This window comes from Arthrobacter sp. BG5, assembly GCF_056680155.1.
The window spans coordinates 55,761-112,735 of the sequence record NZ_CM155268.1; the positions used below are offsets into that span (position 1 = coordinate 55,761).

At 69.2% G+C, this 56,975-nt stretch carries 51 protein-coding genes (2 of these 51 cut by a window edge); 20 read left to right on the plus strand and 31 right to left on the minus strand.

What is annotated here, in order from left to right; translation table 11 throughout:
• The 4 genes from AC1MBE_RS00285 to AC1MBE_RS00300 all read right to left on the minus strand — a co-directional run.
• Nucleotides 1-580 carry the 5' portion of a hypothetical protein gene (locus tag AC1MBE_RS00285; RefSeq protein ID WP_479779996.1) on the minus strand. It extends 356 nt beyond the left edge of the window, so 580 of the gene's 936 nt are visible here — the first part of the coding sequence; the start codon lies at nt 578-580; its stop codon lies beyond the left edge, outside the window.
• A gap of 52 nt (nt 581-632) precedes the next feature.
• Complete coding sequence (locus AC1MBE_RS00290; protein ID WP_479779998.1) at nt 633-1,139, minus strand: N-acetyltransferase family protein; 507 nt, start codon at nt 1,137-1,139, stop codon at nt 633-635.
• 349 nt (nt 1,140-1,488) lie between these two features.
• Nucleotides 1,489-2,532 (minus strand): NAD(P)-dependent alcohol dehydrogenase, encoded by a 1,044-nt coding sequence (locus AC1MBE_RS00295; RefSeq protein ID WP_479780000.1) that lies wholly within the window; start codon nt 2,530-2,532, stop codon nt 1,489-1,491.
• A gap of 330 nt (nt 2,533-2,862) precedes the next feature.
• Nucleotides 2,863-3,129 (minus strand): hypothetical protein, encoded by a 267-nt coding sequence (locus tag AC1MBE_RS00300; RefSeq protein WP_346958214.1) that lies wholly within the window; start codon nt 3,127-3,129, stop codon nt 2,863-2,865.
• Between the two features lie 82 nt (nt 3,130-3,211).
• On the opposite strand from AC1MBE_RS00300, the gene hrpB reads away from it, so the two are divergent.
• On the plus strand, nt 3,212-5,986 hold the full coding sequence (hrpB, locus tag AC1MBE_RS00305) for an ATP-dependent helicase HrpB (RefSeq protein ID WP_479780002.1): 2,775 nt from the start codon (nt 3,212-3,214) through the stop codon (nt 5,984-5,986).
• Between the two features lie 39 nt (nt 5,987-6,025).
• Here the strand turns inward: hrpB and AC1MBE_RS00310 are convergent, their stop codons facing one another.
• From AC1MBE_RS00310 to AC1MBE_RS00320, 3 genes are all read right to left on the minus strand, one after another.
• Nucleotides 6,026-6,247, minus strand: coding sequence for a hypothetical protein (locus tag AC1MBE_RS00310; RefSeq protein ID WP_346958212.1), 222 nt, complete (start codon nt 6,245-6,247; stop codon nt 6,026-6,028).
• A gap of 61 nt (nt 6,248-6,308) precedes the next feature.
• Entirely contained in the window at nt 6,309-7,229 is a 921-nt protein-coding gene (locus tag AC1MBE_RS00315) for an amidohydrolase family protein (protein WP_479780003.1), read from the minus strand.
• A complete protein-coding gene (locus AC1MBE_RS00320) occupies nt 7,226-7,957 on the minus strand; it encodes an alpha/beta hydrolase family protein (RefSeq protein ID WP_479780005.1) in 732 nt (243 codons plus the stop codon). Before AC1MBE_RS00320 ends, AC1MBE_RS00315 begins: the two co-directional genes overlap by 4 nt.
• A 154-nt stretch (nt 7,958-8,111) precedes the next feature.
• Here AC1MBE_RS00320 and AC1MBE_RS00325 point away from each other — a divergent pair, with 154 nt between their 5' ends.
• From AC1MBE_RS00325 to ligD, 3 genes are read left to right on the plus strand one after another with little or no spacing between them, the layout of a single operon-like run.
• Nucleotides 8,112-9,395 (plus strand): class I SAM-dependent methyltransferase, encoded by a 1,284-nt coding sequence (locus AC1MBE_RS00325; protein WP_479780006.1) that lies wholly within the window; start codon nt 8,112-8,114, stop codon nt 9,393-9,395.
• Nucleotides 9,395-11,944 (plus strand): cation-translocating P-type ATPase, encoded by a 2,550-nt coding sequence (locus AC1MBE_RS00330; RefSeq protein ID WP_479780008.1) that lies wholly within the window; start codon nt 9,395-9,397, stop codon nt 11,942-11,944. The genes AC1MBE_RS00325 and AC1MBE_RS00330 overlap by 1 nt, the downstream gene beginning before the upstream one ends.
• Nucleotides 11,945-11,990: 46 nt before the next feature.
• Complete coding sequence (gene ligD / locus AC1MBE_RS00335) at nt 11,991-13,013, plus strand: non-homologous end-joining DNA ligase (RefSeq protein WP_479780009.1); 1,023 nt, start codon at nt 11,991-11,993, stop codon at nt 13,011-13,013.
• Nucleotides 13,014-13,025: 12 nt separating this feature from the next.
• Here ligD and AC1MBE_RS00340 read toward each other — a convergent pair whose 3' ends face one another.
• Nucleotides 13,026-14,051 carry an isopenicillin N synthase family dioxygenase gene (locus AC1MBE_RS00340; RefSeq protein WP_479780011.1) on the minus strand — a complete coding sequence of 342 codons (1,026 nt, stop codon included), beginning with the start codon at nt 14,049-14,051 and terminating at the stop codon, nt 13,026-13,028.
• A gap of 121 nt (nt 14,052-14,172) precedes the next feature.
• Nucleotides 14,173-14,634: a cupredoxin domain-containing protein gene (locus tag AC1MBE_RS00345; RefSeq protein WP_479780013.1), complete on the minus strand. Its 462-nt coding sequence runs from the start codon at nt 14,632-14,634 to the stop codon at nt 14,173-14,175.
• Nucleotides 14,635-14,889: 255 nt separating this feature from the next.
• Here AC1MBE_RS00345 and AC1MBE_RS00350 point away from each other — a divergent pair, with 255 nt between their 5' ends.
• Entirely contained in the window at nt 14,890-15,594 is a 705-nt protein-coding gene (locus tag AC1MBE_RS00350) for a DedA family protein (RefSeq protein WP_479780014.1), read from the plus strand.
• Nucleotides 15,595-16,038: 444 nt separating this feature from the next.
• A complete protein-coding gene (locus AC1MBE_RS00355) occupies nt 16,039-16,896 on the plus strand; it encodes an AfsR/SARP family transcriptional regulator (protein ID WP_479780016.1) in 858 nt (285 codons plus the stop codon).
• 28 nt (nt 16,897-16,924) lie between these two features.
• On the opposite strand, the gene AC1MBE_RS00360 is transcribed toward AC1MBE_RS00355, so the two are convergent.
• The 16 genes from AC1MBE_RS00360 to AC1MBE_RS00435 all read right to left on the minus strand — a co-directional run bounded on the left by AC1MBE_RS00360 (nt 16,925) and on the right by AC1MBE_RS00435 (nt 32,036).
• Nucleotides 16,925-18,124 (minus strand): NAD(P)/FAD-dependent oxidoreductase, encoded by a 1,200-nt coding sequence (locus tag AC1MBE_RS00360; RefSeq protein WP_479780018.1) that lies wholly within the window; start codon nt 18,122-18,124, stop codon nt 16,925-16,927.
• Between the two features lie 4 nt (nt 18,125-18,128).
• On the minus strand, nt 18,129-18,335 hold the full coding sequence (locus AC1MBE_RS00365) for a hypervirulence associated TUDOR domain-containing protein (protein WP_479780019.1): 207 nt from the start codon (nt 18,333-18,335) through the stop codon (nt 18,129-18,131).
• 125 nt (nt 18,336-18,460) lie between these two features.
• On the minus strand, nt 18,461-19,762 hold the full coding sequence (locus AC1MBE_RS00370; RefSeq protein WP_479780021.1) for a Y-family DNA polymerase: 1,302 nt from the start codon (nt 19,760-19,762) through the stop codon (nt 18,461-18,463).
• Nucleotides 19,755-20,186: a LexA family protein gene (locus AC1MBE_RS00375; protein WP_479780022.1), complete on the minus strand. Its 432-nt coding sequence runs from the start codon at nt 20,184-20,186 to the stop codon at nt 19,755-19,757. Before AC1MBE_RS00375 ends, AC1MBE_RS00370 begins: the two co-directional genes overlap by 8 nt.
• Before the next feature lie 126 nt (nt 20,187-20,312).
• Nucleotides 20,313-21,035, minus strand: a complete 723-nt coding sequence (locus AC1MBE_RS00380; protein WP_479780024.1) for an EAL domain-containing protein — start codon at nt 21,033-21,035, stop codon at nt 20,313-20,315.
• Between the two features lie 248 nt (nt 21,036-21,283).
• Nucleotides 21,284-21,802: a GNAT family N-acetyltransferase gene (locus AC1MBE_RS00385; RefSeq protein ID WP_479780026.1), complete on the minus strand. Its 519-nt coding sequence runs from the start codon at nt 21,800-21,802 to the stop codon at nt 21,284-21,286.
• A 32-nt stretch (nt 21,803-21,834) separates the two neighbouring features.
• Entirely contained in the window at nt 21,835-22,455 is a 621-nt protein-coding gene (locus AC1MBE_RS00390) for an L-threonylcarbamoyladenylate synthase (RefSeq protein WP_346958194.1), read from the minus strand.
• A gap of 36 nt (nt 22,456-22,491) precedes the next feature.
• The gene (locus AC1MBE_RS00395; protein ID WP_479780028.1) at nt 22,492-23,637 is read right to left on the minus strand and encodes an XdhC family protein; all 1,146 of its coding nucleotides are present in this window, start codon (nt 23,635-23,637) and stop codon (nt 22,492-22,494) included.
• Nucleotides 23,638-23,646: 9 nt separating this feature from the next.
• Nucleotides 23,647-24,393, minus strand: coding sequence for an SRPBCC family protein (locus AC1MBE_RS00400; RefSeq protein ID WP_479780030.1), 747 nt, complete (start codon nt 24,391-24,393; stop codon nt 23,647-23,649).
• Entirely contained in the window at nt 24,393-25,709 is a 1,317-nt protein-coding gene (locus tag AC1MBE_RS00405; protein WP_479780032.1) for a vWA domain-containing protein, read from the minus strand. Before AC1MBE_RS00405 ends, AC1MBE_RS00400 begins: the two co-directional genes overlap by 1 nt.
• Entirely contained in the window at nt 25,702-26,625 is a 924-nt protein-coding gene (locus AC1MBE_RS00410) for an AAA family ATPase (RefSeq protein WP_479780034.1), read from the minus strand. Before AC1MBE_RS00410 ends, AC1MBE_RS00405 begins: the two co-directional genes overlap by 8 nt.
• Nucleotides 26,622-27,251: a nucleotidyltransferase family protein gene (locus AC1MBE_RS00415; RefSeq protein ID WP_479780036.1), complete on the minus strand. Its 630-nt coding sequence runs from the start codon at nt 27,249-27,251 to the stop codon at nt 26,622-26,624. The genes AC1MBE_RS00410 and AC1MBE_RS00415 overlap by 4 nt, the downstream gene beginning before the upstream one ends.
• Complete coding sequence (locus AC1MBE_RS00420; RefSeq protein WP_479780038.1) at nt 27,235-28,185, minus strand: XdhC family protein; 951 nt, start codon at nt 28,183-28,185, stop codon at nt 27,235-27,237. Before AC1MBE_RS00420 ends, AC1MBE_RS00415 begins: the two co-directional genes overlap by 17 nt.
• Before the next feature lies 1 nt (nt 28,186).
• Nucleotides 28,187-30,580, minus strand: a complete 2,394-nt coding sequence (locus AC1MBE_RS00425) for an aerobic carbon-monoxide dehydrogenase large subunit (RefSeq protein ID WP_479780040.1) — start codon at nt 30,578-30,580, stop codon at nt 28,187-28,189.
• Nucleotides 30,577-31,140, minus strand: a complete 564-nt coding sequence (locus AC1MBE_RS00430; RefSeq protein WP_479780042.1) for a (2Fe-2S)-binding protein — start codon at nt 31,138-31,140, stop codon at nt 30,577-30,579. Before AC1MBE_RS00430 ends, AC1MBE_RS00425 begins: the two co-directional genes overlap by 4 nt.
• Before the next feature lie 5 nt (nt 31,141-31,145).
• Nucleotides 31,146-32,036: an FAD binding domain-containing protein gene (locus tag AC1MBE_RS00435; RefSeq protein ID WP_479780044.1), complete on the minus strand. Its 891-nt coding sequence runs from the start codon at nt 32,034-32,036 to the stop codon at nt 31,146-31,148.
• A 119-nt stretch (nt 32,037-32,155) separates the two neighbouring features.
• Here AC1MBE_RS00435 and AC1MBE_RS00440 point away from each other — a divergent pair, with 119 nt between their 5' ends.
• Nucleotides 32,156-33,136 (plus strand): LysR family transcriptional regulator, encoded by a 981-nt coding sequence (locus AC1MBE_RS00440; protein ID WP_479782699.1) that lies wholly within the window; start codon nt 32,156-32,158, stop codon nt 33,134-33,136.
• Nucleotides 33,137-33,254: 118 nt separating this feature from the next.
• Nucleotides 33,255-33,572 (plus strand): DUF6457 domain-containing protein, encoded by a 318-nt coding sequence (locus AC1MBE_RS00445; RefSeq protein ID WP_479780045.1) that lies wholly within the window; start codon nt 33,255-33,257, stop codon nt 33,570-33,572.
• Nucleotides 33,573-33,658: 86 nt separating this feature from the next.
• On the opposite strand, the gene AC1MBE_RS00450 is transcribed toward AC1MBE_RS00445, so the two are convergent.
• Together AC1MBE_RS00450 and AC1MBE_RS00455 are read right to left on the minus strand one after the other, a co-directional pair.
• The gene (locus AC1MBE_RS00450) at nt 33,659-36,016 is read right to left on the minus strand and encodes an FdhF/YdeP family oxidoreductase (protein WP_479780047.1); all 2,358 of its coding nucleotides are present in this window, start codon (nt 36,014-36,016) and stop codon (nt 33,659-33,661) included.
• A gap of 336 nt (nt 36,017-36,352) precedes the next feature.
• A complete protein-coding gene (locus AC1MBE_RS00455) occupies nt 36,353-38,128 on the minus strand; it encodes a long-chain-fatty-acid--CoA ligase (protein ID WP_479780048.1) in 1,776 nt (591 codons plus the stop codon).
• Between the two features lie 209 nt (nt 38,129-38,337).
• Here AC1MBE_RS00455 and AC1MBE_RS00460 point away from each other — a divergent pair, with 209 nt between their 5' ends.
• The 6 genes from AC1MBE_RS00460 (at nt 38,338) to AC1MBE_RS00485 (ending at nt 44,424) form a co-directional block, all read left to right on the plus strand.
• Nucleotides 38,338-39,720, plus strand: a complete 1,383-nt coding sequence (locus AC1MBE_RS00460) for an MBL fold metallo-hydrolase (protein WP_479780049.1) — start codon at nt 38,338-38,340, stop codon at nt 39,718-39,720.
• Nucleotides 39,717-41,033: an erythromycin esterase family protein gene (locus AC1MBE_RS00465; protein ID WP_479780051.1), complete on the plus strand. Its 1,317-nt coding sequence runs from the start codon at nt 39,717-39,719 to the stop codon at nt 41,031-41,033. Before AC1MBE_RS00460 ends, AC1MBE_RS00465 begins: the two co-directional genes overlap by 4 nt.
• A gap of 221 nt (nt 41,034-41,254) precedes the next feature.
• Nucleotides 41,255-42,124, plus strand: a complete 870-nt coding sequence (locus AC1MBE_RS00470) for a universal stress protein (RefSeq protein ID WP_479780052.1) — start codon at nt 41,255-41,257, stop codon at nt 42,122-42,124.
• 255 nt (nt 42,125-42,379) lie between these two features.
• Complete coding sequence (locus AC1MBE_RS00475; protein WP_479780053.1) at nt 42,380-43,591, plus strand: inorganic phosphate transporter; 1,212 nt, start codon at nt 42,380-42,382, stop codon at nt 43,589-43,591.
• On the plus strand, nt 43,588-43,809 hold the full coding sequence (locus AC1MBE_RS00480; RefSeq protein WP_346958177.1) for a hypothetical protein: 222 nt from the start codon (nt 43,588-43,590) through the stop codon (nt 43,807-43,809). The genes AC1MBE_RS00475 and AC1MBE_RS00480 overlap by 4 nt, the downstream gene beginning before the upstream one ends.
• A 66-nt stretch (nt 43,810-43,875) precedes the next feature.
• Nucleotides 43,876-44,424: a dihydrofolate reductase family protein gene (locus AC1MBE_RS00485; RefSeq protein WP_479780054.1), complete on the plus strand. Its 549-nt coding sequence runs from the start codon at nt 43,876-43,878 to the stop codon at nt 44,422-44,424.
• Between the two features lie 76 nt (nt 44,425-44,500).
• Here AC1MBE_RS00485 and AC1MBE_RS00490 read toward each other — a convergent pair whose 3' ends face one another.
• Nucleotides 44,501-44,965: a hotdog fold thioesterase gene (locus AC1MBE_RS00490; RefSeq protein WP_479780056.1), complete on the minus strand. Its 465-nt coding sequence runs from the start codon at nt 44,963-44,965 to the stop codon at nt 44,501-44,503.
• Between AC1MBE_RS00490 and polA the strand changes: the two genes are divergently transcribed.
• The 3 genes from polA to rpsA all read left to right on the plus strand — a co-directional run bounded on the left by polA (nt 44,964) and on the right by rpsA (nt 50,879).
• Nucleotides 44,964-47,867: a DNA polymerase I gene (gene polA, locus AC1MBE_RS00495; protein WP_479780058.1), complete on the plus strand. Its 2,904-nt coding sequence runs from the start codon at nt 44,964-44,966 to the stop codon at nt 47,865-47,867. The genes AC1MBE_RS00490 and polA overlap by 2 nt on opposite strands.
• A gap of 39 nt (nt 47,868-47,906) precedes the next feature.
• Nucleotides 47,907-49,193, plus strand: coding sequence for a GNAT family N-acetyltransferase (locus tag AC1MBE_RS00500; RefSeq protein WP_479780060.1), 1,287 nt, complete (start codon nt 47,907-47,909; stop codon nt 49,191-49,193).
• A 210-nt stretch (nt 49,194-49,403) separates the two neighbouring features.
• A complete protein-coding gene (gene rpsA, locus AC1MBE_RS00505; RefSeq protein WP_479780062.1) occupies nt 49,404-50,879 on the plus strand; it encodes a 30S ribosomal protein S1 in 1,476 nt (491 codons plus the stop codon).
• 329 nt (nt 50,880-51,208) lie between these two features.
• On the opposite strand, the gene AC1MBE_RS00510 is transcribed toward rpsA, so the two are convergent.
• The 3 genes from AC1MBE_RS00510 to AC1MBE_RS00520 form a co-directional block, all read right to left on the minus strand.
• Nucleotides 51,209-51,646 (minus strand): DUF1810 domain-containing protein, encoded by a 438-nt coding sequence (locus AC1MBE_RS00510; RefSeq protein ID WP_479780063.1) that lies wholly within the window; start codon nt 51,644-51,646, stop codon nt 51,209-51,211.
• 176 nt (nt 51,647-51,822) lie between these two features.
• Nucleotides 51,823-52,347, minus strand: coding sequence for a GNAT family N-acetyltransferase (locus AC1MBE_RS00515; protein WP_479780064.1), 525 nt, complete (start codon nt 52,345-52,347; stop codon nt 51,823-51,825).
• Nucleotides 52,331-53,032: an IMPACT family protein gene (locus tag AC1MBE_RS00520; RefSeq protein WP_479780065.1), complete on the minus strand. Its 702-nt coding sequence runs from the start codon at nt 53,030-53,032 to the stop codon at nt 52,331-52,333. The genes AC1MBE_RS00515 and AC1MBE_RS00520 overlap by 17 nt, the downstream gene beginning before the upstream one ends.
• Nucleotides 53,033-53,054: 22 nt before the next feature.
• Between AC1MBE_RS00520 and coaE the strand changes: the two genes are divergently transcribed.
• From coaE to AC1MBE_RS00535, 3 genes are all read left to right on the plus strand, one after another.
• Entirely contained in the window at nt 53,055-54,296 is a 1,242-nt protein-coding gene (gene coaE, locus AC1MBE_RS00525) for a dephospho-CoA kinase (protein ID WP_479780067.1), read from the plus strand.
• Nucleotides 54,297-54,336: 40 nt separating this feature from the next.
• Complete coding sequence (gene uvrB, locus AC1MBE_RS00530; protein ID WP_479780069.1) at nt 54,337-56,418, plus strand: excinuclease ABC subunit UvrB; 2,082 nt, start codon at nt 54,337-54,339, stop codon at nt 56,416-56,418.
• A gap of 178 nt (nt 56,419-56,596) precedes the next feature.
• Nucleotides 56,597-56,975: the 5' end (the start) of a TerC family protein gene (locus AC1MBE_RS00535; protein ID WP_479780071.1), read on the plus strand. It continues 650 nt past the right edge of the window; 379 of the gene's 1,029 nt are visible here — the first part of the coding sequence; the start codon lies at nt 56,597-56,599; its stop codon lies beyond the right edge, outside the window.

Consider the following 56,975-nt stretch of genomic DNA (forward strand, 5'->3'; position numbering starts at 1 on the left):
CCTCGGGGGTGCCGCCGGTTGCCTGCCTGTACTCCAGCAGCCCCTCCAGGACGTTGATGGTGGTGCCGAAGGAGGATCGGGTCGAGCCCCGGTCGGCGTCGCAGTTCCAGCCGCCGTCGTCGAGCTGTTCGTCGAGCAGCCGCGCCACGACGCCGTCGACGTTTTCGCCGAAGTACGCCCCGAGCGCGACGGCCATGCCGTTGATGCAGGGTTCCACCTCGCCGTCGAAGAACGGCTGGCCCCCCTCTTCCCAGCGGCTGTTGTTCCGGACGCCTTCGACCGCGTTGCGTGCGGCACCGCTGTGCGGGTCAAGCCCGAAGTCGCGCAACAGCAGCAGGGTGTAGGTCGTCGCGGTCCAGGGCTGGCCGGGCTCCGAGCCGTCGAACGGTGCCGGGAAGTAGGTGCCGCCGTCCCACTGCCCGTCATTGCCCTGCAGTGCCAGCAGGCGGGCGCCCCATCCCTGCTCGGCGACCCGGCCCCGTTCGGCGGCCAGTTCCTCCGGCGGCGCGTCCGTGAGGTCACGCAGGACCTGCCAGCGGATCGCGGGGTCGGAGTCGAGCAGCCAGTCGAGGACGTCCATCCGGACAAGCTAGCACCGGCGGCGCGGGCCGGGGAAGGGAGCGCCGGCGTCCTTAGTCGCCGTCGTCGTCGTCGGACAGCCGGCGGAAATCGCGGGACAGGTAGAGGGCCAGCGCGGCCGAGTTTCCGCTGTCCACGGTGACGGCGACCCGTTCCCGGCCCAGGGTGTGCAGCGTGTGCAGGCAGTGGCCCAGCAGTTCTTCGGCCAGCCCCTGCCGGCGGTGGTCGGGGTGGGTGAACAGTTCCGCGATCACGCTGTCCCAGTCGCCTTTGACTCCCGGGGCCGGTTCCGTGACGATGATGGCTGCCGCCAGCTGCCCGTCGGGGGCCGCCTTGACCGCGGAGGCTTCCGGAACGTGCCGGCCCCGGGCTCCGGCGAGCAGGGTGTCGATCCAGCCGGAGGAGCGGTCCGGAGGCTGCGGCAGGCTGTCGGCGTAGGAGTCGCGGTACATCTCGGAGAGCTCAGGGACGTCAGCGGCCTGGATGGGCCGGAGAGCGGTGCCCGGCCGGCCGCCATCGCGGAGGCCGGTGACTGCGGTCAGGATGATCAAGGGATTCATAACAACCCTGCTCTCTCTTGCAGCGACGACACCTTCGGGCGTCCCTTCCAGCTTGCACCCGCTGTGTTGCGGCGGCGTTTCCGGATGGTGATATCCAGACGTCGGGAAGGCCAGCGGAAGGTGAACGCTGTCTTTCCGGAGGGGGTCATGTCCCGCCGACGACGGCGGTGACGAAGCCTGGGGGCGCGCTCCGCCGTCGTCGGGTCGTGCCGGGAGCAGGGTGGCGCGGCGGGTTCGGTCCCGGGATACGGAAACGGCCTGGTGCTACGGGAATCCGGGATTCCCGTAGCGCCGGACCGTTTGCGCGTCGTCCTTCCGGAACCGCCGCGTGCAACGGCAGTCGCGGAGGCTAGACGAGGGTTGCGGTGTCGATCACGAACCGGTAGCGGACGTCGGAGGCCAGCACGCGCTCGTACGCCTCATTGATCTTCTCGGCCGGGATGACCTCGATTTCGGCGCCGAGGTGGTGTTCGGCGCAGAAGTCCAACATTTCCTGCGTCTGGCGGATGCCGCCGATCATCGAGCCGGCGAAGGACCGCCGCCCGCCGATCAGGGCGAACGCGTTGACCGGCAGCGGCTCGGCCGGGGCACCGACGTTGACCATGGTGCCGTCGAGGCGCAGCAGCTGCAGGTAGGAGCTGATGTCGATCGAGGCGCTGACGGTGTTGATGATCAGGTCGAACGTGCCCGCGAGTTCGGTGAAGGTGTTCTCGTCGCTCGTGGCGAAGTAGTGGTCCGCGCCGAGGCGCAGGCCGTCTTCCTGCTTCTTGAGCGACTGGGAGAGGACCGTGACCTCGGCGCCCATGGCGTGGGCGATCTTGACGGCCATGTGGCCGAGGCCGCCGAGTCCGACGACGGCGACCTTCTTGCCGGGGCCGGCGTTCCAGTGGCGCAGCGGCGAGTAGGTGGTGATACCGGCGCAGAGCAGGGGCGCGGCGACGTCGAGCTCGATGCCCTCGGGGATCCGCACCACGAAGTCTTCGGTGACGACGACGTGGGTGGAGTAGCCGCCCTGGGTGATGGTGCCGTCGCGGTCTACGGCGCCGTAGGTGCCGATGTTGCCCTTGAGGCAGTACTGTTCCTCGCCGGCCTGGCAATTGGCGCACTCGCCGCAGGAGTTCACCATGCAACCGACGCCGACGCGGTCACCGACGGCGTGCTTGGTGACGGCCGAGCCGACCTCCGTGACGATGCCGGCGATCTCGTGGCCGGGAGCGAGCGGGTAGGACTGGGGTCCCCAGTCGCCGCGGACCGTGTGGATGTCCGAGTGGCAGATCCCGGCGAACTTGATCTCGATCAGGACGTCGTTCGGGCCAACGTCGCGGCGCTCGATGGTGGTGGGGACAAGGTCCTCGGTGGCGGACGGGGCAGCGTAAGCGTTTACGGTAAGCATTCTTCTCCAGTAAGAGTCGGTTCGAAAGTCGCGGTCGTGGGGGAGAGGAGTAGGCCCAGGGGCTTGGGGGCGCCCCGGAACCTGTCGGCCCACGATGGCGCTGTGCCCGGACGGCACGCCGCCCGGACCACAGTATGAGCCAACACCCTGCCGGGGTGGATTGTTCCGCAACGGAGACTTTTTTCTGGTCCAGCTTTTTGTCAGAGGTCCGGATGGGAGTGCTCCAGCGGCGGGGCGCGGGCTCATGCTTCCATTCAAGGGCCTGTTGGGGCGGGGAGGGAGACCCTGCTGGTACACGTACCGGCAGGGCCTCCCTCCCGGGCAGTGCCCCTAGCCGGCCATGCCGGGGTGGACGCGCACGAATTCGATCTTGTTGCCGGGGTCGACCCGCTTCCTGGGTGCCCGGGAAAAGCCTTTGGCGTCCAGGTGGTTTTGCGCCCGGTACTCGGCGAGCGCGTCGTCGTAGGCGGCGTTCAGCTGCCGGCCGGTGACCTCCTCGGTGGAGCCGTCGGCGAAGGTGATGGTGACGGGCGTGCTGGCGGGGAAGTGCCGGTTCATCCGGATGAAGCCTTCGGCGTCCTGCTGCAGGTTAATCAAGGGGGTTCCACCTTTGCGATTGGGTAGTCCCAGTCTTCCGTAGTTTCTGCGCCCTCCGCGACGCAGCGGGACCGCGGAATCAATGGCGGGGCGGGCGGGACCGTTCGTAGGAGCGGCGGGGGAGAATGGAGGGGTGACTTTTTCGCCGACCGCACAGACCCCGGAATCCAGGCCGTTCGATCTGGCCGCCCTGGGAGCCGGCCTGGTCTTCGCAGGATCGCTGGACCGGCTCGCGGCGGCGCTGCGCGCGGAGGACCCGGCCGGTGCCGCGGTGGTCGAGGCGCCGCCGGGCACGGGGAAGACCACGCTGGTGCCGCCGCTGCTGGCCAATCTGGCCCTGCAGGGAGCCGCCGGCCGGGCCCCGCGCATTGTGGTGACCCAGCCGCGCCGCGTCGCCGCGCGTTCCGCGGCCCGGCGCCTGGCCGCCCTGGACGGCAGCCCGCTGGGCGGACGCGTCGGCTATACCGTCCGCGGCGACCGCCAGGCCGGGCCCGGTACCTGGGTCGAATTCGTGACGCCCGGCATCCTGCTGCGCCGCCTGCTGGCCGATCCCGGGCTGGAGGGCACCGGCGCGGTGGTGCTCGATGAAGTCCACGAACGGGGCCTGGAGACCGACCTGCTGCTTGGCATGCTCGCCGAGGTCCGCCAGCTCCGCGGTGACCTGACCCTGGTCGCCATGTCGGCCACCCTGGACGCGCCCCGGTTTGCCGCCCTGCTCGGGGACACCCCGCCGGGGGAGGCGCCGGGGCGGGCCGCGCACGACGGCGGCGGCGCGGCGCCCGTCGTCGGCTGCCCGTCGGCGCTGTATCCGCTGGCGGTTCAATGGGCCCCGGCGGCGGGGCCGCGCCTGGACGAGCGGGGCGTGACGCGGGCCTTCCTTGGCCACGTCGCGGACACAGCAGCGGAAGCCCACGCCGCAGCGCTCGCCGCCGGGGAGGACATCGACGCCCTGGTCTTCCTGCCGGGCGCCCGGGAAGTCTCGGAGGTTGCGGCCCGGTTGCGCGGCCGGACGGGGGCTGAGGTGCTGGAGCTGCACGGCCAGGTCACCCCCGCCGTGCAGGACCGGGCGGTGTCCGGCCGCGGCCCGGGCGAACGCGCACGGATCATCGTCTCCACGGCGCTCGCCGAGTCCTCCCTGACAGTCCCCGGGGTCCGCCTGGTGATCGATTCCGGCCTCTCCCGTGAGCCGCGGCGGGATGCGGGGCGCGGCATGACCGGTCTGGTGACCGTCTCCTGTTCCCGGGCCTCGGCGGACCAGCGCGCCGGACGCGCCGCCCGCCTGGGACCCGGACGGGTGGTGCGCTGCTATGACCAGCAGAGCTTCGGCGCCGCCCCGGCACACCAGACCCCGGAGATCGCCGTCGCCGACCTCACCGGCGCGGCCCTGGTGCTGGCCTGCTGGGGCTCCCCGGGCGGCCGCGGACTGGCCCTGCCGGACGCCCCGCCCCGGGCGGCGATGGACGAGGCCGTCGAAGTCCTGCGCGAACTCGGCGCGGTGGGACCCGGTGGCCTCGCGACGGACCTGGGCAAGACGCTGGCCCGGGTCCCGGCGGATCCGCGGCTGGCCCGCGCCCTGCTGGACGGCGCGGCCGCCGTCGGGCACCGCGCCGCCGCGGAGGCCGTCGCGGTCGTCGCCGGCGGACAGCGGGTCCCCGGCGCCGATCTGCCCGGGCTCCTGAACGCCCTGCGGGCCGGGACCGATCCCGGGTCCCGGCGCTGGGCCGACGACGTCCGGCGGATGGAGGCGATCGCGCGCCAGGCCCGGACCGGCAGCGAAGCGTCCCGCCCCCTCGCAGCGACGCCGCCCGCAGCGTCCCCGCCCGCAGCGCCGCCGCCCGCAGCCCCGGCGGGACGCGCAGCCGGGGCGGAAGGCACCGGCTTCGTCGTCGCCCTCGCCTTCCCGGACCGGGTGGCGCGCCGGGTCCCGGGGCCGGGGGAACGGTACCTGCTGTGCTCCGGAACCCGGGCCGGGCTCCCGGCCGGCAGCGGCCTGGCCGGCCACGAGTGGCTGGCGGTCGCGGAGGTATCGCGCGCCGAAGGACGGGACGCGGCCGGCACCGGTGCCGTCATCCGGTCCGCTGCCCCGCTGTCGGCGGACGCCGCGGAGACCGCCGCGCGGCAGCTGCTCAGTGACACGGTGGAGGCTGCCTTCGGCCAGGGCCGGGTCACCGCGCGCCGGGAACGCCGCCTCGGTGCGATTGTTCTCTCCTCGACGCCGGTGCGACCGGCCCCGGCGGAGGGCCGCGCCGCGGTGGCCCGCGCCCTGGCGCAATCCGGGCTGGCGACGATTGGCTGGTCCACGGCGGCGGACGCCCTGCGCCGGCGGCTGGCCCTGCTGCACCGGGAACTGGGTGCGCCCTGGCCGGATATGTCCGAGCCCGCCCTGCTGGGCCGCCTGGACGAGTGGCTCGCGCCCGAACTTGAAGCCTTGGCTGCCGGTTCCCCGACCAGCGGCATCAACCTGGCCGAACCGCTCCGGCGGCTGCTGCCCTGGCCGGACGCGGCCCGGCTCGGGGAGCTGGCACCGGAGACGCTGGAGGTGCCCAGCGGCTCGCGGGTACGGATCGATTACCCCGAGGCGGGGGACGACGACGGACGGCCGGTAGTCGCGGTTAAGCTGCAGGAGTGCTTCGGCTGGGACCAGACGCCGCGGCTGGTGGCAGGCCGGGTTCCGGTGCTGTTCCACCTGCTCTCCCCGGCCCGGCGGCCGCTCGCCGTGACCGACGACCTGGCATCCTTCTGGTCGGGCCCCTACGCGCAGGTCCGGGCGGAGATGCGCGGCCGCTACCCGAAGCATCCCTGGCCGGAGGATCCGTGGACGGCGCCGGCGACGGCCAAGGTCAAAAGCCGGATGTGACGCCCAACGGCGGGGCGGCGCCACCCATCGGGGCAGGTGCTACCCGGCCTCCGCGCCCTCCCAGGCAACATGGACCCAGCGCTGGCCCTCGCCGTCCCAGGATTCCGAATGGCCCAGCAGGGCCAGGTCCTGGAAGCTGACCTCGATCCCGTTGCGCTGAAGCTCGTCGCGGAGTTCGCTGGTGGCCTCGCGGACCGCTGTCACCACTGCTTCGGGGTTGTCGGATTCAACGGGGCGGGATGCTTCGTATGGTTTGCTCATGGGCACCATCTTTCAGCCTGGGCGCCGTTATGGGAACCACCCCGCGATGGGAGCGGCCAGCTCAGCTTCCCACCAGCCGTTCGCCGTTGAACCAGCAGACCGCGCGCAGCCACTCGTCGTCGAGCCGCGGCTCCTTGTCGCGGAGGCGCTCCAGCGCCTCAAGCTGGTGCGCGTAGGGGTACGGGATATTGGGGAAGTCGCTGCCGAGCACAATCCGGTCCGCAAACTCCACGAGCCTGGGCAACAATCCGGCGGGGAACGGGGCGACGTCTTCGAAGAAATCGGTGAACGCCATCGTGGTGTCCAGATGGACCCGGGGGTACTTTTCGGCCAGGGCCAGGAACTCGCCGTACTCCGGCGTGCCCAGATGCGCGACGACGGCGGTGAGCCCCGGATGCCGGCGCAGCACGCCCTCGAGCTTGTCCGGGCCGGTGAACCCGGCCCTCGGTACCGGGCCGCTGCCCACGTGCACCACCACCGGAACGGCCGCGTCGGCAAGGAGGCCCCACACCGGGTCCAGGACCGGCTCGCGCAGGTCGAAGCCGCCCACCTGGGCGTGGATCTTGAAGACCCGCGCGCCCCGGTTGAGGGCCGACTCGACCTGCCCCAGCACGCCGTCCTCCGGATAGAACGTGGCGCTGGGGACGCAGTCGGGCTCGTCCGCGGCGAGGCCCAGGGCGAAGTCGGTCAGGTCGGCCGCCATCCCGGGCCGGTGCGCGTAGGTGAGCGCGGTGAAACGGCGGACCCCCAGCTGGCGGAGCCTCGCCAGCCTGCTGTCCTGGTCCGTGCGGTAGGTGATCGGCCAGGGCCTGCCCACCAGCGGTCCGGCCGCATCGAAATGTGCCCAGACCCGCCGCAACATCCGCTCGGGGAGGAAATGCGTGTGGATGTCGACCAGTCCCGGCAGCCCCAGCCGCTGCCACCAGGCCGGGACGTCGCCGTCCGCCAGCGCTGCCGTCCCGCCGGTGCGCGGCCCCGTCACCGGGGACCCTTCGACCGGGCGCCCTCCGGGCGGCCGCTGTCGGCAGGCCGGTCCGCGCTGTGAAGCCGGATGAACTCCGCCACGGCCGCCGCGAGGCTGGCCCCGATTTCGTCCGGTGCCCGCTTCATCCCGGCCACGGCGAACGAATGGTCGCCGCCCTCACGCCACTGCAGCGTCGCGGCCGGGCCGATGCGCTCCACCACTGACTCCAGCAGCCCGCCGGTGGCGAACGTGTCCCTGGTGCCCTGCAGGAAGAGCATCGGCACGGTGAGCCCGTAGAGATGCTCGTCGCGCAGCTTCTCCGGTTTGCCCGGCGGATGCAGCGGATAGCCGAGGTACACCAGGCCCGCCGCGGGCATGCCGTCCGCCACCGCCATTGACGCCATCCGGCCGCCGAAGGACTTCCCGGCGGCCCAGAGCGGTTCGCCCTCGGAGCGGGCAGCGGCCGCATCCATCGCGGCCCGCCAGGCCGCGATGGCCGCCGGGGGCCGGTCCGGGAACTTCCGGCCCGCCTCGCGGTACGGGAAGTTGAAGCGCAGGGTGGCGATGCCGGCGTCGTTCAGGGCCGCGGTGAAGCCGCGCAGGAACGGGTGCTCCATCCCGGCGCCCGCGCCGTGGGCGACCACAAGAGTCGCGGCGGGGTCAGCCGGCCGGGCGTAAACCCCTGAAACGTCAGTGCCGTCGACGTCGATGGTCAGCGGGAGTTCAGCGGAAAAGGCCTCAGACATGTCAGCCACCCTAATCACCGGTTGCGGGGATCACCAGAGCGGCCCGCCGTGCGCCGCCGAAGCGCGCGCTTCCGGGACGTCCGGCCCCTGTTCCGGCGCCCCGGCTGCCAATAGATTGGGGCTGGGGCAAGCCACCGGCTGAGAGGAAAGAACCATGTCGACCACTGCTGGAGCCGCGTCGCGGCTGGCCGGGGCGCTGGCCATCGTGCTCGGTACCGAGGACATCCCGCTGCGGCTGCGCGCCTGGGACGGCTCGGAAGCGGGACCGGAGGGCGCCCCGCTGCTGGTCTTCCACTCGCGCCGGGCGCTGCGGCGGATCCTCTTCTCGCCCGGCCAGCTGGGCCTGAGCCGGGCCTACGTCGCCGGCGAGATTGAGGCCCCCGGCGACATCTTTGCCAGCTTCGGCGCGCTCAGCTCGGCGGGGAAGTTCGCCGAGCCCGGGCCGTTCCGGCGGCCCACGGTTCGGGAACTGGGGACCCTGGCCGCGGCCGCGGTGCGGCTCGGCGCGCTGGGGCCGAACCCCGCCCCGCCCCCGGAGGAGGCCCGCGTGGCGCGCAAGGGCCGGCGGCATTCAAGGAAGCGCGACGCGGCCGCCATCTCGCACCACTACGACGTCGGCAACACCTTCTACGCCCTCGTGCTCGGCCCGTCCCTGGTCTACTCCTGCGCTGTCTGGGAAACCCCGGAGACGGGCCTGGACGCGGCGCAGGAAGCCAAACTCGACCTGGTCTGCCGCAAGCTCGGCCTCCGGCCCGGCATGCGGGTGCTGGACGTCGGCTGCGGCTGGGGCAGCTTCGCCATCCACGCCGCCGAACGCTACGGGGCCGACGTCGTGGGCATCACCCTGTCCGCCGAGCAGGCGGAACTGGCCCGGAAACGGGTGGCGGAAGCGGGGCTGACGGACCGGGTCGAGATCCGGATCCAGGACTACCGCGAGGTGGACGACGGGCCCTTCGACGCGGTCAGCTCCATCGGCATGTCCGAGCATGTGGGCCGCGAACAGCTCGGCCACTACGTCTCCCGGCTGCACGCGCTGCTCCGCCCCGGCGGCCGGCTGCTGAACCACGCCATTTCCTGGAACGCCGGCCCCACCGACCCGGATCCCGATTCGTTCATTCCGCGCTACGTCTTCCCGGACGGGGAGATGCTCAGCCTGGCCGAGATGATCGGCGCGCTGGAGGGCGGCGGCCTGGAGGTGCTCGACGTCGAGGCGCTGCGCCCACACTACGCACTGACCCTGCGGGCCTGGGTGCAAAACTTGGAGCGCCACTGGGACGAGGCCGTGCGGGCCAGCAGCCCGGGCCGGGCCAAGGTGTGGCGGCTCTACATGGCCGCCAGTGCGCTGGGATTCGAGGCCGGAACCACCGGGGTGAACCAGGTCCTGGTGCAGCGCGCCGGCGGCGCCGAACCCCCGCTGCGCCGGACCGCCTGGCTCTGATGAAACCCGGACCGGCCGCCGCCGTCGCGGAGGGGCTCGCCTCGGCGGAGGCGGCCCGGCGGCTGGCGGCCGACGGTCCCAACGAACTGCCGACGGCGAAGCCGCGGAACATCCTGCAACAGAGCTGGGCCGTGATCCGCCAGCCCATGCTGCTCCTGCTGCTGGTCGCCGGGACCGTGAACTTCCTGCTGGCTGAACTGCTGGACGGCGTGCTGCTGATGTCCTTCGTCGTCGTGGTGATCGGAATCTCCATCTACCAGGAGCGCAAGACCGAGAACGCCCTCGCGGCGCTCCGGGACCTGTCCTCACCCCGCGCCCTGGTGGTCCGGGACGGGAACCAGCTCCGGATCCCCGGCCGCGAGGTGGTACGCGGCGACCTCGCCGTGCTCGCCGAGGGCGACCGGGTGCCGGCGGACGCGGTCCTGCTGGAGGCCCGCAACTTTTCGGCCGACGAATCAGCGCTGACGGGCGAATCCGTGCCGGTGCGCAAGGCGCCGGGCCCGGCCGGGACCGCGGCCGAGGCCATGGGACGGCCCGGCGGGGACGCGACGCCCTGGATCTTCTCCGGCACCCTGGTGGTCAGGGGCCACGGCCTGGCGCTGGTCAAGGAGACCGGGGCCGGCACGGAGCTGGGCCGGATCGGTTCGGCCCTGCGGTCCATCGAGCAGGAACCCACCCCGCTGCAGCGGGAAATCGACCGGCTGGTCCGGTACCTGGCCGCCTTCGGCCTGGCGGCCGCCGCCGTCGTCGTGGTGGTGTACGGGCTGACCCGCGGCAACTGGCTGGAGGGCCTGCTGGCCGGGATCGCGACCGCGATGGCGATGCTCCCCGAGGAGTTCCCGGTGGTGTTGACCGTGTTCCTTGCCCTGGGGGCCTGGCGGATGTCGCAAAAGCACGTGCTGACCCGGCGCGCGCCGGTGATCGAAGCCCTTGGCTCGGCGACAGTCATCTGCGTGGACAAGACCGGCACCCTGACCCTGAACAGCATGACCGTCCGCCAGTTGGTGGTGGGGAACCAGAATTACACCATCGATGAAGGGCCGCTGCCGGAGGCTTTCCACACCATCGCCGAGTTTGGTGTGCTGGCCTCCCCGGTGGACCCCTTCGACCCGATGGACAATGCCTTCAAAGCGGTGGGCGGGAAGTACCTCGGCGACCCCGGACACCTGCACACCGACTGGGAACTGGTCCGCGAATACCCGCTCTCCGAAAGCCTGCTGGCCCTCTCGCACGTCTGGCGCGCGCCCGACGGCAGCCACTACGTGGTGGCCGCCAAGGGCGCCCCGGAGGCGATCGCCCGGCTGTGCCGTCTGGACCCGGCCCGGCTCGCGGTCCTGATGGCGGACGTGGAGACGGCCACGGCCGGCGGCCAGCGGGTCCTCGCCGTGGCGCGTGCCTCCTTCGACCGGACCGGAAGCCTGCCGGACCGCCAGGCGGACTTCGACTTCGAGTACCTCGGCCTGGTCGGCCTGCACGATCCACTGCGGCCCGGCGCGGCAGACTCCGTCGCCGCGTGCGCCCGGGCAGGGGTCCGCACCGTGATGATCACGGGGGACTACCCCGGGACCGCGCTGGCGATCGCCCGCGAGATCGGGCTGGACCACGGCGCCGGCGTCATTACCGGTCCGCAGCTGGAGGCCATGACCGACGACGAGCTGGCCCGGCGGATCCGCACCGTCAGCGTGTTCGCGCGGATGGTGCCGGAGCAGAAACTCCGGCTCATCCGCGCCCTCAAGGTCAACGGTGACGTTGTCGGCATGACCGGCGACGGCGTCAACGACGCCCCCGCACTGCGCGCCGCGGATATCGGCATCGCCATGGGCGCGCGCGGCACCGACGTGGCGCGGGAATCCGCCGACCTGGTCATCACCGACGACGACTTCAGCTCGATTGCCGGCGGCATCCGGCAGGGCCGCGGCATCTTCGACAACCTGCGCAAGGCCCTGGCGTACACCATCGCCGTGCACGTCCCGATCGTCGGCATGTCCCTGCTGCCGGTCTTCGTCAGCGGGTGGCCGCTGGTGCTGCTGCCGGTCCAGATCGCGTTCCTGGAACTCATCATCGACCCGGCCTGCTCGGTGGTCTTCGAAGCCGAAGAAATCGACCCGGCGATCATGGACCAGCCGCCGCGCCGGGCCGGCCAGGGCATCTTCGGTCGCCGGGTGCTGGCCATCGCCGCCTGCCAGGGGCTCTCCGTGCTCGCGGCCGTGATCGGCGTCTACCTCTGGAGCATCAGCAGCGGCAAGGCGGACGACGTCGTCCGGTCACTTTCCTTCGCCACCCTGGTGGTCGGCAACCTGTCACTGATCCTCGTGAACCGGTCCTGGCGGCTGCCGGTCTGGCGAACCTTCCGTGAGCGCCGGAACCGGACGCTCAAGTGGGTGGTCGGCGGCGCAGCCCTGTTCCTCGTAGTGCTGCTGAACGTTCCGGGACTGCGCGGCGCCTTCGACCTGGGGCCGCTGACGCCGGGGGACTGGGGCCTGGCCGTCGCCGCCGGGGCCGCCGGAGTGGCCTGGTTCGAAATCTACAAGACCGTCCGCCGGCCCTGACGCTGCCTCCTTTCACTGGACCGCGCCCGCGGGGTAGCTTGTCCTCATGGCTCGGGAAGAAACCACGGTCTCCGTCGAGGGACCGGACGGCAGCAGGGAAGTCAGGATATCCAGTCCCAGCAGGCTGCTCTGGCCCGAAGCGGGCCTGAGCAAGCTGGACCTCGCCCACTACGTGGTCGCCGTCGGGGACGCGTTCCTGGCCGCCAACGGCAGCCGGCCCATTACCCTGCAGCGCTTCTCCGGCGACGTCGACGGCGAACAGTTCTTCTCGAAGAACCCGCCTAAGGGCGCCCCGGACTTCGTGCGGGCCGTGGACGTGGTCTATCCCAGCGGCCGGTCCCACCCCCAGCTGGTGATCGACGAGATCGCCGCAGCGGTCTGGGCGGTGCAGATGAACACGGTGGTCTTCCACCCCTGGGCGTCGCGGGCGGCGAACCCGGACAACCCGGACCAGCTGCGGATCGACCTCGACCCGCAGCCCGGGACCGGGTTCCGGGACGCCGTGCCGGCCGCCCGGGAACTGCGCACCGTGCTGGCCGAGGCGGGGCTGACCGCCTTCATCAAGACCTCCGGCAACCGCGGACTCCACGTCTTCGCACCGATCGAGCCCGCGCATGAGTTCCTTGAGGTGCGGCACGCCGTCATTGCCGCCGCGCGCGAACTCGAACGCCGGATGCCGGAGCAGGTCACCACCGCCTGGTGGAAGGAGGAACGCGGCAGCAGGGTCTTCATCGACTTCAACCAGGCCAACCGTGACCGCACGATGGCAGGGGCCTACAGCCCCCGCGCCCTGCCCGCCGCCACCGTGTCCTGCCCGCTGGCGTGGGAAGAGCTGGAGGGCGCGGACCCCAAGGACTTCACCGTCGCGACCGTTCCCGGCCGGCTTAAGGCCACCGGGGACCCCTGGGCCGGCATGCATGCCAGCCCCGGCTCCATTGAGGCCCTGCTCGGGTGGTGGGAGCGGGACGTGGCCGCTGGCCTGGGCGAGCTTCCTTTTCCGCCGGACTTCCCGAAGATGCCTGGCGAACCGCCGCGGGTGCAGCCCAGCCGGGCCCGGAACAAGGACTAGGTCCGGCCCGTTTTACTGGACCAGCTCGGGGTGGTGCAGCCGGGCGACTTCGGGGTGGGCGCGGAGCCAGCCCTTGAGCACGTTGGCCCCGTAGGAGGCGAGCATCGGGTTGTCCGGATCGTCCGAAAGCCCACGGGACTGCGCCGCCAGCGCCGGCGGCAGCGGAACCGGATCGATCACGGCGTCCAGCCGGGGCGACCAGAAGAACGGGACCGTGTAGCGGTCGACGCCGGGCGGCGGCGCCTGCACCCGGTGGACCGTCGCCGAGAGGTACCCCTGGGTCGCCACTTCAAGCATCTCGCCGAGATTCACCACCAGGGCACCCTCGATCGGCGGCACAGGAATCCAGACGTCGCTGCCGTGCGGCCGGACCTCCAGCCCGCCCACCCGGTCCTGCAGCAGGAGGGTCACGAAGCCGTAATCCGCGTGCGCGCCAACGCCCTGGTTCCCCGCGGCCTGAACCACGCCGCCGACGTAGTGCGTGAGCTTCGCCATCCACGCCGGTGTCCCCTCGAAGGCGGCGGCGAAGTGGTCTTCCGGCAGCTCCAGCGACACCGCGATCGCGCCCAGCAATTCCGCGCCGACCCGGCACATGTGTTCGGCCCAGGCCATGGCCACGGTGCGCAGCTCCGGGAGGGCCGCGTCCGGCCAGAGGTTGGGCCCCTGGATCAGCCAGTACGGCTGATCCTCCGGGTAGCCGCGCAGGGCGGGCCGGTCCGGGCCGAAATCCAGTTGCTCCCGGGCGTCCGGCCGCCCCTGGGTCACTTCGTGGCCAAGCCTCGTGTAGCCGCGGAAATGCGGCGACTTGCGGTTGTCCAGGGCCAGCCGCTCCGCTTCCGGCAAAGCGAAGAACCGTCGGGTGACCGCGAAAAGCTCAGCAACCTGGGCGGCGGTGGCGCCGAAGCCGGTCAACTGGAAGAAGCCCACCCGGTGGCTGGCGTCGCGGAGGGCCGCGACGAAAGCGGGATTGAAGGACCCGTCCCCGCTTCTCGCCTCAGCCAGGTCCAGCACCGGGATTGATTCGGTTGGAGTGTCCATCACTGCAACGTAGCACCGGCCGAACTGCTATTGAAGGCGTCCGCGGTAGCGGCGCCGGCCCCTGGCCAGCCGGAGTACAACCAAGCCGCCCGGCCGGGTGCGAACCTGCGGACCGGCACGCTCACTTGACCGTCAGCGTCCCGTGCATGCCGGGGTGAAAGGTGCAATGGAAGGCGTACGTTCCCGGAGTCGACGGCGCCGTAAAGGTGGCCGTGCCGCCGCTGCCCTTGACGTCGACGTCGAACGCCGGTCCGTCGTCGGCCGTGACCGTGTGCTCGGCACCATCCATGTTGGTCACGGTCACGACCGCACCGGCGGCCACCACCAGCGGCGTGCCGTAAGCGAAGTCCCGAATCGTGATCACTGCTGCGGAAGTTGCCGCGGCTGATCCGCCGGAGGGCGTGCCGGCCGCGCCGCCGCCCATCTCCGTACTCCCGGTCACGGACGCGCTGGCCGGGGGAGCGGTGGCCGCCGGCGCGGTGACAGTCGGCGCAGCCGTGGTCCCGCCGCCCGGGGCGCATCCCGCGGCACCCAGCAGGACCACCGCCAGCAGCAGCCTGGCACGCGCGTTTCCGGTGTTCATAGCCGACTACCTTCCCACTTGGATCTTGCAATGACAGTGAAGCGGCCTGCTTCAATTCTGCTCCCGTTCCGCTCCCGTGGCGCCGGCAAATCTGACGGTGGTCACTTGATGCTGCCCTCGCACCGGGCCTGGTTCGGGCTTCCGGCAGAGTCGCCGCCGGCAGGCTGCCCTGGCCGTTTTCGCGCCGCGGACCGGGGACGGTATGGCAGGGTGGAGAGTGCCCGAGTCCCGCCGTGCCGCCAAGGAGTCCGACCGATGACCGTGCCAGCCATGCTGCCCGTAGCCTCCGCAACGCAGGACCTGACCGGGATTGTCGGTTTCGCCGCGCGGTCCATCGATGCGCTGGGGGAATGGGGCGTGGGGCTCTTCACATTGGCCGAAACGGTCTTCCCGCCCATCCCGAGCGAGGTCATCCTGCCCCTGGCCGGATTCCTCACCCGGCAGGGGTCCATGAACCTGGTGCTCGTCTTCCTGACCAGCACCCTGGGCGCCTACCTGGGGGCGCTGGTGCTCTACTGGCTGGGCGCCCGTCTGGGCTTGGAACGGTCCATCCGCTGGCTGTCCCGCCTGCCGTTGGTGGACCGGGAGGATTTTGAGAAGGCAGCGGACTGGTTCGACCGGCACGGCAGGCCTGCGATCTTTTTTGGCCGGCTGATTCCGGGCGTGCGAAGCCTCATCAGTCTGCCGGCTGGGGCCCAGAAGATGAACATGCTCAGCTTCAGCGTCTTCACCCTCGCGGGAAGCGGCCTGTGGAACGGGATCCTGATCGGACTGGGCGCTGCCCTCGGGGCCAGGTATGAACTGATCGACCAGTACTCGCACTATCTCAATTACGCCGTGTACGCGGCCTGCGCGGCCCTGCTGCTCTGGTTCATCGCCAGAGGTGTCCGCCGGAGGAGGAAGCCGGACAGCCAGGGACCGCGCCGCGGGAACTCCGGCCGCGGGAAGTCCGGCGGGTAGGCAAGCGCTGCGCGTGAGGGTGCCACGCTACGTGACGGCCCCTTGCTTGCCGCTGCGATCTACTTGGCCATAACGCCGGCTACCTGTATTTCTTCGCGGCGCCGTACTCGCCGTTCCCGGTCGCCGTACCCGACTTTTGCCGTGCGCCAGATCGGGTAGTTCCCGCGCTTGCCGCCCCCGGAGGGGCGTGTAACCGTGGCTCCGGGGGCAGGAACGGAAAACGGTGCCGGTCCGCCGTATTCCGCACCTCTTCCAGACTCTGTTCCTGCTCTTGGAACGGCGTGCCTCTGTCTTGAACGTCGTGTCGCAAGAAGGACTCGCTGTGAACAACGCGATTTGCATTCGTTGCCTGGGGAATCGGAGGACATCGTGCACAAACCGTTTGGAGCACTACCATCCATATCGGTTCAACTCTTCGGACCTCTGGAAATCCGCCGCGATGGCGTGTCCCTCACGGCCGCGGATCTGGGCGGGAGCAAGCCACGGCATATTCTTGAGCTTCTCCTGCTGAACCTCGGCACACCGGTGTCAAAGACGCGGTTGATCGAAATCCTCTGGGGGCCCCATGCCAGCGACGGATCCGTGGCCACGCTGGAGAGCTACGTCAGCGGCATCCGGCGGGCGATCCAGCCGGGAGAGACCAAGACGGGGCCACTCAGGACGGCCAACAGCGGATACGTCCTGGAGCCCCGGCTGGTGGACCTGGACCTCACGCGCTTCCACGGCCATCTGCGCGCCGCGGGGCGTGCCGCGCCGGCCGAGGCGTACGCGCTCCTGGTCCAGGCACTGGAGCTCTCCGCCGAGCCTCTCCTCGGCTTCGAACTCGTCGCCGACTGGGCGGAGGCGGCCCGCGCCCGCCACGCCGCCGATCGCGTTGCCGCAATGATCGCCGCCGCGGAGGCGGCAATGTTCCTCGGGCGGCACGACGAAGCGGTCCGCTGGGCGCAGTCAGCCGTCCGGTCGGAGCCGCTGAACGAGCGGGCCTGGACGGTGCTGGTGACGGCGTATGAACAAGCCGGCCTGCCGGTGGAGGCCCTGTCTGCGTATGACCGTTGCCGGCGCCTTTTTGACCGTGCTCTGGCCTGCCCGCCGGGACCGGCCCTCCAGGCCGCGCATCTGAGGCTGCTGCGGCAGCGCGCTGAAGAAAATACGGAGCTCTCCGAAGTCCTGGCGGCCCTGCTGCTCCTCGGCGAACGGCTGCAGGCAACGGGGCCGACGGGCCCGGCGGCCGATGACCGGCTCCGGGAGAACGCCGGAAGGATCCTGGACTCCTTCCTGCAGCGCGTCCGGGCCGCGGTTTGACGGGTCCCAGGCCGCCCGTTCTGCAAGCCTAGGCGCGGCCCTTGAGGATCAGGTTCCAGTACACCTGCGGGAAGATGTCCCGGTCCACGACCCATGACGCGCGGCTCTCTTTCCACGTCGGAACCTTCGGGACCGAGGGCATGGGCCTGTAGTGGTCGTCGAACTCGGCGAAGACAACAGTCGACCGGGACACCGTGAAGGGGCACACCGAGTAGCCGTCGTACTTCTCCGGCAGCGGCTTTCCCTCACGGGCCGCGACGAGGTTCTTGGCCAGGACCTTCGTCTGCTTCCGCAACGCACCGCCGGACTTGGAGTTGGTGGTCGCCGCGGCATCCCCCAAGGACCAGATGTTCGGGAACCGGGTGTGCCGGAGGGTCTGCGGGTCCACGTCCACGAACCCGCCGGAGTCGCCCGGGGCGGGCAGTTCAGTGGCCTTGAGCCAGTCCGGGGCCGACTGCGGCGGTACGGCGTTGAGGACGTCGTAGTGCAGCTGCTCGGTGGATCCGGTTGTGTTGTCCCGGATCACCACGTTTTGGGCTGCCGGCTCCACTGCAACCAGTTCACTGTCCAGGCGCAGTTCAATGCCGTACTCGGCGATCTTGCGACGCAGCTCATCATCCACCCCGGGCACGCCGAACACGGTGGGGTAGGGCTGCACCATGACGACGCGAATGTCCTTGAGGACTCCCTGCCGGCGCCAGTAATCGCAGGCCAGGTACATCGGCTTCTGAGCGGCGCCACCGCACTTGATGGGGCCCGAGGGCATCGTGAAAACGGCGGTGCCGGCCCTGAGGCCACTCAGCAGCGCCCAGGACTTCGCGGCCAGGCTGAAATCATAGTGGGACGCACCCGCGGTGGAACGGACGGCTTCGGCCAGGCCCGGGATACCGGCCCAGTCCAGCTGCAGGCCCGGGCAGACCACCAGGTGGCCAAAGCCCAGCCGGCGGCCCGAGGCCAACGTCACCGTGTTGCCCGCCGGGTCGATGTCCACCGCGCTGTCCCGGATCCATTCCACGCCATGTGGCATAACGGAGCTCTGGGTCCGGACGGCTTCCGCGGCCTTCGCCCTTCCGCCGGCGATGTGGGAGAACAGCGGCTGGTAGAAGTGCTGCTCGCCGGGCTCCACCACGGCCACGTCCTTGATTCCGTAGCGACGCAGGCGCGCGGCGAGGGAAACTCCGGCATTGCCGCCGCCGATGATGAGGACATCGTGGTCCTGGCTGGCCATGGCGTTACTCGTTCACTGTCAGGGCGGAGGCTTTGTGCGCGGCCCGGGCACCGGTTGTGGCTGACTCCACGACGTACATCGGCTCGTCCGCACTGGCCCGGTGGGTGTGTCCGTCCAGCTCGAAGTCACTGACCTTTTTCTGCACAACCGTGCCGTGGGTGGGGCCCTGGGGCGTGTTCCATTCGACGGGTGTTCCCTTGCTTAGCGGCATTGGCGCTCCTCGGATCGGCCGGTTCCAGCGGCCCGCGGGTGCCAGCAGCCGGAGCCTCAATAGTAAGCATGGTGACCTCTTTTGGGTATCGTGCCGGTGCAGGCTGCCGGATCCTGCGGGACTGGTCAGGCGGCCTTGACCACGGGGAGTTCGTCCCAGTGGGTGGTGTAGCGCGGGGACAGCATGTCGCGCTTCATCGTCCAGTCAGGTCCGCCGCGGATGCCTGCGGACCCCAGGCCGATGGAACCCTTGCCGTACTTGCGGCTGACCTCCTCCAGCAGCGGGCCGATGCCCCGTTCCTCGTGCGGGTTTTCAAACACGGCCAGCGGAGCCTGGTTGGCTGTCGGGCGCAGGTCGGTGACCATGATGCCGGCCCGCGCATAGTTGACGCCGTCGACGATCCGGGGGAGCAGGGCGTAGGCGGCTTTGGCCAGCAGCAGCGGGTCCGCGGTAGGCATTGGCAGCGAAACGCACGCCGAGGGATGCGAGCTGTCCCGCGGGTTGTAGTGGGATGTGGCGGCGAAAGCCGTCAGGACCTTGGCCTGCAGGCCGTGCCGGGCGAGCCGGGCGCTGGCCTGCTGCGCGTAGATCCCGAGGACCTGGCGCATTGCGGCCGCGGTGCTGATGGGGGTGGTGAAGGACCGGCTGAAAATCAGCTGGTCGCGGCCGACGCGTTCCTCTTCGAGCGGGATGCACGGCGTGCCCCGCAGTTCCAGGACCGTGCGCATCAGCACCACCGAGAAGCGGTCCCTGATGGTGACCGGGTCCGCCCGGGCCAGGTCAAGCACGCTCCGGATCCCCAGCCCGTTCAGGCGTTTGGTCAGCCGCGTGGAGACGCCCCAGAGCTCGATGACGGACAGACCGGCCATCAGTTGCTCCTGGCGCCCGGCGGGAACGGCGTCCCAGTGGCAGACGCCGTCGAACGCAGGGTTGTGCTTGGCCCACTTGTTCGCCAGTTTTGCCAGGGTCTTGGTGCCGGCGATCCCGACGCACACCGGAACGCCGACATTCCGGCGGACCGACGTCTTCATGGCCTGCCCGCGCCGCAGCAGTTCTTCCGGGCTGCCGCGGACGCCAAGGAAGGCTTCGTCGATGCTGTAGACCTCCAGCCACGCCGAATACCGGCCCAGGAGTTCCATCACCCGGGCGCTGATGTCCCCGTAGAGCTCGTAGTTGCTGGACCTGGCGACCAGCCCCCATTCCCTGGCCCGCGGGGCAAGCTTGAACCAGGGCTCGCCGAGGGGGATGCCCAGGGCCTTCGCTTCCGGCGAGCGGGTGACGGCGCAGCCGTCGTTGTTGGACAGCACCACCACCGGCCGGCCCTCCAGTGAGGGGTCGAATGCCCGTTCGGCGCTGGCGTAAAAGCAGTTAACGTCCACGAGGGCAATACTGCCGCCGGGCCGCGGCTCGGGCCTGGGCCTAGACATGGTGGAGGCACCGGGTGACGACGCCCCAAATGACGAGGTCGGACAGGGCGGGCACCCGGATGTCCGGATAGCGCGGGTTGTCTGCCTGCAGGACCACCCCGGAGGCGGTGACGCGGAGGCGCTTGACGGTGAGCTCGCCGTCGAGGACGGCGACGACGACGCACCCGTCGCGCGGCTCGAGCGCCCGGTTGACGATCAACTCATCCCCGTCGCTGATGCCGGCGCCTTCCATGGAGTCCCCTGAGACCCGGACGACGTAGGTGCTGGTGATGTCCTTGATCAAGTGCTCGTTGAGGTCGATCCGGCCGTCAAAGTAGTCCTGCGCCGGCGACGGATAGCCGGCAGCGACCGGCACCGGCGAGATGAGGACCGACAGGAGGGAAGAGCCCGCGTCTATCACGCGGGGCCCGATAATTACGCCCACAACACACCCTTTTTCGAATATATGTTCGAATTCAAGTGTAGCGCCCGGCACTGACTTTTGACCGTGGTCGCCCAATTGCATGTGGCCGCTGCCCTCTGCCGGGGCCGGTGGCTGGCGCCGCTGCGGCTAGGCGAAAGCGGTGACGCCGGGACCGGACCTGGCGTCCACATTTATCTGGGGAAGCTTCTCGAAGGCGGGCTTCCCCAGCCAGTATCCCTGGAACAGCCGGATGCCGGTTGCCTTCAGCTCCAGGAACTCCGCCTCAGTCTCGATGCCTTCTGCGAGCACCGTGATGTCGAGCTCCCTGGCGATATCGACGATGCCGGCGACGACGGCCTGGCGGGCCGGGTTGGTGTCGATCCCGCGGATGAGCTTCATGTCAATCTTCATCAGGTCGGGCTGGAAATCGACAAGGAGGCCCAGCCCCGCATGACCGGCGCCGAAGTCGTCGATGGCGGTGGTGAAACCATGCTTGCGGTATTCGGTGATGATGTTCGTAAGGTGGGCGGTGTCCGAGACCTCCTCATTTTCCGTGAACTCGAACATGATCGACGACGTCGGAAAACTGCATCGCCTGGCTGCGAGCAGCGTCGCACGAAGGCAGGCGGCCGGTTCGTAGACTGCGTTCGGCATGAAGTTGATCGACAACATCAAATCCTCACCCGCCGGAAACAGCCGCGATGACAGCTCGATCGCCTTGACGCGGCAGTCCTGGTCGAAGCGGTACTTCTGCTCCGGCGACACCTTTGACAAAACTTCGTAAGCACCCTCGCCCGACAGACCCCTGACCAGCGCCTCGTAGCCCCACACCCGGTCGGCAGCGGCGTCATAGATCGGCTGGAAGGCCATGCTGAAATCGAAGTCAAGTTTTGAAGATGTGCTGCAGCCGTCACAGGCCATGTGGGAGTCCCCTCTCGCTGGTTTAGGTCTACCGTAGGACACGAGAGCCGCCGTCGAGGGTTCGACCGGGTCCGGCTGGACCGCCGTGTCGCAACCCTTGCAAAGAGAATTGGTGCGCGGGGTGCCACGCTGCCTGACGGCGCGAGATCCCTATTCCCGCCAGCCACTGAGCTCGCGGGCTGTCAGGGTACCTCAGGTTAGACGGTATCGATCCAGTAGCGCCGCTTGCCCTTGCGGGTGTCCTCGTAGACGCCGCCGTTCTTTTCGATGGTCGCCCGGGAACCGGCGTTGTCCTCGTCGCAGGTGAGAAGGACCCGCGGGATTCCCAGACCCCGCGCTATCGGCAGGGCGTCAGCCAGCGCTTTCGCCGCATGGCCGCGGCGCCTGGCGGAGGGTCGCACGCTGTAGCCGATGTGCCCGCCCTGATTGAGCAGGAAATCGTTGAGTTCGTGCCTGATGGCAAGTGAGCCCAGGAACGTGTCACCCTCCACGATCCACAAATACGTGCAGGGCACGTAACCCGGTTTCCGCTCGGTGTCCGGCAGAGCGTCCTTGTGGAGGACATCGACAAAACGACGGAACGCCCCGGCGTCCCGGAGTTCTTCCAGAGGCCAGTCCTCCGCGCCCCCGCCGTCCCGGCGCGCGCCCTCAAATTCGGCGGAACCTTTCAGCCAGGAGGCGTGGAAGCTGACGTCAGGCACGGTGAGGCGAGGCATCACCGGATCGTATCCCAAGGGCGGTCGCCGGACTATTCAAACCGCGACGGGTCGCCCATGCCGTGGCGGACAACCTCGGCGACGCCGCTGGAGAAGTCAATGACCGTCGTCGGCTCCGCCCCGCAGTCGCCGGAATCAATCACAGCGTCCACCACATGGTCCAGCCGTTCCTTGATTTCCCAGCCCTGGGTCAGCGGCTCCTCCTCGTCCGGAAGCAGCAGCGTGCTGGAGAGCAGCGGCTCGCCGAGTTCGGCCAGCAGCGCCTGCACCACCTTGTTGTCCGGGATGCGCACGCCGACCGTCTTCTTCTTGGGGTGCAGCAGCCGCTTCGGCACCTCCTTGGTGGCCGGCAGGATGAACGTGTAGCTGCCCGGCGTCACAGCTTTGATGCTGCGGAAAACGTCGTTGTCGATCTGGACAAACTGCCCGAGCTGGGCGAAGTCCTTGCAGACCAGCGTGAAGTGGTGCTTGTCATCGAGGTGCCGGATGGCGCGGATCCGGTCCAGCGCGTCCCGGTTCCCCAGCTGCGCGCCGAGCGCGTAACAGGAATCGGTCGGATAGGCGATCAGGCCGCCGGACTTCACCATGTCCACCACCTGCGTGATGGATCGCGGCTGCGGGTTGTCGGGGTGCACATCGAAATATCTCGCCATGGCACGAGCTTACGCCCGACTCCGGGCGTCCCGCCGCTAGGCCTGCTGCTGCCCGTAATGCTGCTCGTCGTGGTGGATCCGTTCGTCCAGCTGCCGCAGCGGCTCGCCGCTGCCGCTCCACTGCGTGGCGATGATTTCCGCGGCGATGGATACCGCGGTTTCCTCAGGGGTCCGGGCGCCGAGGTCCAGGCCCACGGGGCTGTGCAGCCGGGATAGTTCGGCCCCGCCCAGGCCCGCCTCGCGCAGCCGTCGGAGCCGGTCCTCGTGGGTGCGCCGCGAACCCATCGCCCCGATAAACGCCACCGGGCTGCCGCGCAGGGCCACCGCCAGCAACGGAATGTCGAACTTCGGATCGTGCGTGAGGACGCAGATGACGGTCCGTTCGTCGACCAGCCCCCGCTCCTGCTGCCCGGCCAGGTAGCGGTGCGGCCATTCGTTGACCACCTCGGCAGCCTCGGGAAACCTGGCCGGAGTGGCGAAGACGGCACGGGCGTCGCAGACCGTCACCCGGTAGCCCAGGAACGTCCCGAGCCGCGCGAGTGCGGAAGCGAAGTCGATTGCCCCGAAAACGAGCATCCGCGGCGGCGGGGCGTAGCTGGTGAAAAAGATCCGCATCCCGCTGTCCAGCCGCTCACCGTCCGCACCGTAGGTCAGGATGCCCGTCCGGCCCGCGGCCAGGTAACCCTGGCAGTCGTCGCCGACGGCGAGGTCGGCACGCTCGGAGCCCAGGTTGCCCTCGAAGCCGCCCGGCCGCACTACCAAGTGCCGCCCCAGCCAGTTACTGTCCGGATGCTCGATCACAGTGGCAACCCCCACCCGTTTTTCGTCCTCGACATCCTGCCGCACGCCGTCGAGCTCCGCGAAGCGCTGCTGCGAGACCGGCTCCACGAAGATGTCGATAATGCCGCCGCAGGTGAGGCCGACGGCGAACGCGTCGTCGTCGTTGATCCCGTAGCGCACCAGCACCGGGACGCCGTCGTCCTTGACCTGGGTGGCCAGCTCGTACACGGCGCCCTCGACGCAGCCGCCGGAGACCGATCCGACGGCGGCGCCGCCGGCGGTGACCAGCATCGACGCGCCGGGAAGCCGGGGGGCGGACCTGAACGTGTTCACGACCGTGGCCAGTCCCGCGGTTCTGCCCTGCCGCCAGTCCGGCATCATGGCTGCCAGCACGTCCCGCATGGAGTGCTCCTAAAGCCGTCCGCAGAGCCTGAGCATCCGGAACGCCGACCGGCGTCCGGCCCAGTAAGCCAGGCAGGCGACCGCCGCGAGCAGGCCGAGGGCCTTGCCGGGGCTGGAGAGCTGGCCGGCGGCGATGCCCTTGGCGAGGCTAAAGGCGTCCAGGCTGCCCGACGGCGGCGCGGGCGGCGCCGTCGGCGTGGGCGGCGTGCCGGGGCCCGCAGGGGTGGGAGCGGTGGGGGCGGCCGGCGAGGAAGCCGCGGCCGGCACCTGTTCGGCCGGCGTGGGGGCCGCGGCGGCGGTTACTGGCTCCTGTTCGGCCAGCATGGTCTGCAGGTTGCCGGCGAAGAGCCCCATCATCTGTTCGGTGACGCTGCCGATCACGCTCTTGCCCATCGCCGCGGCCTTGCCGGAGAGCGCCAGATCGGCACTGACTGTCCCGTGCGTTGTGGTCCCTTCTTCGGTCAGCGCCAGCGTCACCGTAGCTTCGGCGGTGCCCTGGCCACGGGTTTCCTGTGCCTTGCCGCCCAGCACGGCCCGGTGCTCGGCGGCGTTCCGCTCCAGGACATTGAGCAGGCCCCGGTACTGCATGTTTACCGGGCCCAGCTTCACCGTCATGCCCACCTGGTAGGCGTCATCGGAGAGTTTGTTCAGGATCTGGGCGCCCGGGAGGCAGCCTGCCACCCGTTCGAAATCCATCAGCGTGTCCCAGACCTTGCCGATCGGTGCGACCACCGAGAAACTGCTGTCAATCTGCATTAGCTGCTCCCTTGACTTGCGATCACTTGTCTTCCAACTGTGTGTCCTCCCGGCTCGGCCGGGCCGTCGCCGCGGATTGCCGTCGCCAACTCCGCCAAGGCCGTGTAGCTGTGTCCGCTGACGAACGCGTCGCAGTAGGGGAGCGCGGCGGCGATCCCGCCGGCCAGCGGCTGATAGTGCGGCGCTGCCTTCCGCGGGTTCACCCAGACCACCCGGTGCGCGAGCCTGCGCAGCCGGGCCATCTGGGCCGCGACCTGCGCCGGATCCTCCTGTGCCCAGCCGTCGGAAAAGAGCACCACCACGGCTCCCCGGGCCAGTCCGCGGCGGCCGTGTTCGTCCACGAATCGCCGGAGGCTCTCGGCGATCCTGGTACCGCTGGCCCAGTCGGGTGCGGTGGCGGCCGCCTGCGCAAGTGCCAGGTCCGGGTCGCGTTGGGCCAGCTGCCGGGTCAGGCGCGTCAGCCTGGTGGAGAAGACAAAGGCCTCCGCCCCGGCCTTCGCGACGGCGCCCTGCAGCAGCGCCAGGAAGATCCGGGAGTACGGTTCCATCGAGCCGGAGACGTCGCAGAGCAGCACCAGCTTGCGCCTTTGCTCGCGGCGCCGGGCGTACAGGAGCCTGGGGGAGTCATAGCCGGAGCGGCGGGCCGCCCGCACGGTAGCCCGGATGTCCAAACGTGCGCTGCTGTGCGGCGACTTGCGCGTGCGCCGGCTCAGGCGCACGGGGGTTGCCAGCAGGATCCGGCCGGCCAGGCGGCGGATCTCGGCAGCTTCCGCCTCGGTGAGGTCGGCAAAGTTCATCCCGTGCAGGTGTTCTTCCGTTGATGCCATCGCAAGGACGGCCTCCCGCCCGGGACCGGGCCGGTCCCCGGCGTCGTCGGTACCGGCGGTCAGCGCGGGCGGCCGCAGGGCTGTGCTGCCTGGCGCGGTCGCGCGTCCGTTGTCATCGGCGGCCCGGGTGCGGGATCCGTCCGCCGGGGGCGGGGCTGCCGGGACAGGTACGGGTTCGCCGGCGTGGCGGTCCAGCGCGGCGGCGGGATCGAAGCGGCCCCGGAAGACGGCGCCAAACACGGCGTCGAACTCGGGCAATTGCTCACGGCCGGAGACCAGCACCACCCGCAGAGTCCAGTAGAGCCGTTCCAGGGACGTCGGCGGGACCAGCCGCAGCGCCACCGCCAGCCGGGCCGCCCGGTCCGGCGAGCAAGTGACGCCCGCGCCGCGCAGGGCCGTGATGAAGGCCGCGGCCAGGTTTGCAGCCTCGACGAACGGCGGCCCGGCAGCCGGGGGAGAGGGCCGCGAGGGCTGGATCGGTTCAGTCATTGGTGCCGTCCACGAGCCAGGCTGCCCCGCGGGAGCCCACCAGCTCCAGGTCGTCGCGGTTCTTCACGATCGAACCCCAGGTCTGTTCGGCCGTCGCGGCGTCGATCCGCTCGATGCCCAGCACCGCGAGCGCGGACACCCAGTCGATGGCCTCGGAAATCCCCGGCGGCTTCGCCAGATCCAGCGTCCTCAGCCGCGTGATCACCGCGGCGGCCTGCAGCGCCAGCGGGCCGCTGCTGGCGGGCACCCGGCGGCGCACAATCTCGGCGATCCGGGCTGGCCCGGGATAGTCGATCCAGTGGTAGAGGCAACGCCGGGTCAGCGCGTCGTGCAGGTCCCGGGTGCGGTTGGAGGTCAGCACGACGATCGGAGGATGCGTGGCGCGGATGGTGCCCAGCTCCGGGATGGTGACCGAGGCCTCGGCGAGCAGCTCAAAGGTGAACGCCTCAAACTCGGCGTCGGCCCGGTCGATCTCGTCCAGCAACAGCACAGCCGGCCGCGGCCCCGGGTGTTCAATGGCCTGCAGCAGCGGCCGGCGCAGCAGGTACTGGGGGCCGAACAGCTCGGCCTCGCTGACGTCGGCGTCGCGCGCCTCGGCCAACCGGATCCCCAACAGCTGGCGCTGGTGGTTCCACTCGTAAAGCGCTTCGCCGGCGTCGATCCCCTCGTAGCACTGCAGCCGGTACAGCGGGGTGTCGAGCAGCTCCGCCAGTGTCTTGGCGGCCTCGGTTTTGCCGACTCCGGCCTCGCCTTCGAGCAGGATGGGCTGCGGCAGCCGCACCGCGAGGAACAGGGCGGTGGCGAGTCCGGTGTCGGCCAGGTAGTCGTGTTTGTCCAGGGCGGCCATCAGCGAGGCCACGTCCGGGATCCGCCGCTGCACCTCTTCCTCCGCCCCGGTCCGCGCCGCCGTGTTCACCCTGCCCCCTGCAGCTCGGCCAGCACCTGCCGGTAGTCCTCCTCGGTGTCGACGTCGAGGGGGACGTTGCCCGGTGTGGGAACCTCGACGACGTCCGCCGCCCGCTGCTCCAGCAGCTTCCACACGGCTTTGTCCCCGTGCAGCGAAGCCAAGTCCGGGAGCAGCCGCCGATTGAACGCGAGGGGATGACCGGGGCCGTCGTCGTAGCGGCACACCGCCGCCCCGGGACCGTCCGGCCCGGCCAGCGTCCGCAGCAGCGGGGCCACACTCTCGGACCGGATGCCCGGCTGGTCACCCAGCAGCAGCACCACCGCTTCGGTGTCCGGCCGCAGCACCGCCATCGCCGCGGCGATCGAGGACGAGCATCCCTGGCCGTAGTCCGGGTTGAACGCCACCTCGCAGCCCGTGGTGTCCACGGCGGCGAGGACCTCCCGGGCCGATCCGCCCAGCGCCAGCACGGTCTGCGCGAACCCGCAGCGCCGGGCCGTCGCGAGTACGGCGTCCAGCAGCACGCCGTCGCCGTAGGGCAGCAGCTGTTTGGGCCGGCCCAGGCGCGCCGACGCCCCGGCCGCCAGGATGACAGCCGCGGTGCCGGCCATGGAGGGGGATTCAAATGCTGGGGGCATAGCGCTCCGGATCTTTGCGGAAGGCGGCGCGGCAGCCGGGGGAGCAGAAGTACACGGTGGCGCCGTTGTGTTCAAGCTGCAGCGAGGATTCGATCGCCGGCACGGACATCCCGCACACGGGGTCCACCGCGGTCTCCGGCTGCGGCGCGGACGGCGCCGGAACCCCGCCGGCCTGCGCGCTGTTCTGAGCGATGGTCTGCGCGCCGGCCCGTGCCGCGGCCCGTTCCTGGACCAGCTGGGCGAGGATGGACAGCGCGATTTCAGCAGGGGTGCGGGCGCCCAGTTGCAGGCCCGCCGGGGTGTACACCCGGGAGCGCAGCGCTTCGTCGACGTCGAGCGAGTCCAGTACGGCGGCGCCGCGCGATTCGCTGGCGACCAGCGCGACGTAGGGCACGCCGGCCCGCAGGGCGGCTTCGAGGGCACCCTCCTCGGCCTTGCCGTGCGAGGCAACGATCAGGGCGGCGTCGTCCGGGTGGGGTTCGGCTGCCCCGCCGTCGGTGAGTTCGACGTCGAAACCCACCCCGGACCCCAGCGCGGCGAGGGCCTGCGCCACCGGTGTCGTCCCCACCACCACAACCCGCGGCGCGGGCAGTCGCGGCTGCAGGAAGATTTCGATCGCGCCGCCGCTCAGGCACGGGTTGGACACCTCGACGGCGCCCTCCTGGGCGCGGCGGGACGGTTCCCCCGGCAGCACCCGCAGTAGCAGGGGTTCCCCGGAGGAGAGCACCTGCAGCCCGTACTCCCGGACCGAGGACTCGACGCAGTTCCCGCCGACGAAGCCGTGGATGTCGCCGCCGGGCAGCACCAGGGCGGTGTCCCCGGCGCGGGCGCTGGTGGGATGCTGGGCGCGGACCACCGTGGCGTGCACGAACGGCTCGCGGCGGGCGGTGAGTTCGCCGGCCCGGGCGGCAAGGGATTCGGCGGCGGTGGTCATCTCAGATCGGCGGCCTTGCCCGGCCCTGCATGGCCGCCCAGACCCTGGCCGGTGTGCACGGCATGTCCATGTGCGTGACCCCGAACGGCGCCAGCGCGTCGACCACCGCGTTCACGATCGCCGGCGGGGAGCCGACGGTGGCGGACTCGCCGATCCCTTTGGCGCCGATCGGGTGGTGCGGGGAGGGCGTGACCGTGAAGCCGGTCTCCCAGTCCGGGACTTCCATGGCCGTGGGGATCAGGTAGTCCATAAAGGAGCCGCCCAGGTTGTTGCCGTCCGCGTCGAACTCGATGATCTCCATCAGGGCCATCCCGACGCCGTCGGTCAGCCCGCCGTGGACCTGGCCCTCGATGATCATCGGGTTGATCCGGGTCCCGCAGTCGTCCACCGCGATGAAGCGCCGCACCTTGACGTGGCCGGTGCCGGGGTCGACGTCGACGACGCAGATGTAGGCGCCGAAGGGGAAGGTCAGGTTGGGCGGGTCGTAGGTGACTTCCGCGTCGAGGTTCCCGTCGACGCCTTCGGGCAGCGTCATGGTCCCGTGGGCTGCCATCGCGATGTCCTCGATGGTCTTCCCCGCGCTGGGGTCGCCCTTGACGAACCAGCGGCCTTTTTCCCATTCCAGGTCCTCCGGGCGGGTCTCCAGCATGGCCGCGGCAATCAGCTTCGCCTTTTCCCGCACCTTGCGCGCCACGAGCGCCACGGCGCCGCCGCTGACCGGCGTCGAGCGGCTCCCGTAGGTGCCCAGGCCGAACGGCGTCTGGTCCGTGTCGCCGTGGACGACGTCGATGTTCTCCGGCGGGATGCCGAGTTCCTCCGCGACGATCTGGGCGAAGGTGGTTTCGTGGCCCTGCCCCTGGCTTTGCACGGACAGCCGCACGACGGCCTTGCCGGTGGGGTGCACCCGCAGTTCGGCGCCGTCGGCCATGCCCAGGCCGACGATGTCGAAGTGCTTGCGGGGCCCGGCGCCGACGACTTCGGTGAAGAAGGAGATTCCGATGCCCATCAGCTCGCCCCTGGCGCGCTTCTCCTTTTGCTCGCGCCGCAGGTCCTCGTAGCCGGCCAGCTGCATGGACAGCCGCATGGCCGCCTCATAGTTGCCCGAGTCGTAGACCCAGCCGGTTTTGTTGGCGTAGGGGAACTGTTCGGGCTTGATGAAGTTCTTCAGCCGCAGCTCCGCGGGGTCCATCTCCAGCTTCCGGGCCAGAATGTCCACCATCCGCTCCACCAGGTACACGGCCTCGGTGACGCGGAAGGAGCAGGCGTAGGCCACCCCGCCGGGCGCCTTGTTGGTGTAGACGCCGGTCACCTTGCAGTAGGCGGCCTGCAGGTCGTAGCTGCCGGTGAAAATGGAGAAGAAACCGGCCGGGTTCTTGGTGGGCTGGGCGGTGGCGTTGAACGCGCCATGGTCGGCCAGCACGTCGGTGCGCAGCGCCAGGATCTTACCGTCCTTCGTCGCGGCGATCTCGCCCTTCATGATGTAGTCGCGGGCGAAGGAGGTGGACATCAGGTTCTCGGAGCGGTCCTCCATCCACTTGACCGGCTTGCCGGTGACGATGGAGCCGACGACGGCCAGGATGTAGCCCGGGTAGATGCCGACCTTGTTACCGAAGCCGCCGCCGATGTCCGGGGAGACGATCCGGATCTTGTGCTCCGGGATGCCGGCCACGATCGCGAAGAGAGTCCGGTGCGCGTGCGGGGCCTGGGTGGTCTCGTAGAGCGTGAGCTTGCCGTCTATGGGGTCGAAATCGGCGACGGCGCCGCAGGTCTCCATCGGGGCCGGGTGCACCCGCGGGTACACCATCTCCTGGCTGACCACGACGTCGGCGCCCGCGAACACGGCATCCGTCTCCGCCGCGCTGCCCATTTCCCAGTCGAAGATCTTGTTGTCCGTCCGGCCCTCGATTTCGTCCCGGATGAGGGGCGCGTCGGCGTCGAGGGCCCTGCGCGCGTCGACCAGCGGCGGCAGCACGTCGTATTCGACGTCGATCAGTTCCAGCGCGTCGCGGGCGGCGTAGCGGTCCTCGGCCACGACGAACGCGACCTCCTGCCCCTGGAACCGGACCTTGTCCGTGACCAGCACCGCCTGCACGTCGGCGGAGAGGGTAGGCGCCCAGGCCAGCTTGAGGCCCTCCAGGTCCTTGCCGGTAATGACGGCGAGGACCTTGGGGTGGGCCAGGGCGTTGGTGGTATCAATCGACACCAGCCGCGCGTGCGCCACCGGGGCGCGCAGGATCGCGCCGTGCAGCATGCCGGGCAACACCAGGTCGTCGAGGTAGTGGCCCTTGCCGCGGACAAAGCGGGGATCCTCCTTGCGCTGGATGCGGCCGTAACCGATCGGCCGGTCCGCGTCGCCGGCGGCGGGGTTGCTCTCCCGCTCGTGGATGACAGTCATGCCTTCACCTCTGCGTCCTGGGTTTCCGTGGCGACGTCCGCCACCACGGTGTCGGTCCCGTCGAGGACCTCCTCGGCTCCCTCGCCCCCGCCGGCGGTCGGCGCCGGATGGGCGGCGGCCCACTGCACCGAGCGGACAATCGTCGCGTAGCCGGTGCACCGGCAAATCTGCCCGGAGATGGCCCGCCGGATCTCGCCGTCGTCCGGGTGCGGGTTCTTGTCCAGCAGGGCGCGGGCGGTGAGCATCATGCCCGGGGTGCAGAAGCCGCACTGCAGCCCGTGTTCCTCCATGAAGCCCTGCTGCACCGGGTCAAGCGTGGCCCCGGTGGCGAGCCCCTCGACGGTGCGGATGTCGTGCCCGGCAGCCATCGCCGCGAGGACGGTGCAGGACTTCACCGGCTGGCCGTCCATCAGGACGACGCAGGTCCCGCAGTTGCTGGTGTCGCAGCCCCAGTGGGTACCGGTCAGTCCCAGCACCTCGCGGAGGTAGTGGACCAGGAGCACACGCGGCTCAATGTCGCTGCTGACTTCGTTGCCGTTCACGGTCATGCTGATCTGCATGCGCTTCAGCCTTCCTGCGTCTGGGCGGCTGTCCGGGCGGCGCGGGCGCAGGCCTGCCGCAGGACCCGCCGGGTGAGTTCGTCGGCGAGGTGCCGTTTGTAGTCGACCGGTCCGCGCTGGTCCGCTACAGGGTCGCAGGCTGCGGCGGCCAGCCGCCCGGCGTCGGCGAACAGTTCCTCGGAGGGGTGCTTGCCGCGCACTGCCGCGGCGGCTTCGGCGACGGTGTGGTCCAGGCCCAGGGCGGTCAGCCCGACGGCGGCGTCGGCAATGCGGCCGTCCTCCTCGAGCGTCACCGCCGCGCCAGCGGCCCCCACGGCCCAGTCGCCCACGCGCCGCTCCACCTTCTCGTAAGCGCTGGAGGAGCGGGGCCGGATCGGCAGGCGGACCTCGCACAAGAGTTCATCCTGGCCGACGGCGGTCTGGTAGGGGCCGCGGTGGAAGTCCTGCATCGCCAGCGTGCGCTCGCCGCCGGGGCCGCGGATCACGGCCAGGGCACCGAGGACGTCGCAGACCGTGGAGAGGTCCTCGGCCGGGTCGGCCTGGCACAGCGAGCCGCCGATGGTCCCGCGGTTGCGCACCACCGGGTCGGCGATCACCTGTTCGGCGTCGCGGACGATCGGGAACAGCCGGGCAATCTCCTCGGACTCCAGCAGCGTGGTGTGGCGGGTCAGGGCGCCGATGCGCAGCTCCCCGGCGTCGCGCAGGATGTAGTCGAGCTCGAAGAGGTCGTTGATGTCGATCAGCCATTCGGGCCGGGAGAGCCGGAGCTTCATCATCGGAAGCAGGCTGTGGCCGCCGGCGACGACCCGGGACTCAGGTCCGTGGCGTGCCAGAAGCTCGAGCGCGTTCTCCACCGTGGTGGCCCGAACGTAGTCGAATGGAGCCGGAATCTGCATAGTCCCACCTCACTCCAAGGCGCGGGCAACGTCGCCCGGCGCCGATTTAACGCAAGTGTTGCCCCGCCCCGGCGGGGGTGTCAACATCGTCATAAGCGAAAGGTTATGAAGCCGTGCCGATGACGTTGAGCCAGTTGCGGACCTTTGCGCTGGTGGCGCGCCTGGGCTCGCTCCACGCGGCCGCGGCCGCCCTGGGCGTCAGCGAACCAGCGGTGTCCGCGGCCTTGGCGGCGCTCCGGCAGGACCTGGGCGATCCCTTGTTTGTGCGGGCTGCCGGCGGGATTACCCTGACGTCCGGCGGCCGGGCCCTCGCGGACTATGCGCAGGACATTGTCGGGCTCGCGGACCAGGCCCGCTGGGAGGTCGGTAACGCCAAGAACGACGCCGGGCGGCTCAAGATCGCTGCCACCGCGCCGTTTGCCGAGCACGCGGCCGGCCGGCTGCTGGACCTGTTCACCAAACGCGTCCCTGGCGCTTCGGTGGACGTGGTCGCCGAAGCCGCCGAGGACCTGGCCGGGCTCCTGCTGGAGCGCGCCTATGACATTGCCCTTGGCGCCCGGCCGCCGGCACCCGCGGGTGCCCCGGCCGCCGAATCCGGCCTGGAATCGGTCCCTTTCCTGCGCTACCAGCGGGTCTTTGTGGCCGCCGCGGCGGACCCTCTTGGCCGGCTGCACGGCCCGCTCGCCATCCAGCGCCTGCTGGGCCGGCCGTGGTTCGCCGGGCCGGCGGGAATCCTGCCGGGTTCGGAGGAGGGCCGCTGGCTCGCGTCGCTGGGCGTGGCGCCGGAAATCATCCGGCTCAGCAGCGAGACAGAGGCCCTTGCTGCCGTGCGGGCAGGGGAGGGGACCATGCTGGCCCTGGCGCACATCGTCCGGGCCGAGGTCCACAGCGGCGCGCTGGTGCGGTTGCCCGTGGCCGGAACCCCGGTCGCCGGCCTGTGGTGGGCCAGCACGCTGGGCCAGCACAGGACCACGACCATGGCCCACACCCTGCAGCGGTTCGTCAGCACTGCCGATGCCACGGCGGCGATGGTCGCCCACGGCGGTTCACGAGGGCTGGAGCGCCGCGGCTCAAAGTTCCACGTCGCCCTGTGGAGCTGACCCGGTGGCCGCAGGTTATTGGCGGGTTCCTTGTGTCGCGTTGCACATTGCCCGGAATCGGTGCTACCCCTTGAGGGATAGCCGATCCACCGAAGCACCCGACGATGAGGAGTAGCACATGACTTTGGCCCGAGACGAAGACAGCTCGCTGCGGCACTGGAGCGCCCGCTTGATCCAGGCCCTGCAGATCCTGGACCTGGAAGTCGACCACGAGAAGATCGTCCAGGTGGCCGACGAATCCCTGAAGGCTGTCGGACCGCACGCCGATGCCATCAGCGCGTTCATCGTTGGGTACGCCGCCGGAACGGCGTCCACCAACGGCCGCAAGAGCACCGACGAAGCGGTGCACGCCGCGTCGAACAAGGTCCTCGAACTTTGCGAACACGGCGAGGCCGGCGGCCCGGACGAAAAGGGCTGGGCCAAGCGCGCCCAATAGCACCCGGAAGGCACCACCGCCGACACCGGAAGGCCGCGTCCCCGTTGGGGGGCGCGGCCTTCCTGTGTCCCGTTGGGCGCGGCGGCTTAGGCCGGCAACGTGACTCCCGGGGCTGCATGGAGCCGGGCCGGGCTGTCCGGAGACTGGTCCAGGCTGGGCTCAAGCCGGACAATGACGGCCTTGGAGATCGGGGTGTTGCTGCCCTCGGCCGTGTGGTTCAGCGGCACCAGCACGTTGGCCTCCGGGTAGTACGCGGCCGCGCAGCCGCGCGCCGTCGGGTAGGAAACCACCCGGAACTTGCGCAGCACGCGCTCGACGCCGTCCTGGTGCTGGCCGTGGATGTCGACGAAGAGTCCGTCCGCGAGGCCCAGTTCGCTGAGGTCCTCCGGATTGACGAACACGACGTGGCGGCCCTTCTTGATGCCCCGGTAGCGGTCGTTGTGGCCATAGATGGTGGTGTTGAACTGGTCGTGCGAGCGCATGGTCTGCAGGATCAGGGTGCCCTCAGGCCGCTCCACGTGTTCGAGTTCGTTCACGGTGAGCACCGCCTTGCCGGTCGGCGTCGGGAACGTCCGCGAGTCGCGCGGACCGTTTTCGAGGATGAAGCCGCCCTCCTGGCGGATTCGCTCGTTGTAGTTCTCGCAGCCGCCCACGACCCGTGAGATGTGGTCCCGGATCAGGTCGTAGTTCTTCTCGTAGCCGTCCCAGTCCGCCCTGATCTTGTCGCCCACGAGGGCTTTGCCCAGGCGGCTCAGGATGGCGGGTTCGGAGAGCAGGTGGTGCGACACGGGCTCCACGCTGCCCCACGAGGGGTGCACGGCGCAGACGGTGTCTTCCACCGAGACGAACTGCTCGCCGGATTCCTGGATGTCGATCTCGGACCGGCCCATGGTCGGCAGGATCAGGGCCTCCGCGCCGGTGACCACGTGGGAGCGGTTCAGTTTGGTGGAGACCTGGATGGACATTTCGGTGCCCGCCACGGCCGCCTCCGCGGCGTTGGTGTCCGAGATGGCGCCGACGAAGTTGCCTCCGACGGCCATGAACACCTTAATCTCGCCTTCCTGCATCCTGTTGATCGTCTCGACCGCGTCCACGCCGTGCTCGCGGGGCGGTTCGAAGTCGAACTCCTCGCCGAGGGCTTCCATAAAGGACTGCGGCATTTGTTCCCAGATGCCCATGGTGCGGTCGCCCTGCACGTTGCTGTGGCCGCGGATCGGCGACGCGCCCGCGCCGGGCTTGCCCATGTTGCCGCGCAACAGGAGCAGGTTAATGATCTCCTTGATAGTTGCCACGCCCTTTTTCTGCTGCGTGATCCCCATCGCCCAGGTGATGATGACCTTGTCGGCCTTCAGGTAACGGGCGGCAAGTTCGTCGATCTCCTCGGTGCGCAGCCCGGTCGCTTCCAGCACCGCGGCCTCGTCCAGCAGGGCCAGGTGCTCCTTGAGCTCCTCGAGGCCTTCGCAGTGCTCGGCGAGGAAGGCGTGGTCCAGCACGGTGCCGGGGTTTTTGGCCTCGGCGTCGAGCACGCGCTTGGACACGGCCTGCAGCAGCGCCATGTCCCCGCCGATCCGGATGTGCAGGAACTGGTCGGCGATCGAGGTGCCGCGGCCGATGATGCCCTTGACCTTCTGCGGGTTCTTGTACCGGTGCAGGCCTGCCTCCGGGAGCGGGTTGACGGCGACAATTTCGCCGCCGTTCTCCTTGCAGTTCTCCAGTTCGGTGAGCATCCGGGGATGGTTGGTGCCGGGGTTCTGGCCCATGATGATGATCAGGTCGGCGTCCGCGTAGTCGTCGAAATTGACGGTTGCCTTGCCGATGCCGATGGTCTGGCCCATGGCCCAGCCGGAGGATTCGTGGCACATGTTGGAGCAGTCCGGGAGATTGTTGGTGCCGTAACCGCGGACCAGCAACTGGTAGAGGAAGGCGGCCTCATTGGAGGTGCGCCCGCTGGTGTAGAACGACGCCTCGTCGGGGGAGGCGAGTCCCTTGAGCTTGTCCGTGATGATCCGGATCGCGTCATCCCAGCTGACCGGCTTGTAGTGGTCCTCGCCGGCGGGCTTGTAGACCGGCTCGGTCAGCCGGCCCTGCATGCCCAGCCAGTAATCCGAGTGGTTGCGGAGTTCACTCACGGAGTGCTCCGCCCAGAACTCCGACGCGATGACCACCGGCGTCGCTTCCCAGGTGACGGCCTTGGCGCCGTTCTCGCAGAACTCGAAGGCTTTGCGGTGGTGCGGGTCCGGCCAGGCGCAACTGGGGCAGTCGAAGCCGTCCTTCTGGTTCATCGACATAACGGTCTTGCGCGTGCGGTTCAGCCCCATATGCTCAATGGCGGGCTTCATGGAGTGGTAGACGCCCGGGACGCCGGCGGCCCAGTGCTTCGGCCCGTCGCCGACCTCCAGGTCTTTTTCGTTCGTTTCTTCAACGCGCGGAGTCTTACGAGTCACGACAACTTCCCTTCTGCAGTCGCCGCCGGGAGCCCGGCGGCGGGCACAACTACCTCTAGGCACCCTACCTGTCCTCTTATGACAGGCCTATCAGCTGGCCCGGAGCGCCGCAAGCCCATGGGTGGCGTCGACGGCGGGCCGGGTTCCAGATTTTCACAAGGTACGTCCCGCATCCTTGCACCACCATCAACTTCTTTAGGCGGAGGCGCGTCACCGGACCGCCGACGTCCCGCCGCGGAACAACAGCCAGGGCCGCGTCCCGGGAGCATGCGATGGGACCGCCGGCTGCCGGGTTCCCAGCGACCCGGCAGCCGGCCCCGCCACCGTCAGCGCACGTCAGTGGCCGGTCGCGGCGGCCTGGCCGCCGGCCACCAGCATGTCCCGGATCTCCCGGCGCAGCACCTTGCCGATCAGCGAGCGCGGCAGCACATCCATCACCACCACGCGGCGGGGGACCTTGTAGGCCGCCAGCTCCCCGCGCGCAAAAGCCAGCAGGGCCGCCGGGTCGACGGTGCTTCCCGGGGCGGCCACGACCGCGGCGACAACGTCCTCCCCGCCGCCGGGCCGGGGGAGCCCCACCACCGAGACGTCGGCGACGCCGGGGTATCCGGCCAGGACGTCCTCCACCTCGGAGGGCGAGACGTTAAAACCGCCGGTGATGATCAATTCCTTGATCCGGTCCCGGATCGTGACGAAGTAGTCCTTGTCCACCGAGACAATGTCGCCGGTACGGAACCAGCCGCCCTCCAGCAGTGCCTCCTCGGTCTCCTTCGGCCGGTTCCAGTAGCCCGCGAAGACCTGCGGCCCGCGGATCAGCAGCTCGCCCGCTTCGCCCGGGGCGCGGTCGATCCGGACGTTCTGCGGGTCGACCACGCGGATGTCGGTCAGCGGAAACGGGACGCCCACCGTGCCCGGTTTGCGGCTGGGGCCAAACGGATTGCCCACGGAGATGGGGGAGGTTTCGGTCAAGCCGTAGCCCTCGATCAGGTAGCCGCCGGTGGCCTTCTCCCAGGTCTCCACGGTCGCGGCCGGCAGATTCATGGCCCCCGAGATGGAGAAGCGGATGCCCTTCAGGCTGATGCCCTGCCGCGCCGCTGCGGCCGCGATCCGGTCATAGATCGGCGGCACCGCGGGGAGAAAGGTTGCCGGGGACTTCCGGTACGCCTTGAGCACCAGGTCGACGTCGAACTTGGGGAAGAGCACCAGCCTGGCGCCGATGCTCAGCGCGAAGGTCATGCAGAGGGTCAGGCCGTAGGCGTGGAACATGGGCAGCACCGCGTACACGGTTTCGCGCCCGTCCTTGAGCCCGGGAACCCAGGCCCGGCCCTGGGCGGCGTTGGCCTGCAGGTTCGCGTGCGTGAGCATGGCGCCCTTGGGCTCCCCGGTGGTGCCGCTCGTGTACTGCAGCACCGCCAGGTCTTCCGGCGCGGGCCGCGGGTGGCGTTTCTTCAGTTCGCCGGTGTCGAGGAGGTCCCGCCACGGCAGCACGGTGCGCTGCACCGCGGCGCCTGCCCGGGGCGCAGGCTTCCCGGCGGCCAGCGCCGCCCGCGCCTTGCGGGCCGCCGGAAGCGGCAGCCGCAGCGCAAGCCGTTTGCCCAGCGGCATCGCCGCGACCAGATCCACCGACACAATGCTGCGCAGCCCGACGTCGGCCGGCAGCTGGAGCACCCGGTCCACCGCCTTGTCCCAGACGACGGCGACGGCGGCGCCGTGGTCCTCGAACTGGTGGCGCAGTTCCCGGTCCGTGTAGAGCGGGTTGTGTTCGACCACGACGGCGCCGAGGCGCAGCGCGGCGTGGAAGGCAACCACGTGCTGCGGGCAGTTCGGCAGGACAAGGGCCACCCGGTCGCCGCGCTTCACCCCGAGTTTCTTCAACCCGGCAGCCGCCCTGCTGATCAGCGTCCCGAGTTCCCGGTAGCTGGTCCGGGCCCCGAAGAATTCCAGCGCCGTCTTTGCACCGAAGCGCCCGACGGAGGAATCCATCAGGTCCACGAGGGAGCCCGCGGGCAGCTTAAGGTCGGCGGGGACTCCCGGGCTGTAGTGCCGGGTCCAGGGACGGTCCGCCCAGGGAAGGCCGGGAACCGGGGCGCCGCGGGGAGATCTCTTGTTCATGCCGTTGTCCTTGCCACTGGGAATAGCGGAACCGGGTTCCCTCCCGGCCCGGGCCTGCCCGAAGGCCTGCCGCAAAAAGCCTACCGGTGCGGACGCCGGGCCCCGCACCTGCGCTGCCCGCTGCCGGGGTGTGCCCGTGACTTTCGGCCCTAGGTGGGGTCCCGGATTGCGCGGAAGGTGGGTTTGACGGACTCGGGAACGGAAGCACCATGAAACACGAGCAGCCGACCCTCCGGTTCTTCGGTGCAACGGACACTGTGACCGGCTCCCGCTACTTGCTCGAAGCCGGCGGACGCCGGGTGCTGGTCGACTGCGGGCTGTTCCAAGGCTACAAACGCAGCCGCGAGCGCAACCGCATGCCCTTCCCGGTGCCGCCCCGCTCGATCGACGCCGTCGTCCTCACCCATGCGCACCTGGACCACACGGGCTACGTCCCCGCACTGGTCCGGGACGGCTTCGCCGGGCCGGTCTACGCCACCGACGGGACCACCGAGCTGTGCAAGCTGATCCTGCCGGACAGCGGGTACCTGCAGGAAGAAGAGGCCCGGTACGCGACGCACCGCGGATCCACCCGCCACAGCCCGGCGCTGCCGCTGTACACCGCCGCGGACGCCGTCAAGTCGCTGAACAGCTTCAAGATCCGCGACTTCGACGACCCGCTGGGTCTTGGCGGCGGCATGGAAATGACTTTCGTGCCGGCCGGTCACATCCTGGGGGCCGCGCAGGTCCACGTCAGGTTCGGCTCCCGGTCGGTGCACTTCACCGGCGACCTGGGCCGCTCCGATGATCCGTTCATGTTCCCGCCACGGCCGCTGGGCGCCGTCGACGTGCTGGTCACGGAATCCACCTATGGCAACCGTAAGCACTCCACCCTGGATCCCGAGAAGCAGCTCGGGGAGATCATCACCCGGGTCGCCAGACGCGGCGGGGTGGTGATGTTTGCCGCCTTCGCCGTCGGCCGGGCCGAGACGCTCATGCTGTACCTGTCCCGGCTCCGCCGCAAGAACGCGATCCCGGACATTCCGGTGTACCTCAACAGCCCGATGGCCATCGACGCCTCGGACATGTACCAGCGGCACCCCGAGGAGCACCGGCTCAAACGGGACGAATACGAGCACATGTACAGCATCGCCAAGCTCACCCGCAGCGTGGACGACTCCAAGCTGCTGAACCTGCGCGGCGGACCGATGATCATCATCTCGGCCAGCGGCATGCTTACCGGCGGCAGGATCCTGCACCACCTCGCCGCGTACGGCACCGACCCCAAAAACGCCGTCATCCTCAGCGGCTACCAGGCCGGCGGCACCCGCGGCGCCGCCCTCGCCGCGGGGGAGCGTGAGGTCCGGATTTACGGCGAGGACGTGTTGATCCGGGCCGAAGTCATCCAGCTGGAGAACCTGTCCGCGCACGCCGATTCGGACGGCATCATCAACTGGATGAAGGCCGCACCGCAGGCGCCGAGGATGACCTACATTACGCACGGCGAGCCGGACGCCGCGGACGCGCTGCGGATCCGGATCAAACGCGAACTGGGCTGGCGGGCCAGGGTCCCGGAACACCTGGAACGGATCGATATCGGGGACCCGCGGTGAAACCGGGCAGCATCACCAAGGCCGCCGTGCTGGGCGAGATCCATTCCCTCGCGCGGCAGCTCCGCAGCGACCGGGACCTCGACGGGCTGGTCCGGCGCGCCGGGGAGTGCCGCTTCACGGCGATCGGGGAAGCCTCGCACGGCACCCACGAGTTCTACACCTGGCGGGCCACGCTCAGCCGCCGGCTGATCGAGGAACAGGGCTACACCTGGATCGGCGTGGAAGGTGACTGGCCCGACTGCTGGCGGATCAACCAGTGGGTCCGCGGCCAGGCCGGGCAGGACCAGGGCGTCCATGCGTTGCTTGCCGGGTTCCAACGCTGGCCCACCTGGATGTGGGCGAACGAGGAAGTCGCCGGGTTCCTGGACTGGCTGCGGACCTGGAACTCCCGCCGGCCGCTGCCGGAACGGGTCGGCTTCTACGGCCTGGACGTCTACTCGCTCTGGGATTCGCTGCGCGAGATTATCGCCTGGCTCCAGGAGAACCAGCCCGCCGCCGTGCCCGCCGCCATGCGGGCCTGGCAGTGCTTCTCGCCGCACCATGAAGACCCGCACCAGTATGCGTGGAGCACGCGGCTGGTCCCGAACTCCTGCGAGGCCGACGTCGTGGCCCTGCTCAGCGAGGTGCGGAGCCGGGTGTTCAGCCCGGGCGATCACGACGAGGAGGCATTCGACGCCGTCCAAAACGCGGAGGTGGCGGCCAACGCCGAGCACTACTACCGCATCATGGTCCGCGGCGACCGGCAATCCTGGAACGTCCGGGACCACCACATGGCGGACACGATCGACCGGCTGAGCCGGCACCTGGGGGCCGGCTCCAAGGGCATCATCTGGGAGCACAACACGCATGTGGGGGATGCCCGGGCCACGGACATGGCGCAGGACGGCCTGGTCAACGTGGGCCAGTTGCTGCGCGAGCGGCACGCCCCGGAGGGGGTCCTGCTGGTGGGCTTCGCCGCCCACCGCGGAACGGTCATCGCCGCGGATGCCTGGGGGACGCCGGAGCGGATCCTGCCCGTGCCCGCCGCCCGGCCCGGGAGCCACGAGGATTTCCTGCACGAGGCCCTGGGCGTGCCGGCGGTGCTGGACTTCGGCGAGGACCGGACCGGACCGTGGCTTTCCAGCTGGCTCGGGCACCGCGCGATCGGGGTGGTCTACCACCCGGACCGGGAGCAGGGGAACTACGTGCCGACCCGGATGGGCGAGCGCTACGACGCCTTGATCTGGCTCGAGCAGACGGCCGGGCTGCGTCCGGTGCACCATGAAGGACCGCCCCGGGAGCCGGAGTTCGAGACCGAACCGACCGGCTTCTAAGGCCTCGCGTGCGGGGCTTAAGGCCCTAACCTGCGGTCGGGTGCCGGGGCACACTGAAGTGTCGGCAGAGCCTCGGTGCTGCCGGCGATTCATGCCAACAGCAGCGGCCGCCAACAGCGGTCTCCGCCGAGGTCTCAGCAGTGGTCACAGAACGGTGCGCTGCGGGGGCCACCGTAGGGGTCGCGTACACGTTCACGCTATGGAAAAGAGCAGGATTCAGCATGAGTAAACCAATTGTCGTCGGCATCAACGGTTCGGCGGGCAGCGTAGCCGCGCTAGCGTGGGCGCTGGAGCGCGCTGCCCAGCACAAACTCCAGGTCCTGTGCGTCCACGCCGTGGATGACCGCTGGATGTCGCCGGACTTCCAGTATCACGAGCTCATCCGCGAGTCGGGCATGGAACTGCTGGAGAAGGCCAAGGCCAACGCGAAAAACCAGGCCCCGGACGTGGACGTGGATGTCCAGCTCCGGCACGGCAGCCCCGGCTCGGCACTGCGGGAGGTGTCCAAGGAAGCCTCGATGGTGGTGGTTGGATGCCACGACAAGCACTGGATGGATGGCGGGCCCATGACGGACCGCGCCCTCCAGATCGTTTCCGCGTCGGACAGTCCGGTGGCCGTCATCCCCGGCGCCGGCAGCACCGGCAAGCGCGGTGTGGTGGTCGGCGTGGACGGGTCCGAAGAGTCCCTCCAGGCCGTGGCGTTTGCCGCTGCCGAGGCCGACCGCGGCGGCGACGAGCTCACCGTCGTCCTGGCCTTCCGCAGTCCGGCCCGCTGGGTTGAGCACCAGCTGCCCGAAAGCGGACTCGCCGAGACCATCGTCGAGGAGGACCGGGTGGTCCTGGCCGAATCCGTGGCCGGCCTCGGGGACAAATACCCCGACCTGGTGGTCCACCAACGCCTCGAAACCGATACCGATCCGGCGAAGGCACTCGTTGACATCGCCCGGGAGGCGCGCCTGCTGGTGGTCGGCAGCCGCGGCCGCGGCGGTTTCTCCCGGCTGGTGCTCGGCTCCACCGCCCACGCGGTGCTGCTGAACGTGCCGTGCCCCACCGTGGTGACCCGGGTGCACAAGGTCAAGCACGAGGACTGACGCCACCGACGGACCAATTGCCAGCGAGGCCCCCTTCATATGGAGGGGGCCTTCCTGCCGCCGGTCCGGCTCCGGGAGCGGCCCACAGCCCGTGTTTTGCCCCGCACCCATTGGCACGTACGATCTATAAGGTTTCAAGACAGCTTTGGTGAACTGCGCAAGTGACTTCGGCTAAACAGCCGGTGAACATCGACCCAACCAGACCGCCACGGGGAATGAAACTGCTGACCGTCGACTCTGCAGATTGGGCAACAGGTGGAAATCACCGTAATGGTGGCGCTAGTCATAACGCTGGCGCTGTTCTTCGACTTCACTAACGGATTTCACGACACTGCCAACGCGATGGCTACGCCCATCGCCACCGGCGCCATCAAGCCCAAGACCGCCGTCGCCCTCGCAGCCGTGCTGAACCTGGTGGGCGCCTTCCTGTCCACCGAAGTGGCGAAGACGGTGTCCGGCGGCATCATCCGGGAAGGCTCCGACGGCATCCAGATCACCCCGGACATCATCTTCGCCGGCCTGATGGGCGCGATTCTCTGGAACATGATCACCTGGCTCAAGGGCCTGCCCTCCAGCTCCTCGCACGCGCTGTTCGGCGGCCTGATCGGCGCCGCCATCGCCGGAATCGGGCTGAACTCGGTGAACTTCGCCTCGGTGCTCCAGAAAGTCCTCCTGCCCGCTGTTTTCGCCCCGGTGATCGCGGCCCTCGTGGCTTACGTCTGCACCCGGCTCGCCTACGCGCTGACCTCGCGGCACGATCCCGAGACCGGCAGCAAGCTCACGCAGAAGCGCGGCGGGTTCCGCACCGGGCAGATCTTCACGTCCAGCCTGGTGGCCCTCGCGCACGGCACGAACGACGCGCAGAAGACCATGGGCATCATCACCCTGGTCCTGATTTCGGCCGGCAGCCAGGCCCCCGGCTCCGGCCCGCAGCTCTGGGTCATCGCAGCCTGCGCCCTGGCCATCGCTATCGGCACGTACTCCGGCGGCTGGCGGATCATCCGGACCATGGGCTCCGGCCTCACCGACGTCAAACCCGCCCAGGGCTTCGCCGCCGAAACCAGCACCGCCGCCGCCATCCTGGCCTCCTCCCACCTGGGTTTTGCCCTGTCCACCACGCACGTGGCCTCGGGCTCGGTCATCGGCTCGGGGATGGGCCGGCGCGGCACCACGGTGCGCTGGGGAACCGCAGGGAAGATCGTCGTCGGCTGGCTCTTCACCCTCCCCGCCGCCGGGATCGTCGGCGCCCTGACCGCGATGCTGGTGCACACCGGAACGGTCGGATTCATCATCGCCGCGGTCGCCGGCACGGCAGCCGTGATCTACATGTTCGTCGCGTCGCGGAAATCCCACGTCGGCCACCACAACGCCGTCGAGGTCGAAGAGGCCGGCCAGGCCATCCGCTTCGCTAAGAAGAAGGCGGCTGCGGTCAGCCGCAGCAATAACTCCAAGGGTGGCCTGAAATGAAGTGGCTTGAACTCGTCCAGGTAGCGGGGGCCACCCTCGCTGCCGCCGTGACCGTGACCGTCCTCTACGCGCTGGGCGTCCGGCTGACCGCCATCGCCGGGGACGTGCGGACCACCCAGCCCGGCTGGATCCGGCCGCTCTCTTACGTGTGCTTCGGCCTCTGCGGCCTCGCCGTGCTTTTCGGGCTGTACCTGATCATCCCGTACTTCAGCAAGTAGCCGACCACACGTCAAGGGAAAGTCCGGGCTCTGGGAAAAGCCACCGCGGATGGCTACGCTGGGCCCATGCCGGGTTTCCAGTACTTCGTAGCGGCCTCCCTGGACGGCTTCATCGCCACCGCGGACGACAACCTCGACTGGCTGCTCCAGTTCGACGGCTTCGCCGGCGGCAAGGAAAGCTACGACGCGTTTATGGCCGACGTCGGGTGCATCGTGATGGGCGGCGAGACCTACGCGTGGCTGCGCGAGCACGAACCCGACAACTGGCCGTACCCCGGCACCTCCTGCTGGGTCTTCACGCACCACGAACTGGCAGCCCCGAAAGGCACGGACATCACCTTCGTCCGCGGACCCGTCACCGAATTCGCCGCCGACCTGAAAGACGCCGCCGCAGGCCGGAACGTCTGGGTGGTGGGCGGCGGAATGCTCGCCGCCCAATTCGCCGACGCCGGCCTGCTGGACGAGCTGATCCTCTCGGTCATCCCGGTGGTGCTGGGCGGCGGGAAACCGCTGCTTCCGCTGGCCCGCCCGACAGCGCCGCTGGAACTGCGTTCTTCGCGGACCATGGGCCGCGGCATCGTCGAACTCCGCTACCGCCTCGCCGGCGGCGCCTGACTGGCTCGCACGCCCGCCCGCTACGGACCGGCTACCGACAGGCGTCGGCTCACCCGGTGCCCGGCCGGGCCGTTGCCTATTCGGCGATATCGCGGAGCAGGTTCGTGATCCGCGCGGTGGAAAGCCGGCGGCCCTGCTCATCGGTCATCACAATCTCGTGCGTCGTGAGCGTGCGGCCGAGGTGGATCGCCGTGCAGGTCCCGGTGACGGTGCCGGAGGAGACCGCGCGGTGGTGCGTCGCGCCGACGTCGATCCCCAGTGCCTGCCGGCCCGGCCCGGCGTGCATGCCGGCGGCGAAGGAACCCAGCGTTTCGGCCAGCACCACGTGCGCGCCGCCGTGCAGGATGCCTGCCACCTGGGTGTTGCCCTCCACCGGCATCGTCGCCACCGTGCGTTCCGGGCTCATTTCCAGGAAGTGGATCCCCATCTTGACCACCAGGGCGCCCACCCCCATCCGGCCGAGCCAGCCGTGCAGCTCGGTGGGAACGCCGGCGGCTTCCAGTTCGGCGGCGAACGGGGCGGGCGTGAAATTGTCGATCATGGGAACTAGGCTGGCACCTGTGAGCGAAACTACCAAACCGGCCCCTTCCCCTTCTGCCGCAGGCACCACAACAGCCGCCGCAGGCGCGGCCGCAGGCACCACAACAGACACCCTGACTGACGCCGCTGCCGCGGCCGGCGGTTCCGTGCTCGTGGCCGAACCGGCGAAGAAGCCCCGCCGCAGCACCCCGGAGGTCTCCGCCACCGAGGCGCCGGTCGTCCCGATCACGGACCAGCCCCGGCTCCTGGTGCTGGACGGGCACTCGATGGCGTTCCGGGCCTTCTTCGCCCTGCCGGCGGACAAGTTCTCCACCTCCACCGGGCAGCACACCAACGCCGTGCACGGCTTTACGTCCATGCTGATCAACCTGATCAAGGCGCAAAAGCCGACGCACGTGGCCGTGGCCTTCGACGTCTCCGATGACACCACCCACCGCAAGGCCGAGTATGACGGCTACAAGGGCGGACGCAACGAGACCCCGCGGGAAATGAGCGGCCAGATCGACCTGATCGACAAGGTCATGGGCGCATGGGGCATCAAGACCATCAAGATGCCCGGCTGGGAAGCCGACGACATCCTGGCCACGCTCGCCGCGATGGGGGAGAAGGCAGGCTACGAGGTGCTGCTGGTCTCCGGCGACCGCGACGCCTTCCAGCTCATTACCGACAACGTGTTTGTGCTGTACCCCAAGAAGGGCGTCAGCGATATTCCCCGGATGGACGCGGACGCCATCCAGGAGAAGTACTTCGTCAGCCCGGCCCAGTACTCGGACCTGGCCGCCCTGGTGGGCGAGAGCGCGGACAACCTGCCCGGCGTCCCCGGCGTCGGCCCCAAGACGGCGGCCAAGTGGATCAACCTCTATGGCGGCCTCGAGGGAGTGCTGGAGAACCTCGACGCGATCGGCGGGAAGGTGGGGGACGCGCTCCGCGAAAACGTGGAAGACGTCAAGCGCAACCGGCGGCTCAACCGGCTCCGCACCGATCTCGAACTGCCCGTCACGCTGGAGGACCTCGCGGACCCGCGGCCGGACCAGGCCGCGCTCGAGGAGCTGTTCGACGCCCTCGAATTCAAGACCATCCGCACCCGGCTCTTCGCCCTCTACGGCAGCGAAGTGACCGAGGCCGAGCGGGAGAGCCTCGAAACCCCGGACTTCCTGATCCCCTCGGATGCCGCGGAGCTGGACGCCTTCCTCGCCGCCGGCGCCGGGATGCGCTCGGCCCTGGCGGTCGACCTGGTGCCCGGCCGGATCGGCGAGGACGCCGCCGCGCTGGCGGTCGTCCGCGACGACGCCGCCGCCTACCTCGACCTCGCCCGTCTGGACGCCGCCACCGAAAATGTCCTCGCAGCGTGGCTGCGCGAGGAGAAGGCGCCCAAGGTGATGCACGGGTTCAAGGCCGCCCTGAAGGCCCTGACCGCCCGCGGCCTGGAACTTGGGGGCGTGGTGGATGACACCTCCATCTCCGGCTACCTCATCCAGCCCGACCGCCGCAGCTACGAGCTCGCCGAGCTGGCCCAACACCACCTCAACATCGCGGTCTCCCCGGAAGCCGCCAAGGAAGGCCAGCTTGAGCTGGCGTTCGACGGTGACACCGCCGCCGCCGGGGCGCTGGTGCACGTCGCCGCCGTCGTCCAAGCCCTGAGCCGCTACTTCGAAGCAGAACTGAAGGAGCGCAAGGCCCAGGACCTGCTGACGACCCTGGAACTGCCGGTCAGCCGGGTCCTCGCGGACATGGAACTCGCGGGCATCGCCATTGACATGCCGCGGATGGACGAACAGCTGGCGGACCTCGCCAAAGTGATCGACAACGCCCAGGAGCAGGCGTTCGCTGCCATCGGCCACGAGGTGAACCTCGGCTCGCCCAAGCAGCTCCAGACCGTCCTGTTCGACGAGCTGGGCCTGCCGAAGACCAAGAAAATCAAGTCCGGCTACACCACCGACGCCGCCTCGCTCAAGAACCTGCTGGAAAAGACCGGGCACGAATTCCTGGTCCAGCTGATGGCGCACCGCGAGTCCTCGAAGCTGCGCCAGATGCTGGAGTCGCTGAAGAAATCCGTCACGGAAGACGGCCGGATCCACACCACCTACGCGCAGAACGTCGCCGCCACCGGCCGGATCTCCTCGAACAACCCGAACCTGCAGAACATCCCGATCCGGAGCGAGGAGGGCCGCCGCGTCCGCGGCATCTTCGTGGTCAGCGACGGTTATGAGTGCCTGCTTTCCGCGGACTACTCGCAGATCGAAATGCGCATCATGGCGCACCTCTCGGGCGACGCCGGACTGATCCAGGCGTACAAGGACGGCGAAGACCTGCACCGGTTCGTGGGGTCCAACATCTTCCATGTGCCCACGGACCAGGTCACCAGCGCGATGCGATCCAAGGTCAAGGCGATGTCCTATGGCCTGGCGTACGGTCTGACGTCGTTCGGCCTGTCCAAGCAGCTGGAAATTTCCGTCGACGAGGCACGGACCCTCATGAAGGACTACTTCGACCGGTTCGGCGCCGTCCGCGACTACCTGCGCGGCGTCGTCGACCAGGCCAGGATCGACGGGTACACCGCCACCATTGAGGGCCGCCGCCGGTACCTCCCGGACCTGACCAGTACGGACCGCCAGCTGCGCGAGAACGCCGAGCGGATCGCGCTCAACTCGCCGATCCAGGGCTCCGCGGCCGACATCATCAAGCGGGCCATGCTGGGCGTCTCCGGCGCGCTGGCCGAGCAGGGCTTGAAATCACGCATGCTGCTGCAGGTCCATGATGAACTGGTCCTCGAAGTCGCCGAGGGCGAACGCGACGCGGTCCAGAAGCTCGTGACGGACCAGATGGGCGCCGCGGCGCAGTTGTCGGTTCCGCTCGAAGTCCAGATCGGCGTCGGGTCCAGCTGGTTCGAGGCAGGGCACTAGGCCCGTTCAAGTTTGCAGTGATTCCAGGGGGAGAAGCACGTGGCAGAGCAGTATGAGATCAGGCGTTTCCGCGCGGTCGAGAAAGGCTCGGCGGAATACGGCCGGGCTGTCTCCTGGCTTCGTGGCGTCGGCATCGGGTTCTACGACGACCGGCACAAGGACGAGTTCATCGACAAGGTCATGGCGATGTACCGGGTGGACGACCGCGAAATGACGGGCGTGTACCAGACGGGCGAGGTGGCGCCGCACTCCCTGCCCGCCGACGTCCCGGTGGCCACGTTTGCCACCCTGCGCAAGGAACTGAACATCGGCTACGGCCGCCAGCTCACGGCCCAGCTGGTCACCGCCGTCACGGTGCGCGGGACCCACCGCCGGCAGGGACTGCTGCGCCGGATGATGACCGAAGACCTTGCCGCGGCCAAGGCCGACGGTGTCGCCATGGCAGCCCTGACGGCCTCGGAAGCGTCCATCTACGGCCGCTTCGGCTACGGTGTGGCGACCTTCGAGCGCAGCATCAAGGTTGACACCGGCCCGCGCTTCCGGTTGCGCCACGAGGCCGAGGGGTCGGTGGAGATCGCGGACCGCAAGGCGCTGCTGGACCTGGCGCCGGCGGTGTTCGAGCGCGCCCACACCGTCACGCCGGGCTCGATCATGCGGCAGGAAGCGTACCGGCTCCGGGTCTCAGGAACGCTGTCCCGGGACGGCAGCGAGGACGAGGCGATCAAATGCGCCCTGCACTATGACGCAGCCGGCACGGTTGATGGCTACGTCTCATACAAGTTCGCCGGCTGGGATACCGACCCCGCCACGGTCGAAATCGTGGATCTTGTGGCCGCGACCGATTCCGCCTACCTGGAACTGTGGCAGTTCCTCGGCAATATGGACCTGATTCGGCGGGTCAGCTGGAAGGAAGCTCCTGTCGACGACCCGCTGACCTGGGCCCTCGAGGATCCCCGCTGCATCGAGTCCTCGGACCACGGCGACATGCTGTGGCTGCGCGTCCTCGATCCGGTACGGGTTTTGGCGGCCCGGCGATACTCCGCCGACGGATCCCTCGTACTCCGCGTCACCGACAGCCTCGGCTTCGCGGCCGGGACGTTCGCCTTGCGGGTCGTCGGGGGAGAGGCGACAGTCACGCCGGCCCCCGACGCCGAGCCGGAGTTGTCGCTGGATGTCGCGGACCTCGGCTCCATCTACCTGGGCGCCGTCTGTCCGGTGACCCTGAAGACGGCCGGCCGGCTTACCGAACACACTCCCAGGGCGGCGCTGACGGCGCGGCTGATGTTCGCCGTCGAACGCGCACCGCACTGCCTGACGCACTTCTAGGAGGAGCCGGTGGGCTCCGTTGCGCTTTGACCGGCGTTGACGTATACGACTAGACTAAACGGGCGTGTACTACGTGTACGCAACCTAATCCACAAAATCAGGATGACCCGGCGGATCGCCTTTGATTTGCCGTGTTCTTCGCCTGTGTCGCCGACGCGGGTGGGACGGTTTGCCTGACCGACTAACTATCCACAACGGAGCCCCTACTACATGACCATCACCTCAACCGAGAAGTCCGGTACCCCCGTCGTCGCAATTAACGACATCGGTACCGCTGAGGACTTCCTCGCAGCAGTCGACGCCACCATCAAGTACTTCAACGACGGAGACCTCGTCGAAGGTACCGTCGTCAAGGTCGACCGCGACGAAGTCCTGCTCGACATCGGTTACAAGACCGAAGGTGTCATTCCCTCCCGCGAGCTTTCCATCAAGCACGACGTTGATCCCGGAGACGTCGTCTCCGTTGGCGATCAGGTCGAAGCCCTGGTGCTCACCAAGGAAGACAAAGAAGGCCGTCTGATCCTCTCCAAGAAGCGTGCTCAGTACGAGCGTGCCTGGGGCGACATCGAGAAGGTCAAGGAAGAAGACGGCGTCGTCACCGGTACCGTCATCGAGGTTGTCAAGGGTGGTCTTATCCTCGACATCGGCCTGCGCGGCTTCCTGCCGGCATCCCTCGTCGAGATGCGCCGTGTGCGCGACCTTGCTCCGTACATCGGTCAGCAGATCGAAGCCAAGATCATCGAGCTGGACAAGAACCGCAACAACGTTGTGCTGTCCCGCCGTGCCTGGCTCGAGCAGACCCAGTCCGAGGTCCGCTCCACGTTCCTCAACAAGCTGGAAAAGGGCCAGGTTCGTCCCGGCGTCGTTTCCTCGATCGTCAACTTCGGTGCCTTCGTGGACCTGGGCGGCGTAGACGGCCTCGTTCACGTTTCCGAGCTGTCCTGGAAGCACATCGACCACCCGTCCGAGGTTGTCGAAGTTGGTCAGGAAGTCACCGTCGAGGTTCTCGAGGTCGACCTGGACCGCGAGCGTGTTTCCCTGTCGCTCAAGGCTACGCAGGAAGATCCGTGGCAGACCTTCGCCCGCACCCACGCCCTCGGCCAGGTTGTTCCGGGTAAGGTCACCAAGCTGGTTCCGTTCGGCGCGTTCGTTCGCGTTGAAGACGGCATCGAAGGCCTGGTCCACATCTCCGAGCTCGCCGTGCGCCACGTTGAGCTGGCCGAGCAGGTTGTCTCCGTTGGCGACGAGCTGTTCGTCAAGGTCATCGACATCGACCTCGAACGCCGCCGCATCTCGCTGTCCCTCAAGCAGGCCAACGAGGGCGTCGACGCCGACAGCACCGAATTCGATCCGGCTCTCTACGGCATGGCCGCTGAGTACGACGAAGAGGGCAACTACAAGTACCCGGAGGGCTTCGATCCGGAGTCCAACGAGTGGCTTGAAGGCTACGAGACGCAGCGCGCCGCCTGGGAGCAGCAGTACGCTGACGCCCAGACCCGCTGGGAAGCCCACAAGAAGCAGGTTGCCCAGCACGCTGCCGACGACGCTGCCGCTGCAACGTCCGGCGAGAGCGACTCCGGCACCACCAGCTACTCCTCCGAGCCGGCCGCAGCCGAGACCGGTGCAGGCACGCTTGCATCGGACGAAGCGCTTGCCGCTCTGCGCGAGAAGCTGACCGGCAACTAATTGCCACCGGCCCGGGTTGCTCCGGGCCAGCCAAGCGGGTCCCTGCCACGTGCAGGGGCCCGCTTTGCGTTAAGCCGGGTTGCGGTGCTGCGTGGGCGTGGGGACATGCCCAGTCCTCGCGCCCAAGAGTGGACATAGTGGTGTTATGCCCACTCTTCGACGCCGCCGCGGCGCATGTCCCTTGCCGCAGGCAGCCCTCGGACTGTGCGGGGGTTGCTCGGGCGTGGGGACATGCCCAGTCCTCGCGCCCAAGGGTGGACATAGTGGGTATATGTCCACTGGTCGACGCCGCCGCGGCGCATGTCCCTAGGCCGGCGAGGCAGGAGGCACTAGGCGGATGAGGACAGAAGCCGGTCCGTGGCCTCGTCGGGGAGGCCGCCGAAGTATTTGTCCAGGATTTCCCGGAACATCGGCTCGTCGGGTGCCGCCCGAAGGAACAAGGTCGACGACGAATGCAGCTTGCGTGCGTCGACGCCGCCGAAAATTTGGTCCGCGCTGCGGTTCTCGACGTCGAGGGCCGCCCGGGCGCACTCCCTGAGACGGGGGCCCAGAAGCGGATGCTCCAGATAGGCCCGCGCCTCGTCCAAGGAGGAAATGGCATACTTCCGCGAGGTCGGGCTGAGTCCGAGGCCGGCGATCTGCGGGAAGACGAACCACATCCAGTGGCTTTGCTTCGCCCCGGCGCGAAGCTCCGAGAGTGCCCGCTGGTAGGTGCCGGTCGCGTCCTGTGCTTCCGCAAAGCGCGCGAGGTTGAAGGGGTCGTTCACGTCTGTTCTCCTGGTTCGCTCGCCGGGGCCTTTCCTTCATCCAACCACTGTTGCGGCCTCGCAGGGAGGAGCATGTCCATTCTTGGGCGCAGCCGCTGGGCATAGTGGTGTTGTGCTCATCGGTCCGGGCGGGGGTGGGGCATGTCCGTTGGGATTCGGCACCCGGGCACCGCCGGCTAGCCGAGTTTGAGGCGCGCACCCACCCGGTGACCGTCCGTTGCCAGCTCGGCGCCGGCGGAACGAAGCAGGGCCTGCGCGGCGCCGTTGCCCGTAGTTGTTTCGGCCACCAGCAGGTCCGCCCCGGCCGCGGCGGCTTCGGCCTTGACCAGCCGCAGCGCCTCCCGGCCGATGCCGCGCCCGCGGAAGCTCCGGCCGAGCCAGAGCCCGGTCTCCAGGGCCCCGCCGCCCGGCACGGCCGTAGCGGACCGGTCAGCCGGGACGCGCAGGAGCCGGATGGAACCGGCCAGCTCGCCGTCGGCCGTGATGGCCCAGGTTTTCTGCCGTGCCGGACCGTCCAGCCCTGCCGCGGCGGCGTGGTGGTAATCGCGGAACCAGCTGATCCGTTCGGTGTTCCAACCCTCGGCGGTCCCCAGCGGCGGGGTGACTTCCTCGGCGTCGGCGTCGTGCAGCGCGACCGACAGCAGCCGCTCCAGCACGTCGACCAGCGACACCACGGGCACCGGCTCAGTTGATGGCAACATCGATCCACTCCGTTTCTCCGGGCTGCAGTACGGCGCTTCCGGCCGAGAGGGCCGCGAGGCGATCAGCGGCCTGCGCCAGCCCAGCCGGGTCGTCCGGCAGCGCCAGCCGAAGAACCGTCGTCTGCGCATCATAGCTGGTACCGGCCATCACATAACCGGCCGAGCGCAGCTCATTTTCGAGTCTGCCGGCGGACGCGTGCGGCATCGGCACGGCGCAGATCCGCAGCCGCTGCCGCCGTACCAGCGGCGCGAGTTCCAGCGCGGCAGAGACGGATTCGGAATAGGCCCGGACCAGTCCGCCGGCACCGAGCAGGATGCCGCCGAAATACCGGACGACGACGGCGGTCACGTCGCTGAGGTCGGCCACGCCGGGTGCGGTTTCGCGTTTCAGCAGTGCGTCCAGCATCGGGATGCCTGCCGTGCCTGAGGGTTCGCCGTCGTCGCTGGAGCGCTGTATGCCGCGGTCCGGGCCAAGCACGAAGGCTGAGCAGTGGTGCCGCGCGTCATGGAATTCCCGGCGCAGCCCGTTGACCAGGGCCCGGGCGGTGTCCTCGTCGGCGGTGCGCTGCAGCACCGTGATGAAGCGGGACCGTTTGATCTCCAGCTCGTGGCGGACGCCGCCGCCGGCCGCCAGCGTCGTGTACGCAGTGGCCCTGCTTTCCGTAGAAACCGCGTCGACTGGCACGGCTTCAGTTTAGTCTGGTGGGGTGCTGAAGATTGGTTTGACGGGCGGCATCGCCTCAGGGAAGTCAGTGGTGGCGTCGCGGCTGCGCGAGCTCGGTGCGGTGCTGGTCGACGCCGACGCGCTGGCCCGCGAGGTGGTGGAGCCGGGTACGCCCGGACTGGCGCGGGTGGTGGAAGCCTTCAGCTCCGCGATCCTGGGCCTTGACGGCGCCCTGGACCGCGCCCGCCTCGGCGCCCTCGTCTTCGGCAACCCGGAACGGCTCGCCGTGCTGAACGGCATCATCCATCCCCTCGTCAGGGAACGCGCCGCCGCTCTCGCCGCGGCCGCCCCGAAGGGAGCCGTGGTGGTCCAGGACATCCCGCTCCTGGTCGAGACCGGCCAGGGCGCCAACTTCCACCTTGTGGTGGTCGTGGACGCCCCGGAGGACCTCAGGGTCCGGCGGATGGTGGAGCACCGCAAAATGACCGTCGAAGAGGCGAGCTCCCGGATGGCGGCCCAGGCAACGAGGGAAGCCCGGCTGGCCGCGGCCGACGTCGTGCTGGACAACTCCGGCTCCAAGGACGAACTCCGGGACGCGGTGGACAGCCTCTGGCAGCGCCGGCTGCTGCCCTTTGCGGAGAACCTGGCCAGGCAGCGGATGGCCCCGCGCACCGGCGGGCCGGTGCTCAGCCCCGCGGATCCCGACTGGCCTGCCCAGGCCGCCCGCCTGGCCGGCCGGCTGCAGGCCGTGGCGCCGCGGGACATCCTCGCCGTGGACCACATCGGGTCCACGGCCGTCCCGGGCCTCGCCGCGAAAGACGTGCTGGATCTCCAGCTCACCGTCCGGGACCTGGCGACGGCGGACCGCCTGGAACCGCTGCTGGCCGCGGCGGGGTTCCCACGCTGGCCGGGAATCGGCCCGGACAACCCCAAGCCCGCGCACCCCGACCCGGCCGAGTGGGACAAGCGGGTGCACGGCAGCGCGGACCCCGGCCGTCCCGTGAACCTGCACGTCCGGGCCGCGGGATCCCCGGGCTGGCGGTACGCGTTGTGCTTCCGCGACTGGCTGCGCGACGACGCCGCGGCCCGCGCCGGCTACCTCGCGGAAAAGCGGCGCGCGGCGCGGCGGCACGGCGTGGACAAGTCCACCGCGGCCTACGCCGCGGACAAGGAGGAGTGGTTCACGGCCTACGCCGCCCCGCGGATGGACGACTGGGCCCGGCGGACCGGCTGGCAGCCGCCGTCGTACGCCGGCCCCGGTCCGGGCGGTACAGCCCAAAGCTGAATCAGGGTTTCCTGTCGCAGCCCGGCGGTAGATTAGGTACATGAGTCTTGCGCAGCAGATCAACCGTGTCGTGGCGCCCTTCGAGGTCATCAGCGAGTTCCAGCCGGCGGGTGACCAGCCGGCCGCGATCGCCGAACTGACCGAGCGCATCAAGAACGGTGAGAAGGACGTGGTGCTGCTCGGCGCCACCGGTACCGGTAAGAGCGCGACGACGGCGTGGCTGATCGAGCAGGTCCAGCGGCCCACCCTGGTGATGGTGCAGAACAAGACCCTCGCCGCGCAGCTCGCGAACGAATTCCGCGAGCTGCTCCCGAACAACGCCGTGGAGTACTTCGTCTCTTACTACGACTACTACCAGCCCGAGGCCTACGTGGCGCAGACGGACACCTTCATCGAGAAGGACTCCTCCGTCAATGAGGAAGTCGAGCGGCTCCGGCACTCGGCCACCAACGCGTTGCTGACCCGCCGCGACGTCATCGTCGTGGCCACGGTGTCCTGCATCTACGGCCTCGGCACCCCGGAAGAATACATCGCCGGCATGGTGACGCTCCGCAAGGGCGCCGAGATGAACCGCGACGACCTGCTCCGGAAGTTCGTCTCCATGCAGTACGCCCGCAACGACATGGACTTCCACCGCGGCACGTTCCGGGTCCGCGGGGACACCGTGGAAATCATCCCGATGTATGAGGAACTGGCCATCCGGATCGAGTTCTTCGGCGACGAGATCGAGAACATCTACACGCTGCACCCGCTGACCGGCGAGGTGATCCGGGACGAGACCGAGATGTACGTCTTCCCGGCTTCGCACTACGTGGCCGGTCCGGAGCGCATGGCCCGCGCGATCAAGCGGATCGAGGACGAACTCGCCGACCGCCTCAAGGTCCTCGAGAGCCAGAACAAGCTGGTCGAGGCCCAGCGGCTCCGGATGCGCACCACCTACGACCTGGAAATGATGCAGCAGATGGGATTCTGCAACGGCATCGAGAACTACTCCTCGCACATTGACGGCCGCGCCCCGGGGACCGCGCCGCACTGCCTCCTCGACTACTTCCCGGACGACTTCCTCCTGGTGATCGATGAATCCCACGTCACCGTGCCGCAGATCGGCGCCATGTACGAGGGCGACATGTCCCGCAAGCGGAACCTCGTGGACTTCGGTTTCCGGCTGCCCTCGGCGATGGACAACCGACCGCTCAAGTGGGACGAGTTCCAGGACCGCATCGGCCAGACCGTCTACCTGTCCGCGACGCCGGGCAAGTTTGAGCTCGGCAAGGCGGACGGCTTCGTGCAGCAGATCATCCGGCCCACCGGCCTGATCGACCCCGAGGTCATCGTCAAGCCCACCAAGGGCCAGATCGACGACCTGCTGGGCGAAATCCGCATCCGCACGGCGAAGAACGAACGCGTCCTCGTCACCACGCTGACCAAACGGATGGCCGAGGACCTCACCGACTACCTGCTGGGCCACGGTGTGAAGGTCGAATACCTGCACTCCGACGTCGACACGCTGCGCCGCGTGGAGTTGCTCCGCGAACTACGGATGGGGGTCTTCGACGTCCTGGTCGGCATCAACCTGCTCCGGGAAGGCCTTGACCTCCCGGAGGTCTCGCTGGTCAGCATCCTCGACGCGGACAAGGAAGGCTTCCTGCGCTCCTCCACGTCGCTGATCCAGACCATCGGGCGTGCCGCCCGCAATGTCTCCGGCCAGGTGCACATGTATGCGGACAAAATCACTGACTCGATGGCCCACGCCATCGACGAAACGAACCGGCGCCGCGCCATCCAGGTGGCCTACAACACGGAAAAGGGCATCGACCCGCAACCGCTGCGGAAGAAGATCGCCGACATCACGGACCAGATCAACAAGGAGGACGCGGACACCCGCGAGCTGCTGGCCAGCGCGGGCAAGGCCCGCGGCAAGGGCAAGGGCAGCTCCAAGATCCGCGCCGACGGCCTCGCCGCCGCCCCGGCGGAGGACCTGGTGGGCCTGATCGAACAGCTGACCGAGCAGATGCACGCCGCAGCCGGCGAGCTGCAGTTCGAGCTCGCCGCCCGGCTCCGGGACGAGGTCGGGGAGCTCAAGAAGGAGTTGCGCCAGATGCAGTCGGCCGGGCACGCCTAGGGTAAAGTGGAACAGACGTAGGGGAGTATCCCAAGCGCTACGATCGTCAACACGCACGGCACAGACGCCCTGCCGGGCGTAGCGGGCAGCGACGCGGCACCGGAGGGCAACGGCCCCGGTGCGGCAGCTAGCCGGAGAGACTTACACCGCTTAGTTGTACCCTGCGAAAGGTATCTTTGTGCCCGAACTTCCCGTCTGGTTCGAGATCGGCTCCTTCGTCGTTCTCGGCATCATCCTCGCCATCGACCTGCTCCTGGTGCTGAAGCGCCCGCACGAGCCGTCCATGAAGGAAGCGGGCCTCTGGGTCTCCTTCTACATCGCCCTGGCGCTCGTCTTCGCGGGAGCCATGTTCCTGTTCACCGGCCCGGAGTACGGCGGCCAGTTCATCGCCGGCTGGGTGACCGAATACAGCCTCAGCATCGACAACCTGTTCGTCTTTATCATCATCATGGCGCGCTTCTCGGTACCCCGTAAGTACCAGCAGGAAGTGCTCATGGTGGGCATCATCATCGCCCTGATCCTGCGCGGCATCTTCATCCTGCTCGGCGCGATCGTGA

Coding starts and splice junctions, on each gene's coding strand:
- AC1MBE_RS00290 (WP_479779998.1), bottom strand. CDS start 1,139: ATGAATCCCTTGATCATCCTGACCGCAGTCACCGGCCTCCGCGATGGC.
- AC1MBE_RS00295 (WP_479780000.1), bottom strand. CDS start 2,532: ATGCTTACCGTAAACGCTTACGCTGCCCCGTCCGCCACCGAGGACCTT.
- hrpB (WP_479780002.1), top strand. CDS start 3,212: ATGGCGGGGCGGGCGGGACCGTTCGTAGGAGCGGCGGGGGAGAATGGA.
- AC1MBE_RS00310 (WP_346958212.1), bottom strand. CDS start 6,247: ATGAGCAAACCATACGAAGCATCCCGCCCCGTTGAATCCGACAACCCC.
- AC1MBE_RS00320 (WP_479780005.1), bottom strand. CDS start 7,957: ATGTCTGAGGCCTTTTCCGCTGAACTCCCGCTGACCATCGACGTCGAC.
- AC1MBE_RS00325 (WP_479780006.1), top strand. CDS start 8,112: ATGTCGACCACTGCTGGAGCCGCGTCGCGGCTGGCCGGGGCGCTGGCC.
- AC1MBE_RS00330 (WP_479780008.1), top strand. CDS start 9,395: ATGAAACCCGGACCGGCCGCCGCCGTCGCGGAGGGGCTCGCCTCGGCG.
- ligD (WP_479780009.1), top strand. CDS start 11,991: ATGGCTCGGGAAGAAACCACGGTCTCCGTCGAGGGACCGGACGGCAGC.
- AC1MBE_RS00340 (WP_479780011.1), bottom strand. CDS start 14,051: ATGGACACTCCAACCGAATCAATCCCGGTGCTGGACCTGGCTGAGGCG.
- AC1MBE_RS00345 (WP_479780013.1), bottom strand. CDS start 14,634: ATGAACACCGGAAACGCGCGTGCCAGGCTGCTGCTGGCGGTGGTCCTG.
- AC1MBE_RS00350 (WP_479780014.1), top strand. CDS start 14,890: ATGACCGTGCCAGCCATGCTGCCCGTAGCCTCCGCAACGCAGGACCTG.
- AC1MBE_RS00360 (WP_479780018.1), bottom strand. CDS start 18,124: ATGGCCAGCCAGGACCACGATGTCCTCATCATCGGCGGCGGCAATGCC.
- AC1MBE_RS00365 (WP_479780019.1), bottom strand. CDS start 18,335: ATGCCGCTAAGCAAGGGAACACCCGTCGAATGGAACACGCCCCAGGGC.
- AC1MBE_RS00370 (WP_479780021.1), bottom strand. CDS start 19,762: ATGTCTAGGCCCAGGCCCGAGCCGCGGCCCGGCGGCAGTATTGCCCTC.
- AC1MBE_RS00380 (WP_479780024.1), bottom strand. CDS start 21,035: ATGGCCTTCCAGCCGATCTATGACGCCGCTGCCGACCGGGTGTGGGGC.
- AC1MBE_RS00385 (WP_479780026.1), bottom strand. CDS start 21,802: ATGCCTCGCCTCACCGTGCCTGACGTCAGCTTCCACGCCTCCTGGCTG.
- AC1MBE_RS00390 (WP_346958194.1), bottom strand. CDS start 22,455: ATGGCGAGATATTTCGATGTGCACCCCGACAACCCGCAGCCGCGATCC.
- AC1MBE_RS00395 (WP_479780028.1), bottom strand. CDS start 23,637: ATGCGGGACGTGCTGGCAGCCATGATGCCGGACTGGCGGCAGGGCAGA.
- AC1MBE_RS00400 (WP_479780030.1), bottom strand. CDS start 24,393: ATGCAGATTGACAGCAGTTTCTCGGTGGTCGCACCGATCGGCAAGGTC.
- AC1MBE_RS00405 (WP_479780032.1), bottom strand. CDS start 25,709: ATGACTGAACCGATCCAGCCCTCGCGGCCCTCTCCCCCGGCTGCCGGG.
- AC1MBE_RS00415 (WP_479780036.1), bottom strand. CDS start 27,251: ATGCCCCCAGCATTTGAATCCCCCTCCATGGCCGGCACCGCGGCTGTC.
- AC1MBE_RS00420 (WP_479780038.1), bottom strand. CDS start 28,185: ATGACCACCGCCGCCGAATCCCTTGCCGCCCGGGCCGGCGAACTCACC.
- AC1MBE_RS00425 (WP_479780040.1), bottom strand. CDS start 30,580: ATGACTGTCATCCACGAGCGGGAGAGCAACCCCGCCGCCGGCGACGCG.
- AC1MBE_RS00430 (WP_479780042.1), bottom strand. CDS start 31,140: ATGCAGATCAGCATGACCGTGAACGGCAACGAAGTCAGCAGCGACATT.
- AC1MBE_RS00435 (WP_479780044.1), bottom strand. CDS start 32,036: ATGCAGATTCCGGCTCCATTCGACTACGTTCGGGCCACCACGGTGGAG.
- AC1MBE_RS00440 (WP_479782699.1), top strand. CDS start 32,156: ATGACGTTGAGCCAGTTGCGGACCTTTGCGCTGGTGGCGCGCCTGGGC.
- AC1MBE_RS00445 (WP_479780045.1), top strand. CDS start 33,255: ATGACTTTGGCCCGAGACGAAGACAGCTCGCTGCGGCACTGGAGCGCC.
- AC1MBE_RS00455 (WP_479780048.1), bottom strand. CDS start 38,128: ATGAACAAGAGATCTCCCCGCGGCGCCCCGGTTCCCGGCCTTCCCTGG.
- AC1MBE_RS00460 (WP_479780049.1), top strand. CDS start 38,338: ATGAAACACGAGCAGCCGACCCTCCGGTTCTTCGGTGCAACGGACACT.
- AC1MBE_RS00470 (WP_479780052.1), top strand. CDS start 41,255: ATGAGTAAACCAATTGTCGTCGGCATCAACGGTTCGGCGGGCAGCGTA.
- AC1MBE_RS00480 (WP_346958177.1), top strand. CDS start 43,588: ATGAAGTGGCTTGAACTCGTCCAGGTAGCGGGGGCCACCCTCGCTGCC.
- AC1MBE_RS00485 (WP_479780054.1), top strand. CDS start 43,876: ATGCCGGGTTTCCAGTACTTCGTAGCGGCCTCCCTGGACGGCTTCATC.
- polA (WP_479780058.1), top strand. CDS start 44,964: ATGGGAACTAGGCTGGCACCTGTGAGCGAAACTACCAAACCGGCCCCT.
- AC1MBE_RS00490 (WP_479780056.1), bottom strand. CDS start 44,965: ATGATCGACAATTTCACGCCCGCCCCGTTCGCCGCCGAACTGGAAGCC.
- rpsA (WP_479780062.1), top strand. CDS start 49,404: ATGACCATCACCTCAACCGAGAAGTCCGGTACCCCCGTCGTCGCAATT.
- AC1MBE_RS00515 (WP_479780064.1), bottom strand. CDS start 52,347: ATGTTGCCATCAACTGAGCCGGTGCCCGTGGTGTCGCTGGTCGACGTG.
- uvrB (WP_479780069.1), top strand. CDS start 54,337: ATGAGTCTTGCGCAGCAGATCAACCGTGTCGTGGCGCCCTTCGAGGTC.